54 protein-coding genes (1 of these 54 running past the window's edge) are annotated in these 56,531 nt (G+C 60.0%); 20 read left to right on the top strand and 34 right to left on the bottom strand.

Translation table 11 applies throughout. The features are described 5' to 3' along the window. Positions 1-39: 39 nt before the first annotated feature. Positions 40-852 (top strand): indole-3-glycerol phosphate synthase TrpC, encoded by an 813-nt coding sequence (gene trpC, locus ACJO5Y_RS18700; RefSeq protein WP_406989360.1) that lies wholly within the window; start codon positions 40-42, stop codon positions 850-852. Positions 853-994: 142 nt separating this feature from the next. On the opposite strand, the gene ACJO5Y_RS18705 is transcribed toward trpC, so the two are convergent. From ACJO5Y_RS18705 to ACJO5Y_RS18720, 4 genes are all read right to left on the bottom strand, one after another. Further along, entirely contained in the window at positions 995-1,603 is a 609-nt protein-coding gene (locus ACJO5Y_RS18705; RefSeq protein WP_406989361.1) for a DUF4202 domain-containing protein, read from the bottom strand. Positions 1,604-1,638: 35 nt separating this feature from the next. Further along, positions 1,639-2,256, bottom strand: coding sequence for a glutathione S-transferase family protein (locus tag ACJO5Y_RS18710; protein ID WP_406989362.1), 618 nt, complete (start codon positions 2,254-2,256; stop codon positions 1,639-1,641). 86 nt (positions 2,257-2,342) lie between these two features. Beyond that, complete coding sequence (locus ACJO5Y_RS18715) at positions 2,343-3,077, bottom strand: alpha/beta fold hydrolase (RefSeq protein ID WP_406989363.1); 735 nt, start codon at positions 3,075-3,077, stop codon at positions 2,343-2,345. A 2-nt stretch (positions 3,078-3,079) separates the two neighbouring features. Then, positions 3,080-4,180 (bottom strand): M14 family zinc carboxypeptidase, encoded by a 1,101-nt coding sequence (locus ACJO5Y_RS18720; protein WP_406989364.1) that lies wholly within the window; start codon positions 4,178-4,180, stop codon positions 3,080-3,082. A 149-nt stretch (positions 4,181-4,329) separates the two neighbouring features. On the opposite strand from ACJO5Y_RS18720, the gene ACJO5Y_RS18725 reads away from it, so the two are divergent. Then, a complete protein-coding gene (locus ACJO5Y_RS18725; protein ID WP_406989365.1) occupies positions 4,330-5,163 on the top strand; it encodes a substrate-binding periplasmic protein in 834 nt (277 codons plus the stop codon). On the opposite strand, the gene ACJO5Y_RS18730 is transcribed toward ACJO5Y_RS18725, so the two are convergent. Beyond that, a complete protein-coding gene (locus ACJO5Y_RS18730) occupies positions 5,142-6,113 on the bottom strand; it encodes an META domain-containing protein (protein WP_406989366.1) in 972 nt (323 codons plus the stop codon). The genes ACJO5Y_RS18725 and ACJO5Y_RS18730 overlap by 22 nt on opposite strands. 173 nt (positions 6,114-6,286) lie before the next feature. Here ACJO5Y_RS18730 and ACJO5Y_RS18735 point away from each other — a divergent pair, with 173 nt between their 5' ends. Beyond that, positions 6,287-7,024, top strand: coding sequence for a glutathione S-transferase family protein (locus ACJO5Y_RS18735; RefSeq protein ID WP_406989367.1), 738 nt, complete (start codon positions 6,287-6,289; stop codon positions 7,022-7,024). Here ACJO5Y_RS18735 and ACJO5Y_RS18740 read toward each other — a convergent pair. Continuing rightward, on the bottom strand, positions 7,014-8,012 hold the full coding sequence (locus ACJO5Y_RS18740) for a helix-turn-helix domain-containing protein (RefSeq protein WP_406989368.1): 999 nt from the start codon (positions 8,010-8,012) through the stop codon (positions 7,014-7,016). The two genes, ACJO5Y_RS18735 and ACJO5Y_RS18740, sit on opposite strands and share 11 nt — an antisense overlap. Before the next feature lie 130 nt (positions 8,013-8,142). On the opposite strand from ACJO5Y_RS18740, the gene ACJO5Y_RS18745 reads away from it, so the two are divergent. The 5 genes from ACJO5Y_RS18745 to ACJO5Y_RS18765 all read left to right on the top strand — a co-directional run bounded on the left by ACJO5Y_RS18745 (position 8,143) and on the right by ACJO5Y_RS18765 (position 13,091). Further along, the gene (locus tag ACJO5Y_RS18745) at positions 8,143-9,084 is read left to right on the top strand and encodes a sterol desaturase family protein (RefSeq protein ID WP_406989369.1); all 942 of its coding nucleotides are present in this window, start codon (positions 8,143-8,145) and stop codon (positions 9,082-9,084) included. A gap of 166 nt (positions 9,085-9,250) precedes the next feature. After that, complete coding sequence (locus ACJO5Y_RS18750; protein ID WP_406989370.1) at positions 9,251-10,174, top strand: PEP-CTERM sorting domain-containing protein; 924 nt, start codon at positions 9,251-9,253, stop codon at positions 10,172-10,174. A 160-nt stretch (positions 10,175-10,334) separates the two neighbouring features. Next, positions 10,335-11,012, top strand: a complete 678-nt coding sequence (gene modB / locus ACJO5Y_RS18755; protein WP_406989371.1) for a molybdate ABC transporter permease subunit — start codon at positions 10,335-10,337, stop codon at positions 11,010-11,012. Next, positions 11,009-12,091, top strand: coding sequence for a molybdenum ABC transporter ATP-binding protein (modC, locus tag ACJO5Y_RS18760; protein ID WP_406989372.1), 1,083 nt, complete (start codon positions 11,009-11,011; stop codon positions 12,089-12,091). The genes modB and modC overlap by 4 nt, the downstream gene beginning before the upstream one ends. A 115-nt stretch (positions 12,092-12,206) precedes the next feature. After that, on the top strand, positions 12,207-13,091 hold the full coding sequence (locus tag ACJO5Y_RS18765) for an alpha/beta fold hydrolase (protein ID WP_406989373.1): 885 nt from the start codon (positions 12,207-12,209) through the stop codon (positions 13,089-13,091). Between the two features lie 17 nt (positions 13,092-13,108). On the opposite strand, the gene crp is transcribed toward ACJO5Y_RS18765, so the two are convergent. Continuing rightward, the gene (gene crp, locus ACJO5Y_RS18770) at positions 13,109-13,750 is read right to left on the bottom strand and encodes a cAMP-activated global transcriptional regulator CRP (RefSeq protein ID WP_007153756.1); all 642 of its coding nucleotides are present in this window, start codon (positions 13,748-13,750) and stop codon (positions 13,109-13,111) included. 241 nt (positions 13,751-13,991) lie between these two features. Between crp and ACJO5Y_RS18775 the strand changes: the two genes are divergently transcribed. The 3 genes from ACJO5Y_RS18775 to ACJO5Y_RS18785 all read left to right on the top strand — a co-directional run bounded on the left by ACJO5Y_RS18775 (position 13,992) and on the right by ACJO5Y_RS18785 (position 16,400). Further along, complete coding sequence (locus ACJO5Y_RS18775; RefSeq protein WP_406989374.1) at positions 13,992-14,414, top strand: OsmC family protein; 423 nt, start codon at positions 13,992-13,994, stop codon at positions 14,412-14,414. Between the two features lie 204 nt (positions 14,415-14,618). Then, on the top strand, positions 14,619-15,410 hold the full coding sequence (speD, locus tag ACJO5Y_RS18780; RefSeq protein WP_406989375.1) for an adenosylmethionine decarboxylase: 792 nt from the start codon (positions 14,619-14,621) through the stop codon (positions 15,408-15,410). Positions 15,411-15,542: 132 nt separating this feature from the next. Continuing rightward, entirely contained in the window at positions 15,543-16,400 is an 858-nt protein-coding gene (locus tag ACJO5Y_RS18785; RefSeq protein ID WP_406989376.1) for a pirin family protein, read from the top strand. A 22-nt stretch (positions 16,401-16,422) separates the two neighbouring features. Here ACJO5Y_RS18785 and ACJO5Y_RS18790 read toward each other — a convergent pair whose 3' ends face one another. The 6 genes from ACJO5Y_RS18790 to ACJO5Y_RS18815 all read right to left on the bottom strand — a co-directional run bounded on the left by ACJO5Y_RS18790 (position 16,423) and on the right by ACJO5Y_RS18815 (position 26,706). After that, positions 16,423-18,567 (bottom strand): 3'-5' exonuclease, encoded by a 2,145-nt coding sequence (locus ACJO5Y_RS18790; protein WP_406989377.1) that lies wholly within the window; start codon positions 18,565-18,567, stop codon positions 16,423-16,425. A 3-nt stretch (positions 18,568-18,570) separates the two neighbouring features. Next, positions 18,571-18,942 (bottom strand): response regulator transcription factor, encoded by a 372-nt coding sequence (locus ACJO5Y_RS18795; protein WP_406989378.1) that lies wholly within the window; start codon positions 18,940-18,942, stop codon positions 18,571-18,573. Then, positions 18,939-21,728, bottom strand: a complete 2,790-nt coding sequence (locus ACJO5Y_RS18800) for an ATP-binding protein (RefSeq protein WP_406989379.1) — start codon at positions 21,726-21,728, stop codon at positions 18,939-18,941. The genes ACJO5Y_RS18795 and ACJO5Y_RS18800 overlap by 4 nt, the downstream gene beginning before the upstream one ends. A gap of 13 nt (positions 21,729-21,741) precedes the next feature. Continuing rightward, positions 21,742-21,942 (bottom strand): hypothetical protein, encoded by a 201-nt coding sequence (locus ACJO5Y_RS18805; protein WP_406989380.1) that lies wholly within the window; start codon positions 21,940-21,942, stop codon positions 21,742-21,744. Between the two features lie 110 nt (positions 21,943-22,052). After that, positions 22,053-22,919 (bottom strand): phosphoribulokinase, encoded by an 867-nt coding sequence (locus tag ACJO5Y_RS18810; protein WP_406989381.1) that lies wholly within the window; start codon positions 22,917-22,919, stop codon positions 22,053-22,055. Between the two features lie 19 nt (positions 22,920-22,938). Continuing rightward, positions 22,939-26,706, bottom strand: coding sequence for a DUF1631 family protein (locus tag ACJO5Y_RS18815; protein ID WP_406989382.1), 3,768 nt, complete (start codon positions 26,704-26,706; stop codon positions 22,939-22,941). Positions 26,707-26,874: 168 nt separating this feature from the next. On the opposite strand from ACJO5Y_RS18815, the gene ACJO5Y_RS18820 reads away from it, so the two are divergent. Further along, complete coding sequence (locus ACJO5Y_RS18820) at positions 26,875-27,945, top strand: aminopeptidase (protein WP_406989383.1); 1,071 nt, start codon at positions 26,875-26,877, stop codon at positions 27,943-27,945. On the opposite strand, the gene argA is transcribed toward ACJO5Y_RS18820, so the two are convergent. The 7 genes from argA to coaBC all read right to left on the bottom strand — a co-directional run bounded on the left by argA (position 27,919) and on the right by coaBC (position 37,106). After that, positions 27,919-29,226, bottom strand: a complete 1,308-nt coding sequence (gene argA, locus ACJO5Y_RS18825) for an amino-acid N-acetyltransferase (protein ID WP_406989384.1) — start codon at positions 29,224-29,226, stop codon at positions 27,919-27,921. The two genes, ACJO5Y_RS18820 and argA, sit on opposite strands and share 27 nt — an antisense overlap. A gap of 40 nt (positions 29,227-29,266) precedes the next feature. After that, the gene (gene argE / locus ACJO5Y_RS18830; RefSeq protein WP_406989385.1) at positions 29,267-30,436 is read right to left on the bottom strand and encodes an acetylornithine deacetylase; all 1,170 of its coding nucleotides are present in this window, start codon (positions 30,434-30,436) and stop codon (positions 29,267-29,269) included. Between the two features lie 26 nt (positions 30,437-30,462). Next, positions 30,463-31,704, bottom strand: coding sequence for an aq_1923 C-terminal domain (locus ACJO5Y_RS18835; RefSeq protein WP_406989386.1), 1,242 nt, complete (start codon positions 31,702-31,704; stop codon positions 30,463-30,465). A gap of 73 nt (positions 31,705-31,777) precedes the next feature. Continuing rightward, a complete protein-coding gene (argB, locus tag ACJO5Y_RS18840; protein WP_406989387.1) occupies positions 31,778-32,674 on the bottom strand; it encodes an acetylglutamate kinase in 897 nt (298 codons plus the stop codon). Between the two features lie 24 nt (positions 32,675-32,698). Further along, positions 32,699-35,338 (bottom strand): phosphomannomutase/phosphoglucomutase, encoded by a 2,640-nt coding sequence (locus tag ACJO5Y_RS18845; RefSeq protein WP_406989388.1) that lies wholly within the window; start codon positions 35,336-35,338, stop codon positions 32,699-32,701. A 95-nt stretch (positions 35,339-35,433) separates the two neighbouring features. After that, the gene (gene dut, locus ACJO5Y_RS18850; RefSeq protein ID WP_406989389.1) at positions 35,434-35,895 is read right to left on the bottom strand and encodes a dUTP diphosphatase; all 462 of its coding nucleotides are present in this window, start codon (positions 35,893-35,895) and stop codon (positions 35,434-35,436) included. A 23-nt stretch (positions 35,896-35,918) separates the two neighbouring features. After that, entirely contained in the window at positions 35,919-37,106 is a 1,188-nt protein-coding gene (gene coaBC, locus ACJO5Y_RS18855) for a bifunctional phosphopantothenoylcysteine decarboxylase/phosphopantothenate--cysteine ligase CoaBC (protein ID WP_406989390.1), read from the bottom strand. A 165-nt stretch (positions 37,107-37,271) separates the two neighbouring features. On the opposite strand from coaBC, the gene radC reads away from it, so the two are divergent. The 3 genes from radC to rpmG all read left to right on the top strand — a co-directional run bounded on the left by radC (position 37,272) and on the right by rpmG (position 38,547). Next, positions 37,272-37,946, top strand: coding sequence for a RadC family protein (gene radC, locus ACJO5Y_RS18860; protein WP_406989391.1), 675 nt, complete (start codon positions 37,272-37,274; stop codon positions 37,944-37,946). Positions 37,947-38,143: 197 nt separating this feature from the next. After that, positions 38,144-38,380, top strand: coding sequence for a 50S ribosomal protein L28 (gene rpmB / locus ACJO5Y_RS18865; RefSeq protein WP_114335425.1), 237 nt, complete (start codon positions 38,144-38,146; stop codon positions 38,378-38,380). A gap of 11 nt (positions 38,381-38,391) precedes the next feature. Continuing rightward, complete coding sequence (gene rpmG, locus ACJO5Y_RS18870; protein ID WP_007153739.1) at positions 38,392-38,547, top strand: 50S ribosomal protein L33; 156 nt, start codon at positions 38,392-38,394, stop codon at positions 38,545-38,547. Positions 38,548-38,610: 63 nt separating this feature from the next. Here rpmG and ACJO5Y_RS18875 read toward each other — a convergent pair whose 3' ends face one another. From ACJO5Y_RS18875 to ACJO5Y_RS18885, 3 genes are all read right to left on the bottom strand, one after another. Beyond that, positions 38,611-39,471 (bottom strand): endonuclease/exonuclease/phosphatase family protein, encoded by an 861-nt coding sequence (locus ACJO5Y_RS18875; protein WP_406989392.1) that lies wholly within the window; start codon positions 39,469-39,471, stop codon positions 38,611-38,613. Between the two features lie 56 nt (positions 39,472-39,527). Next, positions 39,528-40,166: a thiol:disulfide interchange protein DsbA/DsbL gene (locus tag ACJO5Y_RS18880; RefSeq protein ID WP_406989393.1), complete on the bottom strand. Its 639-nt coding sequence runs from the start codon at positions 40,164-40,166 to the stop codon at positions 39,528-39,530. Positions 40,167-40,308: 142 nt separating this feature from the next. Beyond that, positions 40,309-40,917 (bottom strand): c-type cytochrome, encoded by a 609-nt coding sequence (locus tag ACJO5Y_RS18885; RefSeq protein ID WP_406989394.1) that lies wholly within the window; start codon positions 40,915-40,917, stop codon positions 40,309-40,311. A gap of 175 nt (positions 40,918-41,092) precedes the next feature. Here ACJO5Y_RS18885 and yihA point away from each other — a divergent pair, with 175 nt between their 5' ends. Further along, positions 41,093-41,746 (top strand): ribosome biogenesis GTP-binding protein YihA/YsxC, encoded by a 654-nt coding sequence (gene yihA / locus ACJO5Y_RS18890; protein ID WP_406989395.1) that lies wholly within the window; start codon positions 41,093-41,095, stop codon positions 41,744-41,746. 11 nt (positions 41,747-41,757) lie between these two features. On the opposite strand, the gene ACJO5Y_RS18895 is transcribed toward yihA, so the two are convergent. The 6 genes from ACJO5Y_RS18895 to ACJO5Y_RS18920 all read right to left on the bottom strand — a co-directional run bounded on the left by ACJO5Y_RS18895 (position 41,758) and on the right by ACJO5Y_RS18920 (position 47,279). Further along, positions 41,758-42,756 carry a substrate-binding domain-containing protein gene (locus ACJO5Y_RS18895; RefSeq protein ID WP_406989396.1) on the bottom strand — a complete coding sequence of 333 codons (999 nt, stop codon included), beginning with the start codon at positions 42,754-42,756 and terminating at the stop codon, positions 41,758-41,760. Positions 42,757-42,812: 56 nt separating this feature from the next. Then, positions 42,813-43,331 carry a gluconokinase gene (locus ACJO5Y_RS18900; RefSeq protein ID WP_406989397.1) on the bottom strand — a complete coding sequence of 173 codons (519 nt, stop codon included), beginning with the start codon at positions 43,329-43,331 and terminating at the stop codon, positions 42,813-42,815. 1 nt (position 43,332) lies between these two features. Next, positions 43,333-44,649, bottom strand: a complete 1,317-nt coding sequence (locus ACJO5Y_RS18905; protein WP_406989398.1) for a TRAP transporter large permease — start codon at positions 44,647-44,649, stop codon at positions 43,333-43,335. Next, positions 44,649-45,233: a TRAP transporter small permease subunit gene (locus tag ACJO5Y_RS18910; RefSeq protein WP_406989399.1), complete on the bottom strand. Its 585-nt coding sequence runs from the start codon at positions 45,231-45,233 to the stop codon at positions 44,649-44,651. Before ACJO5Y_RS18910 ends, ACJO5Y_RS18905 begins: the two co-directional genes overlap by 1 nt. Positions 45,234-45,296: 63 nt before the next feature. Continuing rightward, positions 45,297-46,307, bottom strand: coding sequence for a TRAP transporter substrate-binding protein (locus ACJO5Y_RS18915; protein WP_406989400.1), 1,011 nt, complete (start codon positions 46,305-46,307; stop codon positions 45,297-45,299). Between the two features lie 273 nt (positions 46,308-46,580). Then, positions 46,581-47,279, bottom strand: a complete 699-nt coding sequence (locus ACJO5Y_RS18920) for a TetR/AcrR family transcriptional regulator (protein WP_406989401.1) — start codon at positions 47,277-47,279, stop codon at positions 46,581-46,583. 178 nt (positions 47,280-47,457) lie between these two features. On the opposite strand from ACJO5Y_RS18920, the gene ACJO5Y_RS18925 reads away from it, so the two are divergent. The 3 genes from ACJO5Y_RS18925 to ACJO5Y_RS18935 all read left to right on the top strand — a co-directional run bounded on the left by ACJO5Y_RS18925 (position 47,458) and on the right by ACJO5Y_RS18935 (position 49,732). Beyond that, on the top strand, positions 47,458-48,903 hold the full coding sequence (locus ACJO5Y_RS18925; RefSeq protein WP_406989402.1) for a coniferyl aldehyde dehydrogenase: 1,446 nt from the start codon (positions 47,458-47,460) through the stop codon (positions 48,901-48,903). An 86-nt stretch (positions 48,904-48,989) separates the two neighbouring features. Beyond that, positions 48,990-49,472 (top strand): pantetheine-phosphate adenylyltransferase, encoded by a 483-nt coding sequence (gene coaD, locus ACJO5Y_RS18930; RefSeq protein WP_406989403.1) that lies wholly within the window; start codon positions 48,990-48,992, stop codon positions 49,470-49,472. A gap of 11 nt (positions 49,473-49,483) precedes the next feature. Next, entirely contained in the window at positions 49,484-49,732 is a 249-nt protein-coding gene (locus tag ACJO5Y_RS18935; protein ID WP_406989404.1) for a YfhL family 4Fe-4S dicluster ferredoxin, read from the top strand. Positions 49,733-49,782: 50 nt separating this feature from the next. On the opposite strand, the gene ACJO5Y_RS18940 is transcribed toward ACJO5Y_RS18935, so the two are convergent. From ACJO5Y_RS18940 to ACJO5Y_RS18960, 5 genes are all read right to left on the bottom strand, one after another. After that, on the bottom strand, positions 49,783-51,072 hold the full coding sequence (locus ACJO5Y_RS18940) for a DUF945 family protein (protein ID WP_406989405.1): 1,290 nt from the start codon (positions 51,070-51,072) through the stop codon (positions 49,783-49,785). A 25-nt stretch (positions 51,073-51,097) separates the two neighbouring features. Beyond that, a complete protein-coding gene (gene ppk1 / locus ACJO5Y_RS18945) occupies positions 51,098-53,248 on the bottom strand; it encodes a polyphosphate kinase 1 (protein WP_406989406.1) in 2,151 nt (716 codons plus the stop codon). A gap of 68 nt (positions 53,249-53,316) precedes the next feature. Beyond that, positions 53,317-54,336 (bottom strand): porphobilinogen synthase, encoded by a 1,020-nt coding sequence (gene hemB, locus ACJO5Y_RS18950; RefSeq protein WP_406989407.1) that lies wholly within the window; start codon positions 54,334-54,336, stop codon positions 53,317-53,319. Positions 54,337-54,501: 165 nt separating this feature from the next. Continuing rightward, positions 54,502-55,533: a lipase secretion chaperone gene (locus ACJO5Y_RS18955; RefSeq protein WP_406989408.1), complete on the bottom strand. Its 1,032-nt coding sequence runs from the start codon at positions 55,531-55,533 to the stop codon at positions 54,502-54,504. A 146-nt stretch (positions 55,534-55,679) separates the two neighbouring features. Further along, the gene (locus ACJO5Y_RS18960) at positions 55,680-55,901 is read right to left on the bottom strand and encodes a hypothetical protein (RefSeq protein ID WP_406989409.1); all 222 of its coding nucleotides are present in this window, start codon (positions 55,899-55,901) and stop codon (positions 55,680-55,682) included. A 275-nt stretch (positions 55,902-56,176) separates the two neighbouring features. On the opposite strand from ACJO5Y_RS18960, the gene ACJO5Y_RS18965 reads away from it, so the two are divergent. Beyond that, positions 56,177-56,531 carry the 5' portion of a TetR/AcrR family transcriptional regulator gene (locus tag ACJO5Y_RS18965; RefSeq protein WP_406989410.1) on the top strand. 278 nt of this gene lie beyond the right edge of the window, so 355 of the gene's 633 nt are visible here — the first part of the coding sequence; the start codon lies at positions 56,177-56,179; the stop codon falls past the right edge of the window.

The following is a 56,531-nucleotide window of genomic DNA, read 5'->3' on the forward strand; positions in this document are numbered from 1 at the left end:
CCGCCCCACCGGTTCTCGCAAACTTTTAGCAGGCCCGCAATGAGTGACAGACACCTGGACAAGACTCCCACCATCCTTCGAAAGATCGTCGATCGAAAGTGGGAAGAGATTGACGAGCGGAAACCGAAGGTATCGGTTTCCGACCTGAAAGCCATGGCCGGTGACCAACCGCCAGCGCGAGGCTTCGCCAACGCGTTGCGTACCCGCATTGAAGCCAAAACCCCAGCGGTTATCGCCGAAATCAAAAAAGCCTCGCCCAGCAAAGGCATCCTCCGTGACCCATTTGAACCGGCAGCGATTGCCGAGAGCTACGAACGGGGCGGCGCTGCATGCTTGTCTGTACTGACAGACCGGGATTTCTTCCAGGGTCACGAGGATTATCTCGTTGCCGCCCGCAAGGCCTGCAACCTGCCGGTGATCCGCAAGGACTTCATGGTGGCGCCGTACCAGGTCTACGAAAGCCGGGCCATGGGCGCCGACTGCATCCTGCTGATTGCCGCCTGCCTGACCAAAGACCAGATGCAGGAACTGGAGAGCATCGCCCACGAAATCGGACTGGACGTGCTGGTGGAAGTCCATGATGGCGAGGAAATGAACGACGCGCTGACCCTGAAGACACCGCTGGTGGGCATCAACAACCGGAACCTGCACACCTTCGAGGTGTCCCTGGACACGACTTTCGACCTGCATGAGCGGATATCCGCAGATCGACTCACCATCACCGAAAGCGGCATTATGACCCGGGACGATGTTGAAGCCATGACTGACCGGGGCATCTATGGCTTTTTAGTGGGCGAATCCTTCATGCGTGCCGACGAGCCTGGCCAGAAATTACGAGAGCTGTTTTTCTAGGCAGGCTACCCCCCAAGGCTTATCCAAGCCAGCGGACAAGTCGTGCCAAAAGCGTGCGGAGCCATGGATGGCGGAGCCCGAGCGTACAGGGAGGTATTCACAGCGTATTTTGGCACGACTTGTCCGCTGGCTTGGGCACGGATCAGTCTTCGGCTAACGCCTCTTGCAACAGTTCCAGCAGGTGCGCGGGCATGCCCTCAGCCAGTTTCAGCGCCGCCTCATGCCCCCGTGGCGACATCTTGCCCCAGGTGCGGCGGACAATCCGCAGCCACTTTTCCCGATCGTAATCCGCCTTTTCTTCATAAAAGTCAGCGAAATAACGCTCCAGAAACACCATGCAGGCAACATCTTCCAGCAACTGCGTATCCGCGTCCTTGCGCAATTCCCGCTTGGTGAGAATCGTCTCGACCCGATCACACTCCTCCTGCGGGTAACCGCAAGCCGCCATGATCTCCGACGCCCGCCGGCCATGCATACGCCCACAGGCCTGACGCCATTCGTAATAGCCCTTTCGCCCTTCGGGGTAATCCTTGCGGGGCATGGTCCAGCGCTCGATGTGCTGGGCCCGGCAGGCGATCTGCATACGCTCGCTCGGCGCCGGCTCAAGCTCGAACAGCCAGCGGGTCATGTGTTGGCTGTAGGCGTATTCCCGCGGGAAGAGGTCGTTTCCCACCTGCTCCCGGTTGGGATCTTCACGGTTAGCGTCGTCGATGGCGCGTAAGGCGCAGTCGAGTTGTTCGGATTGGCTCATTGATTGGGTACCATGGATTGCTCGTTAACCACCCGTCAGACCTGGGCTGAAGGGCGGGCCTTGATGCGGTCAAACCAGGCCTGCAGATGAGTCTGCTCCGGCTTGATGCGAATTTGCACCACCTTGGCAAACGCAACGGTGGTAAAAGCGTTAATGTCAGCAGCGGTAAAGCGGTCGCAACAGATGTACTCTTTGCCTTCCAGGTGCTTGTTGAGGAAGTGCATGAATTTCTCAACGCCAACCCCACACTCTTCCCCCCATTCCTTGATGGGATTCATGCGATCCTTGAAATAACCGCTGGTGTGCTGGAAGCACATACCGGTGGGCACGAAAAAATACAGCTCAATCCAGCGCAGCCATTGTTCGATCATGGTCTTCTCAAGAGCAGTATCACCAAGCAGGGTCGGCGTCTCCGGATAACTCTCTTCGAAGTAACGACAAATGGCCATGGTCTCCGCCACGCAGGTCCCGTCGTCGAGCTTCATCACCGGCACTTTTTTCATGGGGTTCATGGCGACGTACTCGGGGGTCAGGTTTTCCCCTTTCAGGAGGTCGATTTCCACGAATTCGACCTTGTCAAGCAGCCCCTTCTCGGCCAGAAACATGCGGACACGGCGGGGGTTGGGTGCGGTTTTCGTCTCGAAGATTTTCATTGTTCTTGGCTCCGTCAGTGAGTTTGAACGCGTCACAATCATTCAAGAGACTGACGTGAAAGAACGGTTGCGTCAAGCAACTGGTATCAGGCGATCAACCACTGCCGTATTTGCGACACAACCCACTCGGGATCATCCAGAGGCAAATCGTGTCCTGCCTCCGGGTGCAGCTTCAGGGTCCACTGCCAGCGCTGTTCCAGCGCTTCGCTGCATTTCCAGGACACGATGCGATCCCGTTTGCTCGCCAGCAACAGGGCATCCGGCACCGGTCTCCGGTTCAGCGGTCGGAATGAAGCTGCCGCCCGCAGCTGTTGGCAGGTATTGTGCCGGGACACCGGGCGCTGACGCTGGATGCGATACCAGTGCTTGATGGTTTGCAGTTCCGGCTCCTTGTTGCAGGTCAGTCTGAGAATATCGGCTTCGCGGTCAAACAGCTCCTTTCTGGTCAGCAGGCGCACGATCCTTGCCCAGGAAACCGGGCGTATCCGATGCCAGAGAGGGCTGAAACCGGAGCTGGTGTTGATCAGCACCAGATTCTGGATCTCCCCTTCGGAAACGTGCTGTGCCCAGTCCAGGGCGACCATGCCACCCATGGAAAGCGCCAGGACGCTGTAAGGCCTGGGGATATGATTGACCTGCTGCTGCACCTTCTCGCGGATGGCGGCGATGGAGCCGGGGCTGGGCTCGCGGTAATGTACCCCGGTACCCGGCAAGTCCACCGCGTGAAAACGATGCTCGGGAAAGGCCTGCTGAAGCTGTTTGGGGAAGCTTCCCCAATGAGCCTGTTCCCGCGTAAGTCCACGCAGAAGTATCCAGTCCATGTTTACTCACTGTCCTTGTACCAGTGCATGATGGCTGCCTCTCTCAGCATGGACTCGTCGGCGCTATCCGGCAACCAGTTCCCGTGGCTGGCCGTGGCACTGAGCAGGAAGTCCATGAATGCCAGATGACTGCGTAGCACCCGCTGGTGACGATGGGGCACCAGCGGATTGAACAGGCCATCCAGCCGCAGGAGTTGTCGGGGGCGCTTGCGTATCCATCGCCATGAGCCCATCTCCAGGGTCAGCGGCAAGAATGTCCCGGTGTTGTCGCGATTCACCTTCTTATAGAAATAATCCCACAGATCCCCATGGGTCAGGTAGTGGCGTGACTGGGGTTCGAACTTGTAGTTGTGGTCCGGCCAGGCCTGCTCCCAGATCAGCTTCAGGGCCAGTACCGAAGCAATCTTGCGCATGGGCCGGCGGCGATAGGCATAGGGGAACCAGATCTGGTCCTGCCAGCCGAACCCCGAATGGCAGTCCAGCGCGATACTGAATGGACGGCCCGGCAGCAGGCCGTTGATCACCGATTCCAGGGCCCGGTTCTCCAGTTCCATTCCCTGCTCGGGATCGCCGATGTACCAGGGCAGACGTGGTGAGAACCGTTGCCCGCCCAGCAGGAAGGCGCTGCGGTCCTGGGCCGTGATCGGGGCATTTCGCATCAGGTCAACGCCATTGGGATTGCTGCGCTGGTTCAGGTACATGCCGCCGGGATTCAGTATCGGCAGGAGGGTGATGTGCACCCGTTCCAGCAATCCCTTGAGATGATCGTCCCAGGTCAGTCTGGCCAACAGATTACGCAGCCAGGCCATGACCACCTGGCTACCGATCCGCTCCAGGCCATGAACTCCACCCACCAGGACCATGACCGGCGCATCAGCGGCCTCACTTCCCAGGTCCACCCGGTAGATCGGCAGCTTCATTGCCCCAACCCGGGGCCGTTCGATCACCCGCGCCGTCACCTGCTCCGGCGCTTCCGCCAGTACCCGTTCAAGGGAGACCAGCTCCGGCAGGAAGGTTCTCAACAGACGGCGCTGGCGGGCGTCCCGGGTGGCTTGCTCCTCTGGAATCGCGGCATGGGGGGTCAGATCTCTCAGCTCGGTCATGTAGGGCTCCGGTTTCTGGCGACCTTCCAACATGACAGCGATATGCTGCAATTATTTGACAGTGCCCGGCATGCTTCCCATTACAAAGAAACCGGAACAGACTATGATAGAAACAGAGCCGCCGTTTGCGGTGTTCACGGTCTGCCATCATGTCCAAGGCTGTTTACTTGCTGACGCTGGCCATGCTGTTAAGCGCTTGCTCTCCTTCCGAAGTCCCCAAGGCTGCCGATGCGCTGAATCAGGACACCGACAGCACGACCATTGCCAGTTCCGGTCCCCAACGCCCCGTCATCACCATTGGCGCGGATCCCTGGTGCCCACACAACTGTGTGGCAGGCGATCAACGGGAAGGGTATATGATCGATATTACCCGGGAGGTGTTCGAAGCGTCCGGGTATGAGGTGGAATACCTGAACATCAGTTGGGCAAGGGCGCTACAGATGACCCGAGAAGGACAGCTGGATGCCGTGGTCAGCGCTTTCTATACCGATGCTCCGGACCTTGTCTTCCCGGATGAGCCCCAGGGACGCTCACACATCGCCATGTACACACGGCCAGACAGCCAGTGGCTTTATCAGGGGCTGGAGTCGCTGACAGATCAGACCCTGCTGGCCATCAATGGCTACTCCTATTCCACGGAACTGGATGACTATATCCAGACCCACGCTGACGACCCTTCCAGAGTCTGGGTAATTTCAGGCCCATCCCCACTGAGCAGGGCCATCTACCTGCTGGAACACCATCGCGCCGATGTCTATCCGGAGGATGTGTACGTCATGACCTGGGCAACGAAAGACCAGATCAGAACGCCCCCTCCCCGCGATGCCGGCCTGCTCCAGAAAACCAACACCTACGTCGCATTCTCACCGGAAAATGAGCGCTCCGGGCAACTCGCCGCCCTGCTGTCCGAAGGAACAGTCAGGCTCCGGGAAAGCGGGCGGATCGGGGAGATAATGGCAACTTACGGCTTGCCGGAAGACTGAAAGGCCCGCAGGGCGTCACCATCCGCCGTCGTCAGTATCAACTCGCCGTGCTGACCAATCCGGAAGCGCTGAACCTCGGAGAGCATCTTCAGGAAACGATCTTCCTGTTGCATCAAGGCCGGCGCACAGGCCATCAGGGTGCCGGCCATCTGGCCCATTTCAAGGCCTTCACCAGTGAGATTCCACGGCCCGAAGTAACGATTGCAGGAGGATTGGCCGACGACCCGGTTGTCACCGAGGAAGCGGATGGTCACCCGGGAGCTGTCGATGATTCCGCCCCCGCCAATGTCTTCCACCACCCATTCGGCGCCACGCAACAGTCGTTCCGGATCGCCCCCGCAACCGCTCCAGGTATCGCCATTGACGGTGAGCCGGACCTGGTTCGGATGCGGCATGCCGGACATGGAATCCATACACAGTTGTGGCGCAACATCCAGGGTTACGCTGAGCCCGTCACGCTCGGCGCGGATGGTCTGGCCATGTTTTCCGTGCTCCACCCTGGAATACAGGGTTTCCGTTGCCTCACCCATACGGCTCAGCGTCAATTCCCTGCCCACCAGCGTGGCGTGCCAGAACGGCTCATTCCCACGGGCAACGAAGGGCGAAGAAAGCGCACCGGCAGCCAGGCACTCGGGCAATTCGTTTCCGTTCAGCGTCAGGGTTGCCGAGTCACCCTTGCTCCAGAACACCGTTTCGTTGTCGTCCCCATCGGTAAAACGTGCCCCGGAGGCGCTTTTGGCAGACTCCAGAGTGTAGCGGTTATCCTCGTGGGTCAGCACCAGCTGCCCGGAATCCTCCCGGTAATCCAGATCAATGGTGGCCTGACCGCAGACCATACGACCCGCCGGGATATCACCGTCGCCCCCGGAATCGCTGGTAGACGCACAACCGGCCGCCATCAACGATGCGGCGCCCAACAGGCTGATCAGTCCGATGTTTTGCAATGTCATAGATCCGTCCCTGATATCAGTTTTCTACAACCGTGAATTCTAAAGTGAATTCGCCCACAACCCACATTACGCTATGGAAATATTTACCATCAGCGTGATTTGATCCCGAATGGACTACTTATCCCGGGGCAACCACATTATTCTTGGAACATCCACATCAGGAGACATTAGCAATGGCCATCAGGCTCTACCAGTTCGCCATTTCCCCTTACTGCGAAAAAGTACGCTGGGCGCTGGATTTCAAGGGGTTGCAATACCAGACCCACAGCCTGTTGCCAGGCCAGCACATCAACACCATTCGCAAACTCACGGGAGCTGACTCATCGGTGCCGGTCCTGGATCATGACGGCCACATCGTCCAGGGTTCGTCAGCGATCCTGGACTACCTGGATGACACCTTCCCCGAGCGATCGTTGACACCGACTGACCCCGAGGCAAGAGCGGCAGCGCTGGCCTGGGAAAAACACCTGGATGAGGAAGCGGGGCCAGCGGTGCGGTGTTATGCCTACCACCATTTCCTGCAGCGTCCCAAGGTGGTCGTGCCATTGCTGGCCGCACAAACACCATTCTACAACCGTATCCTGCTGAAACTGGCTTTCAGCCGGGTCGACGAGATCATGCGCAAGTGGATGAAGATCAACGAGAGAACCGCCCTGACTTCACGCCAGACCATGGAAGCGGTGTTAACGGAATTGACAGACACCTACCGCCAACAATCCTTCCTGGCGGGTGATGCCTTCTCCCGGGCCGACCTCACTGCGGCAAGCCTGTTCGCCCCCATGTTCCAGCCGGAACAGTACCCGGTACCCTGGCCCCGGGAGAACCGCATTCCTCGCGAGATTCAGGACTGGCTGAGGCGATGGCAACCCCAGTTGCAGGTGCTGGAGAAGGTATACCAGGCTAACCGCTGACCCGTCTGCGATCGCGCCCGGGAGAGACACCTGTCCAGCGCCGATAGGCCCGGGTAAAGGCGCTTTGCTCCGAAAACCCCAGCAACAGGGCAATGTCCGTCAACGTCAGGGACGCATCCGCGAGATACTGTCGCGCCAATTGCTCACGGCTGCGATCCAGCCATTGCTGCCAACTGAGCCGATGACCAGCCAGACGGCGCTGAAGCGTGCGCGGAGACATGTACATGGCTTTGGCAGCACGCTCGAGGGTTGGCTCACCATCGGCCAGCAGCTTTAGAAGCACCTGCTGCAGTTGTCGTTCCGTGTCCGAGCTGCCCGGCAACGCCCGCAGCAGGGCCTGGGCCTGCCGGTCCAGCAGTTCCCGTAACGTGGGATCCCGCCTTGGCATGGGAATGTTGAGGTACTCCAGCGGGAACCGGACCCGCACGTGACTGTCGTTCCAGTTCACCGGGCACCCGAAAAACGCTTCATAGGCGCGCTCGGCATCCGCGCCAACGGATTCCATGAAAGAGACCGAAGCAGGTGGCGGCGGATTGTCGAGCTGTCGCCGCAGAAACGTCACCAGGGCTGCAATAGCGGCCCCGTCCGCCTGCTGCCCCAGTTCATTGTCCGACGGCGGCCAGCGCATTTCCGCCTGGTCACCATCAATCTCGATTTCCGCCAGCGTGGTGCCATAGAACAGGGTCTCGTAACGCTGATAGGCCAGCATGGCTTCACCCAGCGTGTCCGATGCCAGCACCAGATACCCCAGCACGCCGACGTGTCCCGGTCGCACACAGCTGCCCACGTCCAGTTCCGGCGCGGCACGCTCCGGACACAGGGCCAGCCCCCGCGCCAGCAGGTCACGCCAGACCGCCACCGGCACATTATCCTGTGCGGACCAGCGCGCCAGTTCCGGGCGCAGGAGACCCGCATCAAGGTGTTGCTGGTCCAGCCAGTCCGTCAACAGACCGGTCCAGGCCCCGGTAACCCTCACCACTCTCGCCATGGCAAACAACTCCTGACCACTGCCTCAACATTGGCATGGATTATCAATTCACTGACGTATATCGTCAATTATGAAAGCCGGCGGCGGGCAAAAATAGATAACACACAATAACTGAAAACCGGACCTTATTATGGCCATTACCGACATGATGCTGAGCGTTCTGGAGAACAGCGGCCTGTTGCCGCTGTGGAACACCCTAGCGCCCTGGCTGGCACTGGACGAACGGCAACTCATATTCATGATTGCAACACCGGTGTTTATCGCCATCACCGTCTGGGAATACCTCAAGCTTCGCCACAACCCGAAACTGATGGACACCCGGGAGGCCATCCGCAATTTTGCCCTGGGCGCGGGATACCAGATCACCGAAGCGTTGTTTGCCGGCATCATCGCCTTTCCGGTCTACGCGCTCTTCTACCACTACCGGCTGCTGGATCTGGACCTGAACTGGGTGACCGGGTTTCTGACCTTTCTGGGGGTCGATTTCTGTTTCTACTGGATGCACCGGGCCAGCCATCGCGTACGCTGGTTCTGGGCCGCACACGTGGTCCACCACTCATCGGAGCGAATGAACTTTTCCACCGCCATGCGTCAGAACGCCACCAACATTTTCAATGGTGGATGGATGTTCTACCTGCCACTGGCACTGATTGGCTTTAACCCGGTCTGGATCGGCTTCGCCTACGCCCTGTCGCTGGTGTACCAGTTCTTTATCCATACCACCCTGGTCGGGCAACTGCCGTCCTGGGTGGAACGGGTTTTCAACACACCCAGTCACCACCGCGTGCACCATGGCCGCAATCCGGACTACATCGACCGCAACTACGGTGGCACCCTCATAATCTGGGACCGCCTGTTTGGCACCTTTACCAAAGAAGATGCCCGGAATCCCCCGGAGTACGGCATCACCCGCCCCGTGTACTCCAACAACCTGATTGTTCTGTGGACCCATGAGTACCGGGATATGTACCGGGACATGACTCGCCCGGGCGCGTTGAGATCCCGCCTCCAGCACCTCTGGCGCCCGCCGGAGTGGGAACGGCCGGGCCATCGGCGGGATTCGTCGGAATAACAACAACCGATAACCGACTGTCAGACCATTTTACACCTGCCGGAGGAATCGCCAGATCAATAAATTCTAACTTATTGGTTTTAAATGCTTAAACCAACAAAGGATCGGTACTTGCTCCTTAGGTCCGCGCATGAAATGCACTCACTATGACACGGAGAAGTTACACATGCGCTTAAGTACCAAATCCCACTTTATTCCTCTCACACTGGCTGCCACCGGACTCCTGTTTACCAGTTCGGCGGTCGCCGCCCCGATCGTGATGGAAGGCGACTATGTTCGTACTGCGGTCAGTGACAACGGCACCCTCGGTGCCGGAGGCAGCGCCGATCCCGGTATCATCCATGACCCCAGCGGCACCCGCGACTGGGGGCCGGAGGATTATCTGACGCCCGGCACTCCCTGGGAATGGTTTGGCGTCCAGTCAGCCCAGACCGGTCTCGTTGGCAACAATAACGCCTACACCTCCGGTGATATCGGCGCTATATCCGGCCCGACGGACCTGTCAGGCGGCAGCGCCGACAACCATGTTTCCTGGCTTGGCCAATACAGTGACCTGTTTACCATCAGCCACAACTACTCGTTCAATGACGACTACGAGCGCATTGATGTACTGACCACGATCACCGCGCTCCAGGACCTGAGCGATGTGAAGTTCGTCCGTGCCATCGATCCAGACCCGGACGTCAACACCCACGGCTCCTTTGACACCACCAACACCCGTGGCACTACCGGTGTTGCAGAGGAAGACTTCGTGAATTCCCAGGGCGGCATGACCGGACTGACCCTCGGCCTTTACACCCAGTCCGATATCACCCATAACTCCGGAATCTCCGCGCCCTGGTCCACCGACCCGGACGCCTACCTTGCCGGAGTCAATGATGGCGATGGGGACTACGCTATTGGCCTGGGGTTCGATATTGGCTCGTTGTTTTCCGGGGAGTTGGTCAACCTGAGCTATTCCTACGTGATGGGTGAGACACTGGATACCGTGGACCTGCCCACCGGCCAGGTACCCGAGCCCGGCACCCTGGCCCTGCTGGGGCTGGGCCTGACTGGCGTTTACGTCTCGCGCCGCAGGAAACTCCGCTAAGCCCCCTGTCCGGTCCGCCACCATGGCGGACCGGCACCGCATCATCCGCAGAATCCCCCCGCCATCGAAAAAGCCCGGGAAATCATCGGCAAAGACCGTTAGGATAACCGTCAGATCCTGACATCATCCCCCGTAAACCGGTGAATCCGACGGAGCGACTATGGGCCCGGAATGGCAAGCGGTATGGCTCACCCTGAAACTGGCCGGCATCACCACTGTGCTATTGATGGTTATCGGCACACCCATCGCCTGGTGGCTCGCCCGCAGTCAGCACTGGCTGCGCCAACCGGTGTTCGCCATCGTCGCGTTGCCGCTGGTACTGCCACCCACGGTACTGGGCTTCTACCTGCTGGTGATACTGAGTCCCGACGGCCTGATTGGCCAACTGACTGAACGACTGGGCATAGGTACCCTGCCATTTACCTTTGAGGGCCTGGTACTGGCCTCCGTCATCTATTCATTACCGTTCACGGTGCAGCCTCTGCATAACGCCTTTGCCAGTCTCAACGAACGAATGCTGGAAGCGGCTGCCACCCTGCGGGCCTCACCCCGGGACCGCTTCTTCAGCATTGTCGTTCCACTGGCCCGGCCGGGCTTTCTGACCGCCGCCGTGCTGACCTTCGCCCACACCATTGGTGAGTTCGGCGTGGTACTGATGATCGGCGGCAACATTCCCGGAGAAACCCGGGTTCTGTCCGTCGCCATCTATGACCATGTCGAAGCCCTGCAATACGGTCAGGCACACTGGCTGGCCGGAGGCATGCTGCTGTTCTCCTTCCTGGTTCTGGTCGGGCTCTACACCATCAATGGCCGACAGGCCGGCGGGGTCGTCAAATGACCCACAGCAACAGCATTCTCGCGCGGCTTCAGTGCGACTTTGAAACGTTCCGCCTTGACGTGAACCTGCAGCTTCCCGGACAGGGAATCACCGCGCTGTTTGGCCACTCCGGGTGCGGCAAGACCACCCTGCTCCGGTGCATCGCCGGATTGCAGAAAGCGGACGGATACCTCTCGGTGAACGGTGACTGCTGGCAGGATGATCACCATGAAATGCCGGTTCATCGCCGCCCGCTTGCTTATGTGTTCCAGGAAACCAGCCTGTTTCCCCACCTGACCGTCCGCCGCAACCTCACCTATGGCTACCGCCGGATTCCTGCCAGCCAGAGGCGGGTTCAGTTCGGGCAGGCGGTGGACTGGCTGGGACTTTCCCACCTGCTGGACCGTATGCCGGAGAAACTGTCCGGCGGCGAACGTCAACGGGTTGCCATTGCCCGCGCACTGCTGACCAGCCCCCGCCTGCTGCTGATGGACGAACCCCTGTCCGCACTGGATCGTCACAGCAAGCAGGAAATCCTGCCTTACCTGGAGAACCTGCATCGCACCCTGGACATCCCGGTGCTCTATGTTTCCCACTCGGCGTCCGAGGTGGCCAGGCTGGCCGATCATGTGGTGATGATGGACGGCGGCCAGGTGGTGGCGGAAGGCCCGTTGCAGGAAACCCTGGCACGCACGGACCAGCCCTTTGCGCTGGAGGAAGATGCCGGCGTCATCGTCAACGCGGTCATTGGCGAGCAGGATAAGCACTGGCACCTGTGCCGCGCCGATTTCCCGGGCGGCAGCCTGTGGGTACGGGACGAGCCGAAACTGGCTACCGGACTCCCCGTGCGGCTGCAGATCCTCGCGCGGGATGTCAGCATCGCCCTCGCCGCCAACCACGACCAGAGTATCCAGAACCTGCTGTCCGCAAGGGTTCTGGAGATCGCCACGGACCAGATTCCGGGGACCAGCCTGGTGCGGCTGCAATCCGGCGACACTTCCTTCCTCGCCAGATTGACCAGCCGCGCGGCCCACCAGTTGCAGCTGACCCCGGGTATGGCCGTCTGCTTGCAGATAAAAACCGTCGCCATTGTGGACTGAAGGACGCCAAAGGCGTCCTGATCAACAGTCTGGCCCGCTTGGCACGGGTCAGCACGCTGCCTGACCGTTAACCTGTCACCTCATGACAGTGCCAACCGGCCAACGGGAGCAAGTAATGGCGACACAACACCAGTGGGTGAACAACAACGGCGTCAACCTGTACGTAACCACCGACGGCAACCCCGATGCTCCGCCGCTGGTGCTGGTCCACGGGTACCCGGATAACCATACAGTTTGGGACAGGGTGACCGAGCAGCTGAAAGACCGCTATTTCGTCATCCGTTATGACGTTCGCGGCGCAGGCCGTTCCGACAAGCCCGCCAGGACCCGTGCCTACCGTATGGCCCATCTCGCTGCGGATCTGGCGGCGGTTGTGGACGCAGTCATTCCCGGCCAGGCCTTTCACCTGGCAGCCCACGACTGGGGGTCGATACAAAGCTGGGAATCGGTGACCACCGGCCCCCTGACTGCAAGAATCCGGTCATACACCACCATTTCCGGGCCGTGTCTGGATCACGTCGGCTTCTGGTTACGCAACAACGTTACCCGTGTGAGCGAGGGCGGTACCCGCAAGGTACTCAAGCAGCTCGTCAGCTCCTGGTACGTGGCCATGTTTCAGCTGCCCTTACTGCCGGAAACCGCCTGGCGTGCCGGTCTCGACAAGCTGTGGCCAAGCTACCTGAAGAACCGGGAGCAGGTGTCCGACGCGCAATACAGCCGTTCTCAGCGCAATGACGGCCGCTACGGCGTGAAACTGTACCGGGCCAACTTCATGCCCAAACTGTTACGGCCGGAACCCCGGCAGGCACAATGCCCGGTGCAGCTGATTGTGCCGGGTCAGGACAACTACGTGGGGGAACAGCTGTTTGAAGGGTTGGAGAAATGGGCAGGAAAACTGAGCCGACAGGAAATTGATGCGCCCCACTGGGTACTGCTGACCCAGCCCGACGCCATTGCCGGCTGGATTGACGGATTTGCCAGGAAGGCGGCCCGCACCTGAGAAATACGGGGCGGTGGTCAGCGGGTGCCGTACACCACCATGGTCTTGCCCTTGACCCGCACCAGCCCCTGGTCTTCCAGGGTTTTCAGGACGCGGCCAACCATCTCCCGGGAACAGCCGACGATGCGACCGATTTCCTGGCGGGTAATCTTGATCTGCATACCGTCAGGGTGGGTCATGGCATCGGGTTCCTTGCACAGGTCCAGCAGGGTGCGGGCGACTCGACCAGTCACATCCAGGAAGGCCAGATCCCCCACCTTGCGGGTGGTCTGACGCAGACGGGAGGCCATCTGCTCGCCAATGAAATACAGCACCCGCGGATCCTGCTGGGCAATTTCCCGGAACTTGGTGTAGCTGATTTCAGCCACCTCACATTCGGTCTTCGCCTTCACCCAGGCGCTGCGGGAATCCATGTTATCGAACAACCCCATCTCGCCGAAGAAGTCCCCGGCGTTAAGGTAAGCCATGATCATCTCGCGCCCATCGTCATCCTCGATGATAACGGTGACGGACCCCTTGACGATGTAAAACAGCGAATCGCTCTTGTCACCCGCATAGATAATCGTGCTTTTGGCGGGGTAACGCCGGCGGTGACACTGCGACAGGAAGTAATCCAGATGCTTGGTTTTCTGCTCAACCGGCTTGACGATAGTGGCCATAGTGCGAGTCGTGCCTCCTCAAAAACTGGCGGGTCCCGATGTTTGTTATGTACCCGGCTTTCCATGCGGGTTTATTCATAATTCATGAAAATCAGCGCAACTTATAACAAGAAGGCCCGGTTTCGGCAACCTGAAACCATGTGTATCTGTGTAACCGGTCTGGGAAGGGTGTTGCTGCCGGGCATCGCTCTATGTGCTAGCATCCGTGCCAGATCCCTGATGTATTGCGGAGTTTAATGACATGAAAGCAACTGTAGACTGGGCGGGAAATGCCAGCTTCAAGACCACCAGTGGCACCGGTCACACCGTTCAGATGGACGGCCCGCCCGACCACGGCGGCGAAAATCTCGGACCGCGCCCGATGGAAATGCTGTTGATGGGGCTTGGCGGTTGTTCGTCCTTTGATGTCATGAGCATTCTCAAAAAAAGCCGCCAGGACGTCACTGCCTGTCACGCCGAGCTGGAAGCGGAACGGGCCGACGCGATTCCCGCGGTTTTTACCCGGATTCACCTGCATTTTGTGGTCACCGGTCACAATCTGAAAGAAAACCAGGTCAAACGCGCCGTCAGCCTGTCGGCGGAAAAGTATTGTTCCGCCTCGATTATGCTGGAAAAGGCGGGCGTGGAAATCACCCACAGTCACGAAATCCGGGAGGCGGAATAGGCGCCTGCAGACGCGGGAATTACGGATAACAAAATGTGGTTGCAAAGACTATCCAACCCCATTCGCGGTGTGCATAATACGCACCCTTCACCGCCGGTCTGCGCAAAAGGTGATCAACCCGGTCAGTAGTCGGTGGCGGCCTCAGCAGAATGCCCGAACAGGCGTTCTGTAGTCATTCATCTCCATTCTCCGGAGGGGCTGAGCATGGAATCGAAACTCCAGCTGCACGGTTTCAATAACCTGACCAAATCCCTGAGCTTCAACATCTACGATATCTGTTATGCGCAGACCGAGGAACAGCGTGAAGCCTACATTGATTACATCGACGAGATGTACAACGCCGAACGTCTGACCCAGATTCTCAGCGATGTGGTCAAGATCATCGGCGCCAATATCCTCAACATTGCCCGCCAGGACTATGAGCCCCATGGCGCCTCGGTGACCATGCTGATCGCCGAGCATGAACTCAGCGACAGCGAGGCCAATAACGAAGAATCACCCGGTCCGCTGCCCGACACTATTGTCGCGCATCTGGACAAGAGCCACGTCACCGTTCACACCTACCCGGAAAGCCACCCGCACGATGGCGTGAGCACGTTTCGCGCCGACATCGACGTGTCCACCTGCGGGCTGATCTCACCATTGAAGGTGCTGAACTACCTGATCCACAGTTTTGACTCCGACGTGGTCACCGTGGACTACCGCGTGCGCGGCTTCACCCGCGACGTGGACGGTACCAAGCACTACATTGATCACGACATCAATTCGATCCAGAACTACCTGACCGAAGACACCCAGAACGCCTATCAGATGATCGACGTCAACGTGTACCAGGAAAACCTGTTCCACACCAAGATGATGCTGAAGGAGTTCAACCTCGATAACTACGTGTTTGGCGTCAACGCCAGTGATCTGGACCCGGCGGAAGCAAAGTCCATCGAGGATCGCCTGCGCCGCGAGATGCTGGAGATCTTCTACTCCCGCAACGTGGAGTAACACCCGGCGATGGCCGGCGGGCACAGTCCCGCCGGTCGTTCAGTTTTTTTGATGCCCCTCCCCGAAAATCTCCGGTTTATTCCCCGCGCCCTCCGGCGTTTAATAGTGGTGTTAACGCGCCAGGAGGACACCATGACTTTACGAGCCATCAAACAGATCATTCCCGCACTGGAGACTTCCGACGGTGCCGGCGTGCGCATCAAGCGCTCCATTGGCCAGCACCAGAACATTCGTCTGGATCCGTTCCTGATGCTGGACGAGTTCGGCTCCGATCAGCCCCAGGACTACATCGCCGGTTTTCCGTCCCATCCCCACCGCGGGTTCGAGACGGTGACCTACATGATCGAGGGGCACATGCTCCACGAGGATCATATCGGTAACCGGGGCGACCTCAAGAACGGTGGCGTACAGTGGATGACTGCCGGTCGCGGCATTGTGCATTCCGAGATGCCACAACAGGAAGCCGGTCAGATGCGCGGATTCCAGCTCTGGCTGAACCTGCCGGCCGCCGAGAAGATGAAACCCGCAGGCTACCGGGACATTCAGCCGGAGGAAATTCCCGATATCCAGCTGGACGGCGCCAGGATCAAACTGATCGCCGGGGAGATCGAGGTGGACGGCACCATCGTCTCCGGCGCGGTTACCGGCGGCAGTACCCGCCCCCTGTACATGGACATCCATATGGAGGCGGACAAAGCCATCACCCTGCCGGTCAGCGATCAGCTGAGCGCCATGCTGTATCTGTACGAGGGCGAGGCAACGCTTCACCATAAGGCCGAGCATGAGCCGCTGCGGCGGTCTGCGGCCACCATCCTTGACGATGGCAACCAGGTACGGATAGAGTCCGGCGCCCACGGAGCGCGCCTGCTACTGATAGCCGGCAAGCCCATAGGAGAGCCGGTCGTCCAGTATGGTCCGTTTGTGATGAACACGCGGGAAGAAATCGAGCAGACCCTGCGGGACTACCGGGACGGACGCCTGACCACCTGAACAGGGTGCTCAAGCAGGCGCACTAATACTCGAGCTTGGCGTAGGCTGTCTTGCGGGACGCCTCCCGCGCCTGCTTCAGGGTATGGATACCACGCTCTTCAAGCAGCGGGAGCAACTTCAGCAGTACCTGGCCGGTAACCATGGCGTCCCCCAGCGCGGTGTGCCGGCCCACCACCTGTACCCCGAGGCGGGCGGCGATCTGTTCCAGGCTGTGGCCCTCGGCCGGTTGCACCAGGGCGGACAGCAACAGGGTATCGAGTACCGGCTGGATGAAGCGGGTACCGGATTGCGCCTCCTTGAGTTGCAGGAAGCGCATGTCGAAGGCGGCGTTATGGGCCACCAGCACGGTATCCTCGGCAAAGCGCTGGAACAACGGCAGCACCTCGGTGATGTCCGGCTGCCCCCTGAGCATCTGCGGCGTGAGGCCATGAATCACCTGCGACTCCCGTGGCACCAGCCGGTGCGGGTCAACCAGTTGCTCGAAGCATTCCTGCACCAGCAGCCGCCCGTTGACGATTCGCACCGCTCCGATGGAGATGATTTCATCGCCCTCGGAAGGCGCCAGTCCGGTGGTCTCGGTGTCGAACACCGTGTAGGTCAACTCCCGCAGCGGCCGCTCGTCCAGTTCGGTGCTCTGCCCCGGCTGGTTGAACAGGTCGAAATCGTAATACACCGGCCGCCCCGGCCCCCGCGCGGGCACAGGCATCTGCGCTTCCGACCGGGTTGCCGGCAATTGCAGGCACAGGCGGCTGTACCCGGCCACTGTATCGCCCTGGCACCAGATCTCGCCACCATGGCTCTCCAGCACCTCCCGCAGGGACGACGCCGCAGGACCTTCGGCGACGGCCCGGAACGGCCTCTGTTCCCACTCATGCAGATGCTCCGGCTCTGGCGCCGGTCCCTGCCAGCCGATCGACAGGCGCGCAAAGTGACCGTCGGCGGCCACCTCGAATGTCACCTCGCGAATATCCAGGGCATCGGCCAGGGTAGCCATCAATTGGGTTATCGCCTGCACCAGGGAGTAGCTGTCCAGGTTCAGCCAGAGCGACTCATCACTTTCCTGGTAGTGGGTGTTATCGGAGCGGACCGTGACCCCCACCGTGGCGAAGCTATGTTGCAGGGCGACCATCAGGTCGGTGGCCAACATGTCCTCGAGCAGCCACTGCGGGTGCAACAGGTCCGCGTGCCGGCTCAGTGCCTGTTCCAGGTGCCGGGAAAGCCGTTGCGCCTCGTCACTGATCACCTCGCCGAAACGGCGCCGGTGCCCGGCATCCATTTCCGGGAAGCGCTCCATGGTCTCCGCGGCGGCGCGGATGTTACCCAATGCCGCCCGGGTGCCTTCGGTCAACTGCTGCAGTAGCACGTCGCGGCGACTGTCCAGTGCCACCTCACGGGTGATGTCCTCGAGGATCAGCACGAATCCGATCAACTCACCCTGATGATCCAGCATTGGGGCCATTTGCGCCCGCAGCAGATAGTCGCCGCGGGCCGTGACAAAGTGGGCCACCGTGTCCTGGCAGTTCTGCCGGAGGCGCAGTCGGATCCGTTCCAGGGCGTGTACGATCAGCCGCTGGTCGAGTATGCCGAAAATCGAGCGGCCCAGGCCCACTGGCGCCCGTGCCGGGCCTCCGGTGTGCGGCTCGAGCAATTGGCTGGCGCTGCCGTTGTACAGCAGGATGCGGCCCTCGCTGTTGCACATCAGCACACTCTGGGACAGCTCCGACATCAGCGCCGCCAGACGGTTCTTTTCCTGCTCGATACGGGCGTTGGCTTCCTCGATACGGCTAGCCACCTCGCTCTGCAACGCGCAATGGGCGTCGGCAAAGGCGTTCACCGCCTCACCCAGACGACGCATATCGCGGCTCCCGGTCAGGGCCACGCGGTGCTCGGGATGGGCCCGGTGGATGATCTCAACGTCTTCTCGTAGACGGATCACCGCCTCCGGGTAGGCCACCAGCCACTGTCGGACGAGTACGCCAAAGGGCACCAATACCAGCACGCCAAGCACAACCAACAACGTGCCGCGCCCGGATAGCAGGGCGGTCAGCGCCGCCCGTTCCGCGGCATCCAGGTCGGCCCAGAGAAAGCCCCCGGCGAGTGCCAGCAGGCCGGCCAGCAGCGCGATCAGCGCCAGCAACCAGAGCGCCAGACGTACCCTCGGACGCATCGGCTATTGGCCCCCCAGGTGCGATTCGATCTCCGCCAGCAGTTCCTGGGTGGAGAACGGCTTGGTGATATAGGCATCGGCCCCCAGGGCCAGGCCCTTGCTGACCTCCACCTCGCGGCCCTTGGCGGTCAGCATCAGCACGCGCATGTCCCGCCAGTCCGGGTTCTCGCGAATTTTCTGGCATACGTCAAAGCCGCTCAAGCGCGGCAGCATCACATCGAGCAGCACGAGGTCCGGGGTCTCGCGCTGGATCGCCTCCAGCGCTTCCTGGCCATCGTGCGCCACCACCACCCGGTAGCCGGCCTGCTTGAGCAGGAACTCCAGGGAGATGACGATGTTCGGCTCATCGTCGGCAATCAACACGGTCTTGCTCATGGCCTGTCCTCCGTCTCGTGGCCAGGGTCCGGCGCGGCCCCATCCGATTGCCCCAGGGGCAAGGTAAAGGAAAACGTCGCGCCCTTACCGGGCCCACTGCGGCCAGGCTCACTGCGCACCCAAAGCTGGCCGCCAAAATGCTCGACGATCTGCCGGCTGATCGGCAGCCCCAGGCCGGTGCCCTGGGGCTTCTCGGTCAGATTGTCCCCGGCCTGGCGGAACTTCTCGAAGATGGTGTCCTGATCCGCCACGTCGATGCCACGACCATTATCGCGCACATTCACCTGCAGCGCCTCCGGCAGCACCTGCACGGTAATGTCAATGCGGCCCGCGCTGCGGTCACAGAATTTGATGGCGTTGGTGATCAGGTTGAGCAGCACCTGCAACAGCCGGTCGCGGTCCGCGATGACCGGAGGCACCCGCCGAGGCAGGTCCAGCTGCAACTCCACGCCCTGTTCCTGCACCAGTTGACTGGTGGTGGCCAGGGCATCGTCGATCACTTCCGCCAGGTCAATTTCGGTGGTATGCCATTCCACCCGACCCGCCTCCAGTTTGGCGAGGTCCAGTACCTGGTTGATCATCCGGGTCAGGCGCTCGCTCTCCTTCACGATAATGGCAATGAACTGCGCCCGCTGTGCCTGCTCCAGGCCCGGATTATCGTTGAGAATCTCGGAGAAGGCGCGAATGGAGGTCAATGGCGTGCGCAGCTCGTGGGTGACGGTGGAAATAAAGTCATCCTTCAGCCGGTCGAGTTCCCGCAGCCGTTCGTTGGCCGCCCGCAACTCGCGGGTGGCGGTCTCCAGTTCCTGAGACTGCTGCTCCAGGCGCCGACTGTAGGCAATCACCTGGGAGGTTTCATCGAGGATACCCAGCACTTCCTCCATGCCCAGTGGCTCTTCCTGCACGACCGACGCCAACATTACCCGTGCCGAGGCCGCCCCGATGGCGCCGGCCAGTTGCTGCTCGGCGAATTGCACCAGATCGGCATCGGGCACCAGGTCGGCACTGGAGTGCAGGCCGCGCCGGCTGGCGTAATTGGCAAAAGCCTCCGCAGCACGGTCCGGCCCCAGAAAACGCCCCACCAAGGCGATCACCTCGGTCATCGAAGCGCTACCTCGCCAAAGGCTGGCGCCCCGACCGGCCGACTTGAAAACATCAACGAAGAGCAGCGCCTGGGCATGCTCGCGGCTGCTCTGGCGGCCGAACAGCGACACCCCGACATAGGCCCCCAGGTTGGCCAGCAGGCTCCAGAACAGCGAATGGCCGAGTTCATCAACGCCGTCCAGACCAAACAGCGCCGTCGGTTTCAGCCAGGCAATGGCGAAGGGGCCCTGTTCGATGAAGCTCAACGGCAGCCAGCCCGATTTGGCAAACGCCGGCAGCAACAGGGTGTAGGCCCACAGCAGGAAGCCCAGTGACAGACCCCACAGGGCACCGGCCCGGCTACCCTGCTTCCAGTACATGCCCCCCAGCATCGCCGGTGCGAACTGGGCCACCGCAGCGAAGGACACCAGGCCAATGGAAACCAGGGCATAAGTCTCGCCGGCGGCGCGGTAATACACGTAGCCGAGCAGCATCAACAGCAGGATGGCACTACGGCGGATGCCCAGCAGCAGCCGCGACAGGTCCCGGCGCTGGGCCAGCCCCAGAGCCTTCCAGCGCAGCAGCAATGGCATCGCCAGATCGTTGCAGATCATGGTGGAGAGCGCGATGGTTTCGACAATGATCATGCCGGTGGCGGCGGACAAACCGCCGACGAACACCAGCAGCGCCAGGGCCTCCTGGCGATGGGCCATGGGCAGGGTCAGCACGAAGGTGTCGGCGTCCACCGTACCGGCGGAAAAGTGCATCAATCCAGCGAAGGTGATCGGCAGCACAAAGATATTGATCGCCAGCAGGTACAGGGGAAACAGCCAGATGGCCTTGGCCAGGTGATTCTCGTTAACGTTCTCCACCACACTGATCTGGAACTGGCGCGGCAGAAACAGGATCGACAGCATCGACAGGAAAATCAGCACCGCCCAGGAGCCATAGGTGCCGGCCGGGCCACCGAGGGTCAGCAATTGGCCGATATCCGGCAGCTGCGCGGCCCGGTCGAAGATATCAGCGAAACCGTCGTAGAGTACGAAGGTGACGAAAATGCCCACCGCCAGGAAGGCCAGCAGTTTGACCAGGGACTCAAAAGCGATGGCGGCCACCATGCCCTCATGGCGTTCGGTGGCATCCAGGTGGCGGGTACCGAACACGATGGTAAACAGTGCCAGCAGCAGCGCCACATAGAGCGCGGTGTCCTGCAACGGGCTCATGGCCTCGCTCTGGTTAGGCATCTGGATGGCGGGATACTGCCATAAAATCAGGAAGCTGCTGGACACCGCCTTCAACTGCAGGGCGATATAGGGAATCACCCCCACCACCGCGATCAGTGTAACCAGCCCGCCCAGCAACGCACTCTTGCCGTAGCGCGCAGCGATGAAATCGGCAATCGAGGTGATGCGATTGGCCTTGCTGATGCGGATCATCTTGCGCAGCACCAGCCAGAACAGGGCCGCCATCAGGGTTGGCCCGAGGTAGATGGGCAGGAAGCCAACACCATTGACCGCCGCCCGGCCGACGCTGCCATAGAAAGTCCAGGAAGTGGCGTATACTGCCATGGAAAGGGCGTAGATGTATGGGTTGGCAATGATCGAGCGGCCAGCGTCGGCCCGCTTGTCGCCCCAATAGGCAATAGCGAAGAGGATACCCAGATAGGCGCAGGAGGTCAGCAGTATCAGGCCACCTAGCGGCATGGGCAACGCTCCTTCATCGCCTGGAGCCTTCGACAACCCAGATCATCAATACGATCAGCAGCACCCAGGCACCGAACAGATAGGCAAACAGCAGCGGTATACCAAACACCTCACCGCGGCTATCAAACAATGCCAGCAGGGGATAGCTGAACAACAGGCAGCCAACCAGGAACAACGCCACCAGCCGCTGAGCCCACAATGTACGATTGGCCATGGACTTCACCTCCCTTGGGGAAGTGTAGCCCATTGCCCGCCAATCAATTGTTTTTCCGCTTCAGGGACGGGGCCCCGGTGTCATCTGGTTAGCTCCCCCCCCTTCGCAGGTCATGCGAAGGGCTTTTGCGCCATCAGCCTCAGCACCATGGGCCTCAGGATGAGGTCCATGGCCAGTCCGAGCTTGGTACCCGGGATAACCAGGGTGTCATGCCGCGACACGCTGCTGCCGGCGATCATCTGTAGCAGGTAGGGGAAGTCCACTTCCGATGCGTCCCGGAAGCGGATGACCACCATGCTCTCATCCTCTGTTGGCACGTCACGGACCACAAACGGATTGGAGGTGTCCACCAGGGGCACCCTCTGGAAGTTGATGTGGGTATGGGCAAACTGCGGCACGATGTCGTGGACGTAGTCGTCCATGCGGTTGATGATGGTCTCCACCACCGCCTCCTGGGAGTATCCGCGCCTGTTGGTATCGCGGTGGATCTTCTGTATCCATTCCAGGTTCACGATGGGCACCACGCCGATCAGCAGGTCGACGTATTGGGCAATGTTGTAGGTGTCACTGACCACACCCCCGTGTAATCCCTCATAGAACAGCAGGTCGGTATCCGCCGGCAGCGGCCCCCATGGGGTAAAGGTGCCGGGCTTGTGCCCCGCCGCCACCAGGGCCCGGTCTTCATCGTGGACATACTGGCGGAACTGACCATTACCGGTATGGCCGTAGTCATAGAGCAGTGCTTCAAGTTTGTCGATGTGATTGGCCGCCAGGGCAAAATGGTTGCGCTCCCCGAACTGGCCCTTGGCAGCCAGCCGGGCCATCTGTTCCCGGGTGTAGCGGTGAAAACTGTCGCCACTGACCGTGGCGGCCCGCAGTCCTTCTCTGGCGAAGATACGGCTGAAAATCTGGCCGGTGGTTGTGGTGCCGGCGCCGGATGAACCGGTAACGGCAATGACAGGATGACGTTTCGACATGACGGAGCGTGCTCAGGCGTTAATGGAGGCTGTCCAGCAGCCGGGGCCTTTCAATCACAAAACCCTGAGCATAATCCACGCCCAGAAGCCTCAGCATATCGAGAACTTCACGGGATTCAACCCGGGAAGCAATCACTTCCCGTTTCATATAATGCGCCATATCCACCATGGACTGCACCATCGCCCGGTCGGTTTCACTGGTATCGACCTGCTTGGTGAACGTACTGTCCAGCTTGATCAGGTCAACCGGAAGACTGCGCATCAGTTGGAACGAGACCGGCCCGCTGCCGAAATTACCCAGGCAGAAGCGACACCCCAACTCCTTCATCTCCAGCATGAACTCCGCCAGCCGGTCCAGGTCATTGACTGCGGCTGTTTCCGTCAACTCGAACCACAGCCGCTCGATCGGAGCATCCTTCTGGCTCAGCTTGTCATAGATGAATTCCAGCAATGACTGGTCATTCAATGAATAGCCGGACAGGTTAATACATACCCCGCCCAGGTGATCCGGATCCGGTGCGCTGTCCCGCAACCAGTCCAGCATGCGCCCCACCACCCAGCGATCCACGGCCTGCATACGATCATAACGCTCCGCCATACGGACAAAATCACGGCCGGTGATCAGGTCTCCGCCGTCGTCGTACATGCTGATCAACACTTCGTACTGTGCCAACATCCGGGTATTCGCGTGCAGCGGGATCATCTTCTGGCAACGCAACAACATGCGCTCTTCATCCAGGTCTCCCAGGCTCGCCACTTTCGCGGCAATCTGCTCTTGCCGCGACTGGTCGGTTGCATCCAGGGCGTACTCAACGACCTTGCCATGGCCCTGTTGTTTCGACGCCTTCAGGGCGTGCTCGGATGCCCGCAGCCAGCGCTCAGCGGCGGTCAGTGTGGGCAACTCCGGTACCAGCCCAGCGCTGGCTGACAACCGGTATTCACGGCCGTCAAAGGCAAATTCCGTGGCCTCGATCTCAGCCACAATCGTCCGGGTGGTCGCCAGCGCGGTTTCCGCCGGCAGCAGCCAGGCGAACTCATTCCCGGACAGGCGCGCCAACGGCATGCCATCCCCCACCCGCGCGCGAAGGATATCCGCAATCATGCGGAGGGTGTCATCGCCCGCCTGATAGCCGGCGGTGTCATTCAGCAACCGGAACTGGCGCAGATCCAGCCGCACCAGGGCGCGCTCGTCTTCATGGCGGGCCAGCTGCTGGTCCAGCATCCGTTCGAACTCCCGCCGCCCCAGCAGCCCGGTCAATTCGTCGTGGGTCGAGGCCCAGGACAGCTGGTCATACACCTTGCGGACCATACGGTCGAGGCTCTCATCCACCAACGGTCGCTCATACTGGCTGTCTGGAACCACAACGCCCTTGCGCATCTGGCGTGCCAGACCGTCCAGGTCCAGCTCCACGACCCTCATGCCCTGATGGTTCACAAATACGAAACGGCTGAACCCCCGGGCAACCCATACCAGACGGATGTACTGGGGCTCGTCGGGATTCTCCTGATCCCTCAGCCAGTCACCGGTGCGCAATTGCCGGGCCCGATGCACCCAGCGTTGCAGGCTTTTCTGCTCCCGCTCGGTCAGTACCTTCTGCTTGTCTTCCCCGGTCTGGACCGGCGGCATCAACACCATTTCCGGCGGATGCTCGGCACTGCGCACCAGAAACTGCTTGAGTTCATCCCGGATCTGAGAGGATGGCATATGATTGCTGGAAATCGACGACAGGCCATCCTGGATCACCCGCAGCAGGTCGGGCAGGTTGATGCCCGCCCCGGGATCGTCCGCGAATGCCAGCAGTGAATCGATCACCGTCAGGTAATCCTGCCACAGCTGGCTATCCGGTCCCTGACGAATCCAGGTCAACGACAGCAGATCCCGCCAGCCACCCTCCAGCAGACTCAACAACGCTCTGGGAACTCTGCGACCGGCCAGCTTCTGATTGAGCACTTCGGTCACCGCTGCCTTGGAGTCCGATACCTTCTGAGCACCCTCGGCTGCCGCGGTCACCCGCTCCACATTGCGACGATACACCAGATTCTGGCGATCGATCAGGACATCCAGTTCCTGCACCGTGGATTCGAAGACTCCGGTGTCCTGCTCAAAATCGGTGGCGATGCGATGAATCAGTTCATCAACCCGGCGCTGCACCACCGGGTTAATACGCCCCCCTTTGACCCCAAGCTGGGCCAGGCGGTTCATCACTCCGCGAACCGGGCTGTCCTGATCATCAAAAAAGGCCGGGTCCCGCATGACCACTTTCAGCACCGGCACTTCCAGCTGGCGCATGTGGCTTTGGGCATAATCACTGAGCTTCGGGCTTTCCACCACACTGCGGAAAAATCGGTCCACCACATCCAGGGTGTCCTGCTGCTCCTCATTGAGGGCATGCTTGCCACTGTCTTTGACCCTTTCCACCACCCGTTCCCGGAGTGTGGCCGCCTCAGCGCTCAACACGGTCGATTCCACCTGCAGCTGCTGCAGTTCCCGGTGCAGCTCCCCCGTGGACAATGGCCGGGCATTGGGCGCAAAAGCCATGGGTTCCGCATCGCCCCGGGCCAGCCGACTGGCGGCCAGCGTGCCGATCAGGTTACGGACAGTGGCGAAGGCGGTCTGGGCGGCATTGGCGTACCCACGGAACTCCATCGGCGCCCGTTTGCCAGCACTCGCGCTCCGGGCCGGAGCAGATGCCGTCGCCGTCGCCGTGGCTGACGCTGCCTGCTGACCCTGCCCCGTTTGGACGGGTGCCGGTGAACCGCTGGCAGCTTTGCGGCCGGGCTCATCACCCACGGAGCTCCGTTCAGAGAGGTATTTGCTCAGGTCCAGATCCGGCAGCACGCCGTGGCGAATCAGGATGTTGTTCAGCTCCTGGTAAAGCGGAGCAAGCTGCTGAAGCACCTGCTGCTCGAACACTTTCAGGCAGACCTTTTCCACTTCACGACTGGCTTTCAAATGACTGAGCCCGGCATGAAACGACTCACAGACCAGCGACGGACCCAGCGGGTTGTGGTGGCCGGTGGAGTTGGCAATGCCCAGCTTGTCCAGCCGCAGCTTGAGCTGGAGCAGATCCCCCCGATACTGGGTGTCCGCCTTGGTAACCATCACCCGTATGGTCAGCCAGTCCTCGAATTCGCCCTTGTCCACCACCGACAGCTCCGAGCCCGGGAACCCTTTTCTCGCCGGCTTGAGAGGCGATTCCAGGCTCTGTGCCATCTGGTGCCAGATCACCCGCTGCCGCGCTTCAAGCTGGCCCGAGGCGTCCATGTACTCGTTTGCCTGTTGGTCACTACTCGCCTTCCGGGCCGCCTGCTTCAGCGCCACGATCATCTGCGCCAGACAGGCATCCATCAGCGGTTCAATAAACTGGACAACGGCGCGAGCGGACTGATGCAGGACAAACTGCACCCTGTCACTGGGCGCTCGCAATGCAGCCCGCTCCTGGAAGCGGTCGCCGCCACACTGCTTGAGCATCGCGCTCACGGCATCCGGATTGGCACGGACAAAATGCACGCCCATGGCCCTTTCGATACGACGGACAATACTGACGTACAGTTCATGACGATGATTTCCATCCGCCGAGCGGAAACGCACGATGATCTCGTCGGGCACGCCCCGGGCTATCGCGCGCTCGAGTTTGCGGGAGGTGTCGCCCGAGTATCGAATGAACAAGCCTTCGGCACAAAAGTCCGCAATCTGGCACGGCCACACCTCACCCGCCCCAAGATCCAGCTGGGCCGCGAGTTTGATGGGCTGTCGAGGGCTTGTGCGACGTTCTCTGGGGTCCATGAACTACCTGATATTCGGCCAAGGCCAGGGTGGGTCCGAGATCGTCGCCTCACCCTGGTCAGCGTCTCTGAAACGGTGATCCGTGTCACCTGCTACTATACGGGGAACATGTCTGTAATATAGTGGGATATCCCGTTGCGAGACAGCCTCACCTTCACATTGTGAACCATGATACAGCTTAATCAGATCTATCTTCTTTTGCTACTGGTAGCCGTGCTTCCAGGGTGTTCGACCATTGGCTACTACAGCCAGGCAATTGGCGGCCATGTCTCGCTGATGCTGGCTTCGCAACCGGTCGACAATCTGCTGACGAATCCCGGTACCGACGACGAACTGAAACGTAAACTGGCCATCGCCCGGGACGCTCGCCACTTCGCTGACAACCGGCTGGCACTGCCCGCCGCCGACGCGTTTACCGAGTATTCCGAGCTGGAAAGGCCCTGGGTGGTGGTCAACCTGGTGGCGGTCCCGGAGTTCTCCCTCACTCCCCATCAGTGGTGTTACCCCGTCGTCGGGTGTCAGGCTTACCGGGGCTATTTCAGCCTTGGGGATGCGCAGGAGGAGCAACGTCAGTTCGACAGGCAGGGCTTTGATACCTTTATCGGTGCGGTGACGGCCTACTCCACCCTGGGCTGGTTCGATGACCCGTTGCACAGCGGATTCACCCATTTGTCAGACGATCGCATGGTGGCCCTGATATTCCACGAACTGGCGCATCAGGTGGTCTATATTGACGAAGACACGGCGTTCAACGAGAGCTTTGCCACCGCCGTGGAACTGGAGGGCCTGAGACTGTGGCTGGAGGAGCGCGGCGAAGGTGACCAGTTTGCCACGGCGCTGCAACGGCTGTCGCAAAGGAATCAGACCCTGACACTGGTGGAACACGCCTCCAGTGAGCTGGAGGCGCTGTACGGGCGTGAGGGGGAACTGTCCGTTGAGACCATGAGAACCAGAAAAAAGCAGGTATTCGCAGAGCTGATCAAGCGCTACAACGAGATGGCCAGCCAGTGGGATCAGCCTGGCCCGTTCGGCAGCGCCATCGAAACACTCAACAACGCCAACATCGCCCTGTTCCGGCAATACAATCAATACGTGCCCGGTTTCCGACAACTACTGAAAGAGCAGGACTACCGCTTTGACGATTTCTTTGACCGGGTAAGGGCGCTGTCCGAACTGGACCAGGAGCAACGGACGCTGACCCTGTCGGCCTTGTCACAACGGTTTGACGAACACCTTTGAGTTGCGCTGGGTGTTGTAGGAGGCCAGTTTGGGACCGGGTAATGCCTTAACCGTCGAGGGCTGGAAACCACGTTCACGAAACCAGTGCTCGGTCTGGGTGGTCAGCACAAACAACCGCTGGATGCCCTGGCCACGAGCCAGCTTCTCCACCATCGCAAAGATATCGTCGCCGCGACCGGCGCGACGGTATTTCGGGTCCACGGCAAAACACGACAGCTCCCCCGCGCCCTCGTCCGGGTAACAATGGAGCGCGGCACAGCCAACGATCGTGCCATCACGTTCGGCGACCACAAACCGGTCGACTTCGGTTTCCAGCATTTCCCGCGAGCGCCGCACCAGAATCCCCTGCTCTTCCAGCGGTTGAATCAGTTCCAGAATGCCACCGATATCCTCAACCCGGGCCTGGCGGATCTGCTCATAGTTGTCACCGCTGACCAGCGTGCCGGAACCGTCCCGGGTAAACAGCTCCTCCAGCAACGCGCCATCTTCCACGTAGCTGATAATGTGGGAGCGGCGCACCCCTTTCACACAGGCATCGCAGGCCGCTTTCAGCAAGGCGGCATCGTGGCCGGTTACAGCACCTTCGGCCAGCCGCTCCGTGGCCTGCTTCGCGGACAGTTCACGAATCAGCGAGCCATCGGGCTCCAGCAGCCCCTGATCGTCAATAAACATGATCAGTTTCTCTGCCTGCAGGGCCGCCGCCACCTGGCTGCCGACATCCTCGTAGGACAGGTTGAAGGCGTCTCCGGTGGGGGAAAATCCCTGGGGCGGCAACAAGACGATGTGGCCCAGTTCCAGCAGCTTTTCTATCCCGGCCACATCCACCCGGCGAACACGACCGGTATACCCGAAATCGATGCCGTCGAGAACACCAACCGGGCGCGCCGCCACGAAATTACCGCCGCTGACCCGGATACGGGCATTGTGCATGGGGGAATTCACCAGCCCCATGGACAGCTGACTTTCCAGGTACGCCCGCAACCCGCCAATTGCCTGCAGCACCAGGGGCAGCTGTTGTTCCTGAGTCACCCGCAAGCCACGATGGAATGACGATTCCACGCCGGCCTCATCCAGCCTTCCCTGAATCTGCGGCCTTGCCCCGAACACCACCACCAGGCGCACACCAAGACTGCTCAGCAGTGCGATGTCGTGGATAATGTTGATGAAATTGTGGTGGGCAATCGCATCTCCGCCGATGGTCAACACCACCGTACGCCCCCGGTGCGCGTTGATGTAGGGGGAGGAATGGCGGAATCCATGCAGCCAGTCGTTAGATTTCAATCGTTTCTCCTGGTCAATCGTCTTTCCTGATGCCTGAACATTACAGGCAAAACTGTTTGATCAACCCCTTCAGGATCGTCACGGTCGGGTCGAGCTGGGACAACTCCAGGAATTCATCCGGCTGGTGCGCCTGATCAATCGACCCCGGCCCCATCACCAGTGTTTCCAGCCCCAGCTTCTGCAGCCACGGCGCCTCGGTGGCAAACGCCACGGCATGGGCGGTATGGCCGGTCAGCTTTTCACAGGCACTGACCAGCTGCGCATCCGCCGGGGTTTCGAACGGTGGCACGCCGTCGAACAGCGGCTCAAACACCATGGACAGTTCACGGCGCTCGGCCACCGGCTGCAACTTGCCGAGGATGGCCTGGCGCAGGGCCGCCATGTCCATCCCCGGTAACGGCCGCAGATCGAAATGCAGCTCACAGCTGGCGCAAATCCGGTTGGGATTGTCGCCACCGTGAATGCACCCCAGGTTCATGGTCGGCACTTCTACCCTGAAATTCGGGTTCCGGTATTTCTCCTGCCAGGCAGAGCGCAGGCCCAACAGCTCGCCCAGCGCTTCGTGCATACCTTCCAGGGCATTGCGGCCAAGGGAAGGATCGGACGAATGGCCTGACTGCCCCTCAAACACCAGCCGCTCCATCATAATGCCCTTGTGCATTCGCACCGGCCTCAGACTGGTGGGTTCGCCGATCACCGCATACCGTGCCTGCGGTCGTCCCGCTTCCGCCAGCGCGCGGGCGCCATTCATCGAGCTTTCTTCGTCAGCCGTGGCAAGGATGATCAATGGCTGTTTCAGTTCCTGACCGGCAAACGCTCGAGCGGCCTCTATGGCGAGCGGGAAAAAACCTTTCATATCGCAGGTACCCAATCCGTACCAGCGATCATCCCGTTCCGTCAGGGTGAACGGATCACTCTGCCAGCGCTTATCATCAAATGGTACGGTGTCGGTATGCCCGGAAAGCACCAGCCCACCCGGACCACTGCCAAGCGTGGCAATCATATTGAACTTGCCCGGCATGCCAGGCACTGCCATCAATTCAACCTTGAATCCCAGCGGCTCCAGCCATTCCGCCAGCGTCTGTACAACGGCTTCGTTGCTTTGGTCCCAGTCCGGTGTTGCACTGCTGATGGATGGCAGGGCAATCAGCCGGGTCAGCATCTCGCGGATACCCGGAACCACATCGGTTTTGTTCGTGGACTCAGACATAAAAGAATTCCTGGCCCGGTCTCGGGTCACCGGGTCTGGCCACGCCGCCAGACCTCAAACTTATCAATGGCCCGAATCATCATCGGATAGGCAATCTCGCCGCCACCGACAATCCGGGCAACCTCCAGGGTCTGCTCGCCAACACTGGCCAGCCGCCCCTCCACGACATTGTCATTGGACAGGGTAATTCTCACGTTTCGCCCAACCCAACGTTCCGCTTCTGTCAGATCGGCAGGGTACCAGCCCGCCACCAGATCACCTTCGCCTTCCGGTATCACCGGTTGCAGCGCCTGCTCCGAGACAGCCGGCTCTGGCGGCTCGACTTCCCTCAGATAGACATCGGGCACTGACTGCCCATTGTAGTTGACTGCCAGCGTTCCGGCACCGTCCTGGTTCGCGCCCCGCACCGGAACACCGAAGACAGGCTGATCGGGATCCAGAGTCAGGGTCAGCTCGCCGCCTTCGGTCAGCCATTGCCGGTACAACGCCAGCAACTGGCCACTGGCCTCATAGCCCCGGGCACTCAGCCCCTGACGAAAGGCATCCATGACAATACTGGTCCATTCATCCGTCGCCACTGAGGATTCGCGGGCACAATAGGCGGCAACCCGGCGCATCAGACCACCGTCACGAACAGTGACGGTCATCGGCTCGCTCCCGGCCTGCGCCATTCGGTCGGGGTTGAGGATATTCACCCGAGCCCCCGGCCACTGGATTCCCAGGCTGCCGGTACTCGCCGTTGTCAGCTCCAGGTACAGGTGATCAGGGTGCTGCCGGATCAGGGCCTCGCCGGCGATGCTGTTCACCCCCATGCGCACCAGGTCCCCGCTGCCCAGTTGCTGGCGGTGATCGGGCCCACAGACCGGGGCAAACAATGCGGGGTTGGTCTCGCCGGAAGCAGTGACCCAGTTGCGGAACATGGTTGCTTCCAGGACCAGACGAAGGTTTTCCACCCGCAGGGACCAGGCCGGCGGCAGGTTACCCGGGTCCACCAGCGCGGTCAGGAGATGCAACGGCGAGCCTGCGTCAAACGCCACGCGGCCAATATCGACTGGCTGCGCCAGACGGAAATCCTGATAACTGGCGTCTGTCAGCAGCAGGCGCCCTTCAATTCCGGAGCTGATCGCGCCCCGTTCAATAACCCCGGCGCTCTCAACCGCATCCCGGGCTTCCGCCAGGCGCTGGTCCGCCAGCCACCAGACAGCCGCCTTGAACAGCACCCAGCCCAGCAGAACCACGACAACAACAAAGGTCAGCAGGCGTTTCATTCATCCATCCTCTCGTCCGGCCGGTTGCCCACCGACCGGACTGCACCACCAAATGTCAGCCCGGCAGGCTGTTTCAATTGCGGGAGATCAGCGTTCCCACACCTTCGTCCGTGAATATCTCAAGCAGGGTCGCATGGGCAACCCGACCATCGATAATGTGTGACGTGCGCACGCCATTCTCCACCGCATTCAGGGCGCAACGGATTTTCGGCAACATGCCGCCATGGATGGTGCCATCCTCTATCAGATCGTTGACCTGCTGGGCAGTGAGCCCGGTAAGGACCTTGTCTTCCTTGCTTTTGAGACCAGAAACATTGGTCAGCAGGATCAGCTTCTCGGCCTTCATGGCCTCTGCCACCTTGCCGGCCACCAGATCAGCATTGATGTTATAGGACGCGCCATCAGGCCCCACGCCGATCGGCGCGATGACCGGTATCACGTTACTGCGGGTCAGCATTTCGATAACCTCGACATTAACGCTGTCAACTTCACCGACGTGACCGATATCGATGATTTCCGGGCGTTCCAGCTCGGCGGAGCTATTGACCACTTCCAGTTTCCGCGCCCGGATCAGGTTGGCATCCTTACCGGTCAGGCCCACGGCGGTACCCCCATGGGCATTGATCAGCGAGACGATTTCCTTGTTGACCTGGCCGCCCAGCACCATCTCGACAACGTCCATGGTTTCACTGTCGGTCACCCGCATGCCGTTGACGAAGCGGGACTGGATGTTCAGGCGCTCCAGCAAACCGCCAATCTGCGGCCCCCCACCGTGAACCACGATCGGATTGATGCCCACCAGCTTCATCAGCACCACATCCCGGGCGAAGCTGCTCTTCAGATCCTCGTTCTCCATGGCGTTGCCGCCGTACTTGATCACCACGGTTTTCCCGGTAAACCGCTGAATATAGGGCAAGCCTTTACTCAGGACGGATGCCACCTGCATTGCTGTTTCACGATCCAGTGCCATGCTTCTGCCTTTATAATCTGTCAATTAAAAATCTGCGACGAGGTCGGGGGCCACTTTCTGTAGCTGGTCACGGAACACGCCCTTGATGCGTTCCAGCGCCTCGTCGGTTTCCGCCTCAAACCGAAGCACCAGAACCGGTGTCGTGTTGGAGGCACGGCACAGACCCCAGCCATCGGCGTAATCCACCCGGATACCGTCAATGGTACTGACGCTCCCATCACCGAAACTGCCCTCGCTGGACAGACGCTCCACCAACTGGAATTTGCTGTCTTCGGTGACCTCGACATTCAGTTCCGGGGTACTGATATCTTCCGGGAAGTCCTCGAACACCTCATCGCTGTGGCGATCCTCAACGCCCAGGATCTCCAGCAGGCGCGCGGCCGAATAGAGCCCATCATCAAAGCCGTACCAACGTTCGCCAAAGAATATGTGCCCGCTCATTTCTCCGGCGAGCAGCGCTCCGGTCTCCTTCATCTTGGCCTTCATCAGGGAGTGACCGGTTTTCCACATGATGGGGCGACCGCCCGCATCCGAGATCACCCCAGCCAGGCGACGGCTGCACTTTACATCGTACAACACATCGGCGCCGGGATTCCGGGAAACAACATCCCTGGCAAACAGCATCAGCAGACGGTCCGGCCAGATAATCTTGCCACTGTTGGTCACCACGCCAAGGCGATCCCCGTCACCATCGAAGGCCAGGCCGATATCCGCACTCTCCGCCTTCACCCGGGCAATCAGATCCACCAGGTTGTCGGGTTTCCCCGGATCCGGGTGGTGGTTGGGGAAGTCACCATCCACGTCGCAATAGAGGGGGATCACCTCACAGCCCAGCTCTTCCACCAACATCGGCGCCAGCTCACCGGCTATGCCGTTGCCCGCGTCAAGCACCACCTTCAGGGGCGCCGCCACAGCGATATCCCCAACGATGCGATCCAGGTATGCCCGGCGCACGTCCTCCGACGATTGCGCACCCTGGCCGCTGCTCAGGTCTCCGGTCCGGATACGCTGGAGCAGCTTCTGGATACCATCGCCGGACAGGGTCTCACCGCCAAGCATGATCTTCAGGCCGTTGTAGTTAGCCGGGTTGTGGCTACCGGTCACCATGACGCCAGACCCGGTCTTCAGGTGATGGGTGGCGAAGTACAGTACCGGCGTTGGCACGGCGCCAACGTGTATCACGTCGCAGCCGGTGGCCATAATGCCACGGGCGAGGGCATCCGCCAGATCCGGGCTGGAATGCCGGCCATCATAGCCGATGCAGAGAGCGTCGATGCCGCGTTCGGCGGCCTCGCTACCAATGGCCCGGCCAATGACATTCACGATCTCCGGAGACAGGGTCTCGCCCACAATGCCGCGGATATCATAAGCCCGGAAGATGCCCGCCGGCACCTCCACCTGGGGCAACGCCACTTCCTCAACTGATGGAGCGTTTTCAGGGCCTGCCTCACTTTCATCCGTCGCTCCGCCGCCGAACCCCAGGACGTCCTCATCACCATCCAGCATGTCGATATCCAGCATGTCCTTTTCCTGGAACAGCGGTTCCTCCGCGGCGACCGCTTTACCTGCCGGAGCCTTCGGGCGCGCAGACTCGGCGGCCTTGAGAACACGCCTGTCCACGACCTGGGACAAGCGGTGAAGGACTTCACCAGTGGACGCCACCAGATCCCATTTTAACGCCGGCAACTTCACCCGCTCGCCACCAAACACCTTGTGGGCCCACTGGGTCAGTGCGGACACATCCTGGCGAATGCTGCGCTGGGCGCCGCCCAGTAATACCCAAACCACAATAGCGGCAACCACAGCCGGCGCCAGAATCAGAATGATGGCTAGAACCGCATTCACCACCGGCGTGGGCGTCGATGCCGGCTGATAACGGAGAGACCAGTCCGGAGCGGACAGCGCCCGCTCCTCCGCCTCACCATTGCCAGTGCCGTTACTGGCCACGACCCGGGCGGAACCATTGACACTCTGGACCAACGCCAGCTGACCGCCCAATTCACGGTTGTTCACCGCCAGCAACGGCTGCAGGCTGGAGGCGTCAAATACCACCAGCATGCTGCCCGCCATGGCGCGACTGGCCGGATTGCGGACGGAGGCCGCCACCTGGAAATACCACTGACCATTCCGCGGGAAGGCGTTGGGGTGCAAAGAACGTCCGGATTCGGCCTGTCGTGCCAGGTCCAGGCCGGCAAATCCGAGGGTTTCATCGCCACTGGCACTGCGGGGAATGTCACCATAGGGAAACAGGTGCACGGCCTGAACGCCCGGCAGAACGTTGCCAAGCTCCGCAGCCACGAATTCCAGACCGGAGCCAGTCGCCAGGGCCTCACGGACATGACGCTGGGCGGCAATTCCATCAACCGACGACTGCAAGGTAGCCAGGTGCTGGTTCAGGCGATTGGTCGCGGCATCGACCTCAAGATTCGCCTGCAGGTCGGCGCGACGGGATTCAGCCGGCTCGAACACCAGCAGGTAGACCAGGGCAACCGCCAGGACCCCGGCCAGCGCCACAACCGCTGCCTGGGCACCGGCTACGGACCCCAGGCGCTTCAGGCGACGCCCCCTGGATTCCCCACGCTTCCGCTCCCGCTTGCCGGCCGGCATCCCGCCCTGTGCCTCCGCAACGGTCTCGTCCGGCTTTTTCTTTTTACCCAGCTTCATAGTCCATCCTGCACTTATATTTTTTCGCCCGGGGCAATGAGATACCCAAGTATAGACCTCCGGCAATGTCTCCGCGTTTACAGACTGTTATCCGCTCAGCGGGTACCGGTCGAACCAAAACCACCGGCGCCACGGACACTGGCATCGAACGATTCCACCACTTCAAAATCCGCCTGCACGACCGGCACCAGCACCAGCTGGGCCAGGCGCTCACCCACATCAACGGTAAACTCGCCCTGCCCCCGGTTCCAGCAGGACACCATCAGTTCCCCCTGGTAGTCGGAGTCAATCAGTCCCACCAGGTTACCCAGCACAATACCGTGCTTATGCCCCAGACCGCTGCGGGGCAGGATCATCGCCGCCAGGGACGGGTCGGCTATATGAATGGACAACCCGGTCCTGATCAACTGAGTATCCCCGGGCTTCAGTGTCATCGGCTCGTCCAGGCAAGCCCTCAGGTCAAGACCGGCAGATCCCGAAGTGGCGTATTCCGGGAACGCAATGGTATCCCCGATGCGTGGGTCCAGAATCCGGACCTGGAAAGTTTGTCGCGTCATGGAGTGTCCTGTGAGAAGTTCTGTCAATGGATCTGGTCGGCAATCAGGCCTACCAGCTGGCGGGCGATACCGGTTTTGCTTTCCGGCCCGATGACCTGCTGACCGGCAGACCAGAATACGGTGACGGCGTTGCTGTCGCTGTTAAACCCGAGCCCGGGCACTGACACATCGTTAGCCACGATCATGTTCAGTTTCTTACGCTGCATCTTGTCCCTGGCATAGCGCTCAACATCACTGGTTTCCGCCGCAAAGCCAACGGTGAACGGGGCATCGGCACGGGCCGCGATGGTAGCCAGGGTGTCGGGATTGCGCACCAGCGCCAGCGACATGTCCTCGCGGGTTTTCTTGATCTTGTCACTGGCGCAGGTATCCGGCCGGTAATCCGCCACCGCGGCGGTGGCGATAAATACATCACAGCCTTCGTCCACCGCCTGTCCGGAGGCGGCCAGCATATCATCCGCCGTGATCACCGGCCGCACTTCCACACCTGTAGGTGCGGCGATGGATACCGGACCACTGACCAGCACCACCTGAGCCCCGGCGTCCCTTGCGGCGGCAGCGAGGGCATAGCCCATTTTCCCGGAACTGTGGTTACTGATGTAGCGGATCGGATCGATGGGTTCCCGCGTTGGACCGGCGGTAATAACAACCCGCTTGCCCGACAGTGGTCCGCTGCCGACCGCGGTAATGCGCTCAAACAGATCCAGGGGCTCCAGCATACGACCAGGCCCGGTATCCCCGCAGGCCTGGGAACCCTGATCCGGCCCCCAGAGGGTGACTTGCGGATCCGATTCCAGCAATCCGATGTTGCGCTGGGTCCGATGGTTGTTCCACATGGCCTGATTCATCGCCGGCGCCAACGCGATCGGAGCCTCGGTGGCACAACACAGGGTAGTCAGCAGATCGTCCGCCATACCCTGGGCCAGACGAGCAATAAAGTCGGCGGTCGCCGGGGCAATGACCACCTGATCCGCCCATTTGGCCAGCTCGATGTGCCCCATCCCCTGCTCGGCCTCCGGGTCCAGCAGAGACGTACGCACCGGCTCGCCGCTGAGCGCCTGGAAGGTCATCGGCGTGACGAAAGCCTCTGCGCCCCGGGTCATCACCACACGCACCTGATGCCCTTCCTTTTTCAACAACCGCACCAGCTCCGCACTCTTGTAGGCGGCAATACCACCGGTGATCCCCAGCAGAATTCGTTTCGCGGCCATACTTGCTCCGTATCCGGCAAAAATAAAAGGCCTATAAGATACCACGGCAGACGCCTCCCGGCAGCCTGCATCCCGTGCTAGACTTCCGGTCGGATTTCAGTGGCCTGCGCAGGGAGCGCCGGCACGGGTTTCAAGCCATCTTTTATAAACAGCAAGGACGCAATCATGACAACCCACCCCTGGCCGGCGGACGAACGCCCGCGGGAACGACTGCTGGCCCATGGGCCCGACAGCCTCTCCGATGCCGAACTACTGGCCATATTTCTTCGCACCGGCACCGCCGGCATGCCGGTCATGAAACTGGCGCGGCACCTCATTGACACCTTTGGCGGTCTCCGCGGCCTGATGACAGCTTCCCGGCGCCAGTTCTGTGACGTCAGGGGGCTGGGAACGGCCAAATACGCCCAGGTACAGGCGGCCATGGAAATGGCGCAAAGAGTGATGGATGAACCGCTGAGGCAGGGAGACCCCCTGCGCTCTCCGGCGGACACCCGGCGGTTCCTGTGCAGTCGCCTGGGCACCTATCCCCATGAGGTGTTTGCCGGCCTGTTTCTGGATAACCGGCACCGGGTGATCCAATACCGGGAACTGTTTCGCGGCACCATTGACGGTGCTGCGGTTTATCCCAGGGAGGTAGTCCGGCAAGCTTTGGAGTATAATGCGGCGGCAGTCATTTTTGCCCACAATCATCCATCCGGCGTTGCCGAGCCCAGTCAGGCGGACATTGCCCTGACCGGACGCCTCAAAGAGGCCCTTGGCCTGGTGGATATCAGGGTTCTTGACCATATGGTTGTGGGCCACGGTGAGGTAATATCCCTGGCTGAACGGGGACTGATGTAAGCCAGCCCGGGCCAGATACAAAAAACTGGCCAAATCCCCAACAATTTTTTGCGTTGGGGGGCCAGTTCTGGTATAAAAGCGTCCCTTTCTGGCGGCGTCTGGCGAGCAGCTTGCTATTCGTGGCGCAAGCAGCGACAACCAGAAGCGCGATTAAACGAATTCGTATATTAAGACCATTGCTCAGGTCGGAGGCAAGTATGTCCAGAGTTTGTCAGGTTACCGGTAAGCGTCCGGTCACCGGTAACAACGTATCCCACGCGATGAACCACACTCGTCGTCGTTTTCTGCCGAATCTGCAGAACCACCGCTTCTGGGTTGAATCAGAGAAGCGTTTCGTGAAGCTGCGCGTTTCCACCAAGGGCATGCGCATCATCGACAAAAAAGGCATTGACGCTGTGCTGGCCGATCTTCGTGCCCGCGGCGAGAAATTTTAAGGAGCCGCATCATGCGCGAGAAAATCAAGCTGGTTTCATCAGCAGGTACTGGTCACTTCTACACGACCAACAAGAACAAGCGTAACACTCCGGAAAAGATCGAGATCAAAAAGTACGATCCGGTTGTCCGCAAGCACGTTGCGTACAAGGAAGCCAAGATCAAGTAATTGATCTGGCGACCGACAAAAAACCCGGCCACGCGCCGGGTTTTTTATTGCCTGAAGATTGCCTCAGAAGGTTTCCAGATAGCCCTTCGGAAGCGCCACATCCATGGCAATCGGCAGGTGATCCGACATCGGATAACTGACCACCTCGGAACGGCGGATTTCCAGGCTCGGGCTCACCAGGATATGATCCAGGGCCTTTTCCGGCCGCCAGCTCGGGAAGCTGTGGGCAGTATCCGGCAATGGAATCAGGTCGGTTTCCTTCAGGGGTGTCTGGGTCAGCAACTCTTCCGCATGGTTATTCATGTCCCCCATCAACACCACGTGCTGGTAGTCACCGATCAACTCCCTGACATAACCCAGTTGGCGCTGCTGAGCGGTACGGCTCAGTGACAGGTGCATCATCACCAGCACCAACGGATCCTCTTCGGAACCGTAGCGGGCAATAATGGCACCGCGACCGGGAATCAGACCAGGCAACTTGTGCTCCGTCACATCCAGCGGTCGGTACCGGCTGAGCAAGCCGTTACTGTGCTGGGCTATCTGCCCCAGATTCCGGTTCAGCTGCTGATACCAATAGGGGATTCCGGCCGCTTCCGCCAGGTACTGGACTTGATTGATGTAGCCACTCCTCAGACTGCCACCGTCACACTCCTGCAGCGCCACCACGTCGTAATTACGCAGCAGGCTGGCAATGCGGTCCAGGTTTGCGATGCGGTTGCGATGGGGCAGGAAATGCTGCCAGCTGCGAGTGAGATAATGCCGGTAGGAGGAGGTGTTGATCCCCACCTGGATATTGAAGGTCAGCAGCCGGATGTGCCGGTGTGGCTCAAACTCCGGCACGTGCTCACTGCCGGAACAACTGCCCCGGGGCTCCCCGCTTGACCGAAGCAGCCCGCCCAGCTGTTTGCGAAAGTGTCTGTACATGCTACGAGCTCACCCGACTGTGGCACATTCTCCCGAAGCCCCGAGATAGATCCTGCTTAGTTTGCGGAGCCGCCGCGCTCTTTTTCGATCAGGTAGTTCACAACCTCAAGAACCGCCTCATGACCACCGGCCATGGACGCGCTGACCGTATACTTGCCATTTACAAGCATAGTCGGTGTGCCGGTGATGCGTGCACCACGGATTTTTGACTGGGCTTTCTGCATCCTCGCATTCACCCCGAAGCTGTTGTAATTCTTGAGGAACTGCTCACCGTCCACGTCGTATCCGCTAACAAACTCCGCCAAAGCCTCACCAGAGTTCAGAGGGCGTCGCTCTCCTGCCAGCGCGTCGAACAGGGCATCATGTACTTTATCCAGCTCACCCATCGCTTCCAGAGCGTAGAATGCCTTGGCATGGGGCACCCAGGATTTGCCCAGGGCAGCCGGAAGCTGAACATAGTCGACGTCATCCGGACGATTTTCCGCCCACTCTTCTACCAACGGCTTGAAGGCGTAGCAGTGGGGACAGCCGTACCAGAACACTTCCGCCACTTCGATGCTCTCGCTGCTGTCAGTACGGACCGGAGAACTCAGCTCCCGATAGTGGGTGCCCTCCTGCCACTCGGCCGCGCTAACCTGGCCCGCAATGGCAAAGGCCGCAAGAAAGGTGACTGCAGTACTCAGACTTCTCAACATCGACTGTCTCCGGTTCTGTAGATTCATTCAGGAACTGATTATGACCCAGCGTGCGCGAAAAGTTCCACCGCCGGGGAATTAAAGACAGGAAAGGCACAAAAAACCCCGCACCAGGCGGGGTTTGTTGGGCCAGGAAGACTGATCAGTTCAGGCCGGAAATATAGTTGGCTACGGCCTCGATCTCAGAATCGGTCAGCTTGGCAGCGACGTCCATCATGATAGACGCATTTTGCCCGCCATTGCGCTCACCATCACGATAGGCCTTCAGCTGCTTTTCAACGTAATCCGCCGTCTGGCCGCCCAGGCGTGGAAAGCCCGCAGGCTCGTTGCCCTTGCCCTGGGGGTTGTGGCAACCGGAACAGGCCGGAACGCCAGACGCCAGGTTACCACCACGATACAATGCCTGCCCCTGTTCAACGAGCTCCGGATCGGCCTGATTAACCACCATATCCTGGTCGTTGAAGTAGGCGGCCAGATCCTGCAGATCCTCGTCGGACATATTGTCCAGCAGCCCGGTCATTTCTGCGATCTGACGGTCGCCACTCTTGATGGCCGACAGCTGCTGGTACAGGTATTTTTCACCCAACCCGGACAGTTTCGGGTACACGGCCATCACCGGCTTGGCGCCACCTTCCCCGTGACAACCGGCACAGACGGCTGCATTTTCCTTGCCTGCTTCAGGATCTCCAGCCCCGTGTGCCATCGCTGTGAGGCCAACACCGAGAACAACTCCTGCGATCAGTTTTTTCATGCTCGCTCCGCTTCTCTCATCCAAAGTATTCTTCGTTATGCAGCCGGCAGGCACTGGCCCAGACAGGCACAAAACCGGGGCTGTTCAGCAGCATCGCTCAGCGTGCTGCCCGGAATTGGTGTAGCATTATACATTAATCCCTGATAACTGAAATCCAATAGGAAACCCAACCACCGTGTCATCTGATCTGACTCAAAAATCGATCTCATTCAACAGCGCCCGATTCCTGATCAGCGCCTCGCGGCTGGAAGAGTGCCCACTGGACTCCGGTGCGGAGGTCGCATTTGCGGGACGCTCCAACGCCGGCAAATCCAGCGCCATCAACTCCATAACCGCCAACGGCAAGCTGGCGCGCACCAGCAAGACACCCGGCCGCACCCGCCTGATCAACTTTTTCACGCTGAATCGTGATAACTGCCGCCTGGTGGACCTGCCAGGTTATGGTTATGCCAAGGTCTCCCGCGACATGAAGGACGACTGGCAAAAACACCTCGGGCACTATCTTAATGATCGTCGCTGCCTGCGGGGCCTGATCCTGGTCATGGACATTCGTCATCCACTGACCGATTTCGACCAGATGATGGTGGAATGGTGTGAACATAACAACCTTCCGCTGATGATTCTTGCCACCAAGGCGGACAAGCTGAAGTTCGGCCAGGCCAAGACAGCGATGCTGGACATCGCCCGTCGGCTGAAGACATTCCAGTGCGTGGAGCACCTGATCATGTTTTCGGCAACATCAAAGCGCGGAGTGGATGAGTGCCGCGATGCCCTGACGGCCTGGCTGGAAGCGGCCAGTGACGACCTCGCGGGTGAAATCGCGACCTGAACGACTCGCTGTCAGAGGGTTCCCCCCCGCTCGATCCGGTACCCCAGGTCGATACGCCGGTCGCTGATTGCCGCGCCACCGAGGCGGGCAATCAGCTCTTCGGCCGCCCTCTGCCCGACCGCCTCCCGGGGAGTGATCACACTTGCCAGTGGCGGCTCCATGACGCGGCCAACATCATGACCATGGAACCCGGCAATGGCGATCTGGCCCGGCACCGCAATGCCACGCCTCTGACACTCGAAGAACGCACCGATGGCAACGTCGTCGTTGGTGCAGAAAATGCCGTCGGTGTGCGGATTCTCCGCCAGTATCCGCGCCATCAGCGTAGCCCCGACACTGTATGATGACCGCTGCTCACTGCGCAGCGTTACCGGCATCAGCCCCTCTTCCTCCATTGCCCGGTTATACCCCTCCTGACGCTGGAGAGTCCGGGCATCCAGCCGGACCGCCAGATAGACCACCCGCTTGCAGCCCAGCCGGATCATTTCCCGCACCATGTCATAGGCGGCAATGACGTTATCGAAGCCAACCGCCTGATGAAACGGTTCCGAATGAGTATCCATGATCTCGACCGTTGGCACCCCTGCGGTTTCCAGCATCCTCAGCGTGCGAGGGGTATGCTGGCTCTCCGAGAGAATCACGCCATCCGCGTTGTAGGACAGCAGCAAGGACAGGCTGCGCTCCTCGATCTCGGGACTGTATCCGTAGTGGGCGAGCATCAGGTGATACCCGGCCGGCTCGGTGACCGATTCCACCCCCTTGATGACATCCGCAAAGACCTGGTTGGTCAGTGACGGCAGCAGGACACCGATCGCATGGCTGGTGGACTTGGATAGCAGGTCCGGAGCGCGATTGGGGATATAGCCCAGTGCTTCGGCCTCGGCAAAGATCCGCTCCCGCATGGGTTCGGAGACATTGTCCCCGCCCCGCAGACACCGGCTGACGGTCATCTTGGTCGCTCCGACCCGGTCGGCGATATCCTGCAATGTGGGGCGCCTGTTCTTTACCATCTACCACTCCAACAACAGTGAAAGCTGCCTATCATACCTGTGATCAGGCTCCGGAATCAGTTTCGGGAATCCCCGCCCTGCAGACCAAGTCCGACAAGGCACTGTCGGAGGATCTGTTCCGGTGTCGCGGACACATCCACGGCAATGGCATCCTCATCAGGAGCTGGCTCTTCCAGTAACCGAAACTGACTTTCCAGCATGGCGCGCCCATTAAAGTAATGATCCGTTCGCCGGGAATGTCGCGCCCAGATGGTTTCGAAGTCCCCCCTGAGGTAGACGAAACGGGCCGACGGATTCCCGCCCCGCAAACGCTCACGGTAACAGCGCTTCAGCGCCGAACAGGCCAACACCAGACCGCCCTCTTCCTGCCTGATCAGCGCCGCGAGCTCATCCAGCCAGCCCCGGCGATCCGCGTCGGTCAACGGGATGCCGGCGGCCATTTTCTCAACATTGGCGAGGCTGTGGTAATCGTCCGCATCGTAAAACGGAACCCCCAGTTCGCCGGCAAGCATGGCGCCGGTGAGACTCTTGCCGCATCCGGACACCCCCATGACAATGACTTTTGGTGCCTTCATATCACTGCCACCATAGCGCCAGCTGGGGGAACGCAATCAGCAGGCCAAGGGCCACGACCTGAAGCGCGATGAACGGCAGCAGTGCGCGGAATATCTCGCCCAGGGAAATGTCCTTTGGCGTCACCGTCTTGAGATAGAAAGCCGCCGGGCCGAACGGAGGCGACAGGAAGGACACCTGCATGTTCATACAGAACACCACGCCGAACCAGATCGGACTGTACCCCAGCTCCGTCACGATGGGCACAAAGATCGGCATGGTCAGCAATGCGACGCCGACCCAGTCCAGGAACATGCCCAGTATGAGCAGAATCAACATCATGAACAGGATGGTGCCCAGGCCATGGCCACCGCTGACGGCAAAGACCATGTCACGGACGAAATCGATACCACCCATGAGGTTGTAGACGCCGACCAGCGCGGTTGCACCAATCCCGATCCAGATGATCATACCGCACACCCGCAGTGTGCTGATGGTGGCCTTGCGCACCATGGCAAGGGACAGCTCTCCGCGAATCCAGGTGCTGATGGCAATCCCCATGACACCCAGGGCCGACGCCTCTGTGACCGAGGCCACACCGCCATAGATACTGCCCAGCACCACCACGACCGAGAGGATCGGAAACAGCAACGCCTTGAAGAAATTCGGCGCCGGGGTCTCGGGCGCGTCCTGATCGGAAGGCAGCGGTGCCATCTCCGGCTTCAGCCAGACACGAATCAGGACGTATCCCATGTACAACAGCGCCAGTAGCAGCGCAGGTGCGAACGCCCCCTTGAACAGATCACCGATGGAGACGTTGGCCGTCAGCCCGTAGATGATCAGCACAATACTGGGCGGCAGCATGGTGCCGAGCGCCCCACCGGCACAGGTGGTGCCAATGGCCAGCTTGCGGTCGTAACCCAGGCGCAGCATCTGCGGCAGCGCCAGGATGCCCAGCAACACCGTCTCGCCACCAATAACGCCGGACATGGAGGCCAGGATCACCGCCACCACCAGGGTCTGTATGGCCACGCCGCCACGAAGTTTGCGACCCAGGCGGGCCATGGCGTCGAACAGGTCGCGGGCGATGCCCGAGTGGTCCAGCAGAGAGGCCATCAACACAAACATGGGTACCGCCAGGAATACATAGTTGCCGATGAAGCTGTACAGCCGGCTGCTGACAATGGGCAAGGCGTCCGGACCAAACCAGCCCAGGGCAAACACCAGGGCAACCAGACCGGTGGCGAATGCCAGCTGCATACCCGTGAGCAACAGGACAATCAGCATGACCAGCATCAACAGGCTGCCATAACCGATACCAAGGGAAGCCAGTTCAAACATCACGCACCTCCCTTGCCGCGCAGGTCACGCACCAGGTGCAACAGGAACTGCAAGGTCATGACGGCAACGGCGACCAGGATGATCACTTTCAGAAACGCCGGGAAAGGCGGGTTCCAGGCTGAGCCGGAGGTTTCAAGACGCCAGTCGCCCCAGGGCGCCAGCACGGCCTCTGTGGCCATTGACCAGCTTGCGAATAGCATCAGCCCGCAAAAAACCAGCCCCAGCAGATGATGAACCACCCGCAGCCAGCGCTGGGCACGGTGCGAAACCGCGTCATAGATCAACACGATACGCACATGCCGATCGGTGGCCAGGGCATAGAGACCACCAATAACAAAGAGTGTGGCGCCGGCAAAGGTCACCGTTTCGTGTACCCAGAGCGTCGGGGCATCAAACACATAACGGCGGATAATCTCGTAGAAAGACACCAGCACGATCGCCGCAAATACCAGACTCAACTTCTTGCCCAACCAGACGATAGCCCTGTCCAGCCAGGTAAACCCAACGTCCTCATCCTTTTCAGGCAGGACAAACTCGCGATCGGGATCCGGCCCCTGACCGCACGCGTTGTTTTCAACGGACATAACGAACTCCTCGCTCCGGGCCCGTCAGGGCGCCCGGAGGCTGACATCGAGGGAACCTGCTACTTAGAGGAGGCCCTGGGATTCCAGGTATTCAGTGACCGACTGGTACACTTTCCCGGCATTGGGGGACTGTTCGGCATAGGCCTTCCATTGGTCACGGGCGATGGTGCGGAACTTGCGACGCTCCTCCGCGGACCAGTCATGGATGGTAATGTCGGGATTGGCGCGAGCCTCATTGACAGCTTCACGATCGGCCATCGCCAGCTGGGTGCTGATGTCCTGGGCAAAGTCCCTGGCGGATACCGTCATGATGGCCTGGATATCCTCCGGCAGCTTTTCCCATTCCTTGCGCCCCATGGCGATTTCAAGCAGCGGCAGCGAGTGGAAACCGGGATTGACCGGGTGCGGCGCAATCTCGTTCAGACCAGCCTCGTGGTTGGTGGAGAATACCGTGTAATCCGCAGCGTCAATCACGCCCTTGCTCAAGGCGGTATAGACTTCGGATCCGGGCAGATTAACCGGCGACGCTCCGGCGGCGGCAAAGACGGATTGCACCAGCCCTTCCGGCGCACGCATTTTTAGTCCCTTGAGATCCTCCACGCCATCGAGGGGCTTTTTCGACACGAAAGACTCCACGCCCGTGCCACCGCCGCCAACAAATTTCACTCCGTATGGCTCGTAGAGTTCGTTCATCAACTCATAGCCGCCACCATGGTTAATGTAATCGATCAGTTGGTCTGGACTGGACCAGGCGCCCACGGTGTTACCAATCAAACCGAACGCGGGATCCTTACCGGAAAAATAACCTGTGACGGAAATATGACCGTCCAATACGCCCATCTTCATGGCGCCGAGGGTTTCCGTGTGACTGACAACGCTGCCCACCGGCAGCAGATCAATCTCGACACGGCCACCGGTCATTGCTTCCACACGATCGGCCCAGTCCTGCTGGATCTTGAAGTTTTTGACGCCGGAGGGGTCCGAAGACTGGAACTTTAAGGTGAAATCGGCGGCAAAGGCATTGAATGCAAGCGTGGCTGTCAGAACACCAGCCGCGAGTCTTGTCGGGAACATACTGGGATCTCCTGATTGTTATTGTGCCGGCTTATGTTACCGGTAACATAAGCGATGGTATTGGATTTGAAAAGCGCTGGCAAGGGGGAGGGAGCAAAGGATTGCGGCAGAAAAAACCGGCCTGCCATCAGACAGGCCGGTGAAACGTCAGGGTTTGCGACGTGCTAAAACCTGAGAACTCACTCAGGGTAACGCCAGAGATGTCCGGATCCCCAGCGTCATACATGAGACACCAGTGTTACCGGAAAGTTCCGCAAATCGACTAAAAAATGATCAGCCCGTACGGCAACCCATCGCGTCCGCCGACGACTCGACATCACGGGTTTCCGGCAACTGCGGACGGTAACGCTCCCGCAGCGCCATGACCCGATCCCGGTAGGCCGGCGTGAGGTAGGGCACCTCAAGCGTCAGCACCTGGTAGATGCCCTGCTTGAGCTCGGTCAGTGAGAGATTGGCAGACTCTTCACTGGCGTGGGCGGTTTTCAGGAACGCCATCCAGTTTGTGATCACCAGCCAGACGTTGAGTGACATGGCCGAGCGCAATTCCTCCGATTGCGGCTCAATAATGCCGGCTTCAGCCATCTTCTCGAAAATCAGGCTGATGGCATCCAGGCAGCGATTGGTGAATTCACGGTAGTCCCGCCGCAGTCGCTGGTCACCGTCCAGCAGATGCTCCAGGTCACGATGGAAGAACCGGTAACTCCAGAGCCCGTCAAACACCGATTCCAGGTAGAACATCATGTCGTCCAGGGTCAGCGGCCGGTCCTCGGGAATATCCAGGTAATAATCCACCAGTTTTTCGTATTCCAGGAAGATCTCGTAAATGATGTCCGACTTGTTGCGGAAGTGGTAATAGAGGTTGCCCGGGGAGATGGCCAGGTACGCGGCGATGTGATTGGTGGTGACGTTTCGTTCACCCCTCTCGTTGAACAGCTCCAGACTGGAGAGCAGGATCTTGTCTCTGGTTTTCATAGGTTCAGTTAGCTTTATTGTTGTGTGACCGGCGGATGGCCTGATCCGCCATTCGGCTTTCCTTGACTCCCTAGAGTATATACTCTAATAATACCCTCAAGCGCAAATTGAGCACTTTTTCGCCACCATACAACAACAGGGCATCCGGTATGCATCGGCAGCCCGAGGGGAGAAGACCATGGGAGCCAGCGTCGTCCAGCTTACCGAAAGCAAAAAGCAGATCCAGCATACGCATCGCGTCTTCGAGAACCAGAAGAAAGCATTCAGAAACAACCCGATGCCATCATCGACCGAACGCCAGGAAAACCTGAAACGGCTAAAGCGGGCGCTGTTGAGCAATCAGGACAAGCTGACCGACGCGATCGACCGGGATTTCAGCTGTCGCTCCAGGGACGAATCGCTGATTGCCGAAATCATGCCGTCCATCCAGGGCATCAACTACACCCTGAAGAACCTCGGCGGCTGGATGAAACCGTCCAAACGCCACGTATCCGTACTGTTCCAGCCCGCCAGCAACAAGGTGCATTACCAGCCCAAGGGTGTGGTCGGCGTTATTGTGCCCTGGAACTACCCGTTGTATCTGGCCGTTGGCCCCCTCGTTGCCTCGCTGGCAGCAGGTAACCGTACCATGATCAAGATGTCGGAGTTCACTCCGCACACGTCTGCCCTGTTCAAGGAAATCATTGAATCCACGTTCCCCGAGGACCTGGTATCCGTGATCACCGGTGAAGCGGACGTTGCCGCGGATTTTTCCAGTCGTCCTTTTGATCACCTGCTGTTCACCGGCTCCACGTCGGTCGGCAAACTGGTGATGCGGGCGGCGTCAGAGAACCTGACCCCGGTCACCCTGGAGCTGGGCGGCAAATCCCCCGCTATTGTCTCCTTCGATGTTCCCCTGGAAGACGCCGCTCAGCGGATCGCGTTCGGCAAGGCATTCAACGCCGGTCAGACCTGCGTGGCGCCAGACTATGTACTCTGCCCGGCGGACCGCGTCCAGGCGTTTGTGGATGAGTTCCGCGCCCGCTTTGCCGATATGTACCCGAGCCTGCGGGACAACGACGACTACACCGCTATTATCAATGAGCGGCAGTTCCAGCGGCTGCAGGAATACCTGGACGATGCGCGGGAGAAAGGCGCAGAGATCATCGAGCTGAATCCGGCGCGGGAGAACCTCAAGGACGGCACCCGCAAGATGCCCCTGACCCTGGTGCTGAAGACCACACCGGAGATGAAGGTCATGCAGGACGAGATCTTCGGGCCGATCCTGCCCATCGTCAGTTATGGTGGCCTTGAGGAAGCGATTCACTACATCAACGATCGTCCGCGCCCGCTGGCGCTGTACTTCTTCGGCTACGACCGTTCCATGCAACAGCAGGTGGTGGACCACACCCTCTCCGGGGGCATGTGCATCAATGACGCCCTCATGCACGTGGCTCAGGATGACCTGCCTTTCGGCGGCATTGGCGATTCCGGCATGGGGCACTATCACGGCAAGGAAGGCTTCCTGACGCTGTCCCATCACCGGGCCATTTTCAGCAAGCAGAAATTCAACAGCGGCAAATACGTCTATGCGCCTCACGGCACCACTGCCCACAAGATGATCTACAAGCTGTTCATTCGCTGATCCGGCGACCAGCCTGGCAAGCTCAAAGGCTGACAAGACAGTGAGTGCCCGGGTATCCTATGGGCTTCTGAACCGAGGAGCAGCGCATGCCTAAAGTTATTTACCCAGGCACCTTTGACCCCATCACCAATGGCCACACCGACCTGATTGAACGGGCTGGTCGCATGTTCGACGAGATCGTCGTTGCGATCGCCTACAATCCGAAGAAGCAGCCACTGCTGGATCTGGACGAGCGCTGCGAACTGGTCAGGAAAGCCACCGCCCATATCCCGAATGTGAGCGTCACCGGTTTCAGTAACCTGCTGGCAGATTTTGTCCGGGAACAGAACGCCACCGTGATCCTCAGGGGGCTGCGCGCAGTGTCTGACTTCGAGTACGAGTTCCAGCTGGCAGACATGAACCGTCGGCTGGCCCCGGAAGTGGAAAGCGTCTTCCTGACCCCCGCGAACCACCTGTCCTACATCTCATCCACCCTGATCCGTGAGATTGCATCACTCGGCGGAGATGTCTCGGAATTTGTTGATCCAGCCGTCGAGGCCGCGATGAAACAGAAGTTCAGTCAATCCTGAGGTAACGCCCGATGGCCCTGATGATTACCGACGCGTGCATCAACTGCGACGTTTGTGAGCCTGAATGCCCGAACGACGCCATCGCTCCGGGTGACGAGATCTACGTGATTGACCCGGACAAGTGCACCGAATGCGTCGGCCACTATGATGAGCCCCAGTGCCAGCAGGTCTGCCCGGTGGATTGTATTCCGCTGGATCCGGAACGGCAGGAATCAGAAAGTCAGTTAATGGAAAAGTACCAGCGCCTGACCGCAGGCTGAGCCCCCTGGGCTCATCACGGTGCGCCGGGGCGGCGCACCGTGTTCCCAACTCAGAACAACGGCGGCAAGGGTATCGCGGTGCCGTTCACATCCAGGGCCAGGTCTTTCAGCTCTGCAGACATCGCAAGACGGTCGCCATTGCGCGTCATCATGCCGTCCTTGATCAGCGGGGCCAGCTGCATCATCAATTCAGGATGATTCTCCGCCAGCGCCACCGGCAGGCTCAGCTTCATTTGCCCCGTCAGCCGCTGCATCACCATCAGCATCTGTGAGCGCTCCTGATCCGACAGAGTCGGGTGTCTGACCATCAGCTCCCCGTTAACCTCGCCTTCCGGCGTCACCAGACTGATGTTCGGGAAGCCGAAGCTGAAGCCCTCGGCCGCCAGATCCAGCAGAGCACCACTGATACGACTCATGCTGGCCATTTGTTGCTCGAAGGCGGCAGGCGACCCGGGCTGGTTGTCCAGGGCTGCGACCTGAAGATCCGTCAGGGCGCCGGTCAGCTCACTCCAGCTGTCCACATCCAGCCCATCCATCACAAACTCCACCCGCTGGGGCCCGAAACTGTCACCCTCCGAGGTGACCGAGTCCAGGGTTACCACGGTTTCGGAGTTCACACTGCGGTCGTTGTCGACAGGCCAGGTCTTGCTGGTCATCCTGAAGTCGTCCATGCGCAGGGGCGCCTGGCCAGCGGAAGTCAACTCAACGGACGCCAGGGTCGCCACCCCTTCCCCTGTCCATACCTCGCCACGCAGGTAATCCAGGGTCTGTTCAAGCCGGAACTCCCCCAGGGTGACCCGCAGGTCCCGGGTATCCAGCACCATCCCCGGCCATACCATCATGATATCGGCCCCGGAACCGCCGCCACTGATATCCGCCCGACCAAAACCTCCGGATACGTTCAGTGATTCCCCGGTATCGTCGTTGGTGACCGAGATCGCGGGAACCGTCAGTTCAACGATGGCCGTCCCCCACAGGCGGGTCTCCAGGGTCAGACGCGGCTTTTCCTCCGGGAAAAGCTCGGCGGCCTCCTCCGGCAGGTCGGAAAGCGGGGAGAAATCCAGCAGGCTTCCGGTCACCCCGTGTGAAACCTTCGCCTTGTAATCAATCCGGTGAACGTCGTTGCTGGCGGGATCCTCGAATGTCAGCGTGCCCTCAAAACGGCCGCCGAGATAACCGCGATCATAATCCCGTGTTTCAAGCCGGAAGAACGGCTGCGCCGCGTTAACCTCAGCCGTCACATCCCGCCATTGTTGCTCGGTCAGCCAGCCCACACCCCAGGGAGCCACCGCACCAACGACCAGAACCACCCCACCCACAATCATCCATGTCTTTTTCAATGTTTTCTCCGTAACAAACTGCTGATTATTGTCCGGTCAGACGCTCCAGCAACACCAGCTGGGATGCCAGTCGGTCCTCCCCTTCCGCCGGTTGATTCTGTAGGTAACTGCCATCCGGCTGCAAGACCCAGGCCTGACAGTTATCCGCCAGATAGGTATCGAGATCCTCCCGCACCCGGGCAACCAGGCTGGGATCTTCAATGGGAAACGCAGTCTCCACGCGGCTTAACAGGTTGCGTTCCATGCCATCAGCACTGGAACAATAGACATCCGGACGCCCATTATTGCCGAAGTAATAAACCCGGGTATGTTCCAGGAAACGACCAATAATGGACCGTACCCGGATATTCTCGGACAGCCCGGGCACTTCCGGCCGCAGGCAGCAGATACCACGAAGAATCAGGTCAATCTTCACACCGGCCTGGGACGCCCGGTACAGCGCCTTGATCAATTGGGGTTCGGTCAGGGCGTTGAATTTCAGAATGATCCGCCCTTTCTGGCCATGGCCAGCCTCCCGGTCGATCAGGCTCAGCAACTGGCTGTGTAGCGTAAACGGTGCATGGAACAGTTTCTTGATCTTCAACGCCTTGCCCATGCCGGTAAGCTGCTGGAACAGCTTGTTGACATCATCACCGATGGATTCATCGCAGGTCATGAAGCTGTAATCGGTGTACAACCGGGCATTACCGGCGTGATAGTTGCCGGTCCCCAGGTGCACATAGCGCCGTAACCGGCCCTCTTCCCGCCTCACGATCAGGATCATCTTGGCGTGGGTTTTATAGCCAACCACCCCATACACCACAATCACCCCGGCTTCCTGCAGGCGACTGGCCAGCTCCAGGTTTTCCGCCTCGCTGAAGCGGGCCCGCAACTCAATCACCGCGGTGACCTCTTTTCCGCGCCGGGCGGCATCCGCCAGCGCTTCCACGATTTCGGAGTCAGCCCCGGTGCGGTACAGGGTCTGACGAATGGCCAACACCTGGGGGTCCTTGGCCGCCTGCCGCAACAGGTCAATCACCGGGCTGAAATTATGATAGGGGTGCAACAGCAGGATCGGACGCTTGCGAATGGCGTCGAACATGGATTCCTTGCTGCGAATCTGTCGCGGAATGGACGGCGAAAATCCGGAATAGGTCAGATCCTGTCGATCCACGAGCCCCCCTACCGCCATCAGGCGAGTCAGGTTGACCGGACCATGAACCTGATAGAGGTCACGTTCGGTGAGCTTGAATTCCTGCAACAGAAAGTGGACCAGTTCCTCCGGACAGTTATCGGCCACCTCCAGGCGCACGCCGTCACCAAAGCGGCGACTGAGCAGTTCACCACGCAAGGCCGAGGCGAGGTCTTCCAGATCGTCCTCCAGCTCCAGGTCGGCGTTGCGGGTCAGGCGGAACTGATAGCAGCCTTTGACCTCCATGCCGGGGAACAGCTCATCGGCGTGGGCGTGAATCATTGAGGACAGGAACACCAGGTTGTCGCCGCCATTGCACACATCATCCGGCAGGCGCACCAGCCGGGGCAGGGATCGTGGCGCCGGCACGATCGCCATGCCGGTTTCGCGACCGAAGGCGTCCTTGCCGTCCAGTTCGACAATGAAGTTCAGGCTCTTGTTGACCAGTCGCGGAAAAGGATGGGAGGGGTCAAGGCCGATCGGGCTGACCACCGGCAGGATCTCCTCCTCAAAATAGCGGCGCACCCATTCCGCCTGGGCCGGGGTCCATTCCCGACGCCGGACAAAATGGATATTCTCCTGCTCCATCTCCGGAATCAGCACGTTATTGAGAATGTCGTACTGCTCACGAATATATTCATGGGCCACGCGGCTGATTTCAGCCAGGGCCTGCTCGGGCATCATGCCATCGGAACCGATGGTTTCCCGGCCGTATTTCATCTGCTGGCGAAGGCCGGCAACACGAATCTCGAAGAATTCGTCCATGTTGCTGCTGAAAATGCAGCAGTAAATCAGGCGGTTGATCAGCGGGTGAGTGGTGTCCAGGGCCTGCTTCAGCACCCGGTAATTGAACTGTAACTGGCTGAGCTCTCGGTTAAAGAAGTTCTCGCTGGCGCCCAGGTCAACTTCCTGACCGACACTCGGCACTTCAACGGGGGCGGGAACGCTCTGCTCTTCCACCTCGCTCTCCACCACATTCCGTTCTCTGACAGATTCACTACTCATGACTCACTGATTCCAGTTTTAGGGGTTCCGGCAAAGCGCCTGATTTGCCCGAACCTGACATTATTCCGTTAGCCTTGTGTGCCGGAATGCCGGAGCAGGCGCGCGGCCCTGACCGCAAAATACGTCAGGATGGCATCGGCGCCGGCACGACGCATGGCCGTCAGGCTCTCCATCATCACCGCATCGCCATCCAGCCAGCCATTTTCAGCGGCCGCCATATGCATGGCGTACTCGCCGCTGACCTGGTACACAAACGTCGGCACCCGCAATTCGTGTTTGACGCGATGAACAATATCCAGGTAAGGCATGCCTGGCTTGATCATCACCATGTCCGCGCCTTCCGCCAGATCCATCGAGACTTCCTGCAGTGCCTCGTCGCTGTTGGCCGGATCCATCTGATAAGTCGCCTTGTCGCCCTTACCAAGATTGCCCGCCGACCCGACCGCATCCCGGAATGGACCGTAATAGGCAGAGGCATACTTGGCAGAATAGGCCAGAATGCGAGTATTCACATAACCCGCCGATTCCAGGGCACCCCGGATAGCCGCCACGCGACCGTCCATCATATCCGAAGGCGCCACAATATCCGCCCCCGCGTCGGCATGGGACAGCGCCTGATTGACCAGTGCTTCGATGGTCACGTCGTTGAGCACATAACCGTCATTATCGACGATGCCGTCCTGGCCGTGGGTGGTGAACGGGTCCAGCGCCACATCGGTGATCACCCCCAATTCCGGGCGCGCCTTCTTCAACGCCCGCACCGCCCGCTGGGCAAGACCGTCGGAGTTCCATGCACCGGAACCTGATGTGTTCTTGTGCTCGGCGGGTACCACCGGGAACAGCGCCACGGCAGGAATGCCGAGTTCAACCAGCTCGGCGGCCTGCTCCACCAGAAGATCAATACTCAGGCGTTCAACCCCCGGCATCGAAGGCACCGGCTCCCTCTGACCTTCGCCCTCCAGAATGAACACCGGATAGATCAGGTTATCAACACTGAGCTGATGTTCCCGCACCAGACGGCGGGAAAAATCATTAGCCCGGTTACGACGCAGGCGAGTAGCAGGGAATACACGACTTGGTGAACGCACGAAGCACCTCCTGGGTGGCGAGTAGAACACAAACCAGAAACCGACCGGACTGTCCGGTCGATCGGTTCCCTCATCATACACGCCCTGGCTGCCATGGGGCAGGCTCCGGTCGGGCCCCATTGACCGCTTGCCGGGCAAGCTTAACAACGGGGTGTGACAGTGGGGTTACCGCTGGGAATCCAGTGCCTGCGCCCGTTTTCGCTCCGGCCCGCTGAAGTACCTGTTGCGCAGATCCTCCATGGCGGCTTCCCGCTCAGGACCGGCCAGCCCCGCACTCTCCAGTTCATGACGTTCCTGACTGTAGGCCTGCCAGCGCTGGTCCCAATCCTCCTGACGCGCCTCCACTTCCGCCAGCCGTTGCGAGATTTCGGCGCCAAACGCGTCCTCACGCCAAACCTTCAGGGCATCGGGATCCCCGGCCAGCTCCTGCCGCGCCTGCTCATACTCCGCGAAACGCCGGGTTTCCTCGCGGGCACGACGCACAGGTGCGGGCAAGTCCTGTTCAGCCGCCGCGACGGCCCGTGACCGCTGTTCATCCGTCAGTGACTCGTCGCCGTTAATGCGGCGCTGCTCCAGCTGAAAGCGGTCCACCGCCTCCTCATGGGCAAAGAACGCCTCGGTGGTGCCAGCATCCAGCCACGTCCTTCGCAGGGCGTGGATCTCCTGCATGCGGCGCCTGGTGTCCAACAGATTGTCCGCAACGTCCTGACCGTAGGATGACTCCAGGTCGCCCAGCGCCAGCTTGTAATCCAGGTAGTTCCCCAGGATATTCAGGGCCTCGGAGCGAGCCGGCTCATCCAGTGCGGCCAACTCGCGCTCAATTCGCGCCACCAGCTGCCGCAGGGGTTCCTCCCCCAGGGCCGAAAGGTAGTACTCAAACAGCTGACGTAATGACGATGTCGGGATCAGGTTACCGTTGCTGTCAACCCGGGCCCACCCCGCAGGGGGCGATGTCCCGCTCAGCGATGCCGGCAACGTATCGGGCAACACCACGGTGCTCCGCTGCCCGACCCAGCGGGACGGTTGGCTGTTGGTGTCCGCGGCCGGTGCCGAACCCGCAGGCGCGGAATCCGGCTGATGGCTGTCCGGCCGGGTCTGCCCGGAATCGATTCCGGCATCGGCAAGTAGAAGCACAATAACGACCATGGCTGCTATGATCACCAGCAAAGCCGTTGCCAGCCACGATAGGACTCTCATAATGTAGGGGTTCTTGTTGGAGTTATGGACCAGCCATCTACCCACACGGCTGATAACGAAAGGGCCCAGAATAGACCAATGATTGAAGACACGCTGAGACAGCGTTCAAAAACAGACCCACAGCCGGTGACTGTGGGCCTGTCGCATCAGAGGGATCGGTTATTGAAGCCGATATCCACCTTGCGGGAAGGATCGGAGCGGAACAATGTGTCCACTTCCTGGATTTGCCCGCCCTGGTTCAGGAAAGCCTCAATATCCGCCTGTAACTGTGCACGCACCCGGGCCCGACCAGCGACGGAGTGGTTGTCTTCACTGCCACTGTTCCAGCCTCCGGATTGCTCCAGGTTGCTTTCGTCGAATTCACTCATGGCCTCATTCCCCATCAACGAAAACAAAACATCGAGCGCACCTGACCCGACTTGGGGGGGGTCGCTCCGCCTCGGCAACATCCGCCCTGGCGGTATGCCTTGGCGTCTTTATAATCTGCTTTTTCAGACAACGCCATTTACAGGCAAAGACTTTTTTGTAATTTTTTGTAATCAATTGCAACTGATTGATTTTAAGTAATAAAGAAAACTACAACCGACTCTTACTTGGTTGACACAAGAAATGAATAATGATTCACTACTTAAGAGGAGCCAGCATGGCCTACCGGGAAACGGAGAAGATGCGCAAACGTAAGGCGGAGGCTCGCCAGCGCATCGTCAGTTGCGCCTACCAATGCGTGGCGGAAAGCGGCTTTCGCAGCGCCAGAGTCACACACATTGCCGCTCTGGCAGAAGTTGCGACAGGAACAATCTATCGCCATTTTGAGTCGAAAGAAGATCTGTTTGCAGAAATTTTCCGGCTGGCAACCCAAAGGGAAGTCGACAAGGTCGCGGAAGCACTGTCCACCCACGGGGATGCCACCGTGCGGCTTGAAGCGGCGCTGCGTCAGTTTGCCGAACGCGCCTTGCGAGGACCGGTCATGGCCTGGTCACTGATTGCCGAACCGGTCG

The sequence above is a fragment of the Marinobacter alkalisoli genome (assembly GCF_045449855.1).
Lineage (GTDB): Bacteria > Pseudomonadota > Gammaproteobacteria > Pseudomonadales > Oleiphilaceae > Marinobacter.

Bases quoted from the DNA above. Each gene is read 5' to 3' on its own strand.
- trpC (WP_406989360.1), top strand. From the start codon at position 40: ATGAGTGACAGACACCTGGACAAGACTCCCACCATCCTTCGAAAGATC.
- ACJO5Y_RS18745 (WP_406989369.1), top strand. From the start codon at position 8,143: ATGGCCATTACCGACATGATGCTGAGCGTTCTGGAGAACAGCGGCCTG.
- speD (WP_406989375.1), top strand. From the start codon at position 14,619: ATGGAATCGAAACTCCAGCTGCACGGTTTCAATAACCTGACCAAATCC.
- ACJO5Y_RS18910 (WP_406989399.1), bottom strand. From the start codon at position 45,233: ATGTCCGTTGAAAACAACGCGTGCGGTCAGGGGCCGGATCCCGATCGC.
- ACJO5Y_RS18750 (WP_406989370.1), top strand. From the start codon at position 9,251: ATGCGCTTAAGTACCAAATCCCACTTTATTCCTCTCACACTGGCTGCC.
- ACJO5Y_RS18800 (WP_406989379.1), bottom strand. From the start codon at position 21,728: ATGCCGCTAGGTGGCCTGATACTGCTGACCTCCTGCGCCTATCTGGGT.
- ACJO5Y_RS18935 (WP_406989404.1), top strand. From the start codon at position 49,484: ATGGCCCTGATGATTACCGACGCGTGCATCAACTGCGACGTTTGTGAG.
- ACJO5Y_RS18885 (WP_406989394.1), bottom strand. From the start codon at position 40,917: ATGAAAAAACTGATCGCAGGAGTTGTTCTCGGTGTTGGCCTCACAGCG.
- ACJO5Y_RS18715 (WP_406989363.1), bottom strand. From the start codon at position 3,077: ATGGACTGGATACTTCTGCGTGGACTTACGCGGGAACAGGCTCATTGG.
- ACJO5Y_RS18785 (WP_406989376.1), top strand. From the start codon at position 15,543: ATGACTTTACGAGCCATCAAACAGATCATTCCCGCACTGGAGACTTCC.
- ACJO5Y_RS18915 (WP_406989400.1), bottom strand. From the start codon at position 46,307: ATGTTCCCGACAAGACTCGCGGCTGGTGTTCTGACAGCCACGCTTGCA.
- ACJO5Y_RS18710 (WP_406989362.1), bottom strand. From the start codon at position 2,256: ATGAAAATCTTCGAGACGAAAACCGCACCCAACCCCCGCCGTGTCCGC.
- argB (WP_406989387.1), bottom strand. From the start codon at position 32,674: ATGGCACTGGATCGTGAAACAGCAATGCAGGTGGCATCCGTCCTGAGT.
- ACJO5Y_RS18955 (WP_406989408.1), bottom strand. From the start codon at position 55,533: ATGAGAGTCCTATCGTGGCTGGCAACGGCTTTGCTGGTGATCATAGCA.
- ACJO5Y_RS18775 (WP_406989374.1), top strand. From the start codon at position 13,992: ATGAAAGCAACTGTAGACTGGGCGGGAAATGCCAGCTTCAAGACCACC.
- ppk1 (WP_406989406.1), bottom strand. From the start codon at position 53,248: ATGAGTAGTGAATCTGTCAGAGAACGGAATGTGGTGGAGAGCGAGGTG.
- ACJO5Y_RS18795 (WP_406989378.1), bottom strand. From the start codon at position 18,942: ATGAGCAAGACCGTGTTGATTGCCGACGATGAGCCGAACATCGTCATC.
- ACJO5Y_RS18740 (WP_406989368.1), bottom strand. From the start codon at position 8,012: ATGGCGAGAGTGGTGAGGGTTACCGGGGCCTGGACCGGTCTGTTGACG.
- ACJO5Y_RS18815 (WP_406989382.1), bottom strand. From the start codon at position 26,706: ATGGACCCCAGAGAACGTCGCACAAGCCCTCGACAGCCCATCAAACTC.
- ACJO5Y_RS18790 (WP_406989377.1), bottom strand. From the start codon at position 18,567: ATGCGTCCGAGGGTACGTCTGGCGCTCTGGTTGCTGGCGCTGATCGCG.
- ACJO5Y_RS18900 (WP_406989397.1), bottom strand. From the start codon at position 43,331: ATGAAGGCACCAAAAGTCATTGTCATGGGGGTGTCCGGATGCGGCAAG.
- radC (WP_406989391.1), top strand. From the start codon at position 37,272: ATGACAACCCACCCCTGGCCGGCGGACGAACGCCCGCGGGAACGACTG.
- ACJO5Y_RS18705 (WP_406989361.1), bottom strand. From the start codon at position 1,603: ATGAGCCAATCCGAACAACTCGACTGCGCCTTACGCGCCATCGACGAC.
- rpmG (WP_007153739.1), top strand. From the start codon at position 38,392: ATGCGCGAGAAAATCAAGCTGGTTTCATCAGCAGGTACTGGTCACTTC.
- rpmB (WP_114335425.1), top strand. From the start codon at position 38,144: ATGTCCAGAGTTTGTCAGGTTACCGGTAAGCGTCCGGTCACCGGTAAC.
- dut (WP_406989389.1), bottom strand. From the start codon at position 35,895: ATGACGCGACAAACTTTCCAGGTCCGGATTCTGGACCCACGCATCGGG.
- ACJO5Y_RS18845 (WP_406989388.1), bottom strand. From the start codon at position 35,338: ATGAAGCTGGGTAAAAAGAAAAAGCCGGACGAGACCGTTGCGGAGGCA.
- ACJO5Y_RS18905 (WP_406989398.1), bottom strand. From the start codon at position 44,649: ATGTTTGAACTGGCTTCCCTTGGTATCGGTTATGGCAGCCTGTTGATG.
- ACJO5Y_RS18925 (WP_406989402.1), top strand. From the start codon at position 47,458: ATGGGAGCCAGCGTCGTCCAGCTTACCGAAAGCAAAAAGCAGATCCAG.
- coaBC (WP_406989390.1), bottom strand. From the start codon at position 37,106: ATGGCCGCGAAACGAATTCTGCTGGGGATCACCGGTGGTATTGCCGCC.
- crp (WP_007153756.1), bottom strand. From the start codon at position 13,750: ATGGCCACTATCGTCAAGCCGGTTGAGCAGAAAACCAAGCATCTGGAT.
- ACJO5Y_RS18805 (WP_406989380.1), bottom strand. From the start codon at position 21,942: ATGGCCAATCGTACATTGTGGGCTCAGCGGCTGGTGGCGTTGTTCCTG.
- ACJO5Y_RS18875 (WP_406989392.1), bottom strand. From the start codon at position 39,471: ATGTACAGACACTTTCGCAAACAGCTGGGCGGGCTGCTTCGGTCAAGC.
- ACJO5Y_RS18835 (WP_406989386.1), bottom strand. From the start codon at position 31,704: ATGAAACGCCTGCTGACCTTTGTTGTTGTCGTGGTTCTGCTGGGCTGG.
- ACJO5Y_RS18895 (WP_406989396.1), bottom strand. From the start codon at position 42,756: ATGGTAAAGAACAGGCGCCCCACATTGCAGGATATCGCCGACCGGGTC.
- argE (WP_406989385.1), bottom strand. From the start codon at position 30,436: ATGTCTGAGTCCACGAACAAAACCGATGTGGTTCCGGGTATCCGCGAG.
- ACJO5Y_RS18820 (WP_406989383.1), top strand. From the start codon at position 26,875: ATGATACAGCTTAATCAGATCTATCTTCTTTTGCTACTGGTAGCCGTG.
- coaD (WP_406989403.1), top strand. From the start codon at position 48,990: ATGCCTAAAGTTATTTACCCAGGCACCTTTGACCCCATCACCAATGGC.
- ACJO5Y_RS18880 (WP_406989393.1), bottom strand. From the start codon at position 40,166: ATGTTGAGAAGTCTGAGTACTGCAGTCACCTTTCTTGCGGCCTTTGCC.
- modC (WP_406989372.1), top strand. From the start codon at position 11,009: ATGACCCACAGCAACAGCATTCTCGCGCGGCTTCAGTGCGACTTTGAA.
- ACJO5Y_RS18735 (WP_406989367.1), top strand. From the start codon at position 6,287: ATGGCCATCAGGCTCTACCAGTTCGCCATTTCCCCTTACTGCGAAAAA.
- ACJO5Y_RS18730 (WP_406989366.1), bottom strand. From the start codon at position 6,113: ATGACATTGCAAAACATCGGACTGATCAGCCTGTTGGGCGCCGCATCG.
- ACJO5Y_RS18765 (WP_406989373.1), top strand. From the start codon at position 12,207: ATGGCGACACAACACCAGTGGGTGAACAACAACGGCGTCAACCTGTAC.
- ACJO5Y_RS18725 (WP_406989365.1), top strand. From the start codon at position 4,330: ATGTCCAAGGCTGTTTACTTGCTGACGCTGGCCATGCTGTTAAGCGCT.
- ACJO5Y_RS18720 (WP_406989364.1), bottom strand. From the start codon at position 4,180: ATGACCGAGCTGAGAGATCTGACCCCCCATGCCGCGATTCCAGAGGAG.
- ACJO5Y_RS18920 (WP_406989401.1), bottom strand. From the start codon at position 47,279: ATGAAAACCAGAGACAAGATCCTGCTCTCCAGTCTGGAGCTGTTCAAC.
- ACJO5Y_RS18960 (WP_406989409.1), bottom strand. From the start codon at position 55,901: ATGAGTGAATTCGACGAAAGCAACCTGGAGCAATCCGGAGGCTGGAAC.
- modB (WP_406989371.1), top strand. From the start codon at position 10,335: ATGGGCCCGGAATGGCAAGCGGTATGGCTCACCCTGAAACTGGCCGGC.
- ACJO5Y_RS18810 (WP_406989381.1), bottom strand. From the start codon at position 22,919: ATGTCGAAACGTCATCCTGTCATTGCCGTTACCGGTTCATCCGGCGCC.